The organism is Rhizobium sophoriradicis (assembly GCF_025200795.1).
GTDB classification, from domain to species: domain Bacteria; phylum Pseudomonadota; class Alphaproteobacteria; order Rhizobiales; family Rhizobiaceae; genus Rhizobium; species Rhizobium sophoriradicis.
The window spans coordinates 286,512-343,139 of sequence record NZ_CP104153.1 but is presented as its reverse complement, the minus strand read 5'-3'; the positions used below and the strand labels follow the sequence as shown (position 1 = coordinate 343,139).

The following is a 56,628-nucleotide window of genomic DNA, read 5'->3' as shown; positions in this document are numbered from 1 at the left end:
TGCGTGACATCACCTTCGATCTGCCGATCCTCGGCGGGCTGTTGGGACTGAACGACGTCACCATCCCGGCCCATCCGGTGACGATCACGACAGAAGACCTGAAGACCTGCTCAACCTGCTGACTCCTTTTATTACGCGTAGGAAAGCGAAATGACAGCTCACATGAACATTGCCGCATCCACCAAGATCCTGGTTCTCTCCGACGACGCGGCCGCAGCGAGCTTCATGCTCGATACGTTCGGGTCGCTTTCGCGTTACGATGTCCGCCATCTGGCACTGAAGGCGCTCGGAGAAAAGGGCAAGTTCGATCCGACGAAGTTCGATCTGATCGTTCTCGACGTCGACAAGGGCGAATTGCTGCAGCGTCCGGAGCTCTTCGCGTTTCGCACCAGCTACCGGGATATCCCCCTGGTCGTCGTATCCGAAGATCTGCCGGACGACATGCTGCGGCTGCTCTTCCGCCTGAACGGCAACGACTGGCTGAAGAAGCCGCTCGAGCGCCGCGCACTGATCGACATGATTTCGACCCATGCGCCAGGCACGGGGGCGAGCGACAGCCGGGTTCATGCTGTGGTCTCAGCCGTCGGCGGCGCCGGGGCCAGCATGATCGCCTCATCGCTCGCGCATGTGCTGGCCCAGCCGACCAAGAATTCCACGCCGCGGGTAGACTTGTTCGACACGGATTTTTGCGCCGGGACGCTTGGCTACTATCTCAACCTTGTCAACGACTACGACTTGAAACCAGTCATTGCCAATCCTTCACGGGTCGATCTGGAATTCATCGATCTGGTCAGAAAGCGTCATTCGGGAGGCTTTTCACTGCTGTCCTTCAAGCAGCCATCCGTCCTTCTGGCGCCGAAGGGCGGTGAACTCGTGCTGCGTATGCTCGACGTGGCCGCCTTCGAGAGCGACCACACGATCATCGACATTCCCTATTATGACACGCCGTGGAAATACGATGTACTCACTTCCGTCAACAGCATCTGCATCGTCACCGAGATGACGGTTCCCGCGCTCTCTCAAGCCAAGGACTTGTTTGCCAATCTGGTACGGCTGCGAGGCAGTTCGGATCAGATATTCATCGTCATCAACAAATATCGCGCCAAGCTCTTCGGCCTCGGCGTGCGCCGACAACAAACGGAGAAGATTTTCAAGGATATCCCGACGCATGTCATTGGCGATGACTGGGATACCTTGAGCGAGGCGGCTAACCGCGGCGTGCTGCCATTTCAAGTGAATTCGCGGGCGCGCTTCTGCGCCGCGGTCGGTAAACTCGGAGCACTGGTGCGATGAAGGCGGCCACCAGTGGGCGCCTAAGGTCCCGCGTCGCCCATGCCAGCCTTGTGGTTTTGGCAATTCTGGCCGCCGCCGGGGATGCCGCGTCAACCGGGCTTGTGCCACGAAGCCTTGGGCCGACGACAAGTGCCGTGGTGGCGATCGAAAAGAACTATGCGGCTGGGACAATCGTGATCGTCACCGCCAACCGCACGCTGGATCTCGTCATCTCCCAAGGACGCGCGATCCGCTACAGAATCGGCGTCGGACGAGACGGATTTCGCTGGAGCGGTACCGTCAAGGTTGGACGCAAGGCTGAGTGGCCTGACTGGCGCCCGCCTGCCGAGATGAAGGCGCGCTCAGCCGGACTTCCGGACCTGGTGCCTGCCGGGCCGCTCAATCCATTGGGCGCTCGCGGGATCTATCTCTACAAGGACAGGACCGACACGCTCTACCGCATTCATGGAACGAACGAGCAGTCGACGGTCGGCGGTTTCGCGTCATCCGGCTGTTTTCGCATGAGCAATGCCGACGTCATCGATCTCTATGAGAGGGTGAAAGTCGGTTCCACGGTTATTGTAAAATAGTACAGGAGTGGGAAGCATGGCGAACGGCATCATGGGGCGTTTCTACAAGCAGCAGGAGCCTGAAAGCCCGAAACATCAGGAGGCGGCCGAACTGTCTCTGGTCGGCGCTGTTCAGAACATGCCTGCCCAACCGGCCTCTGATAGCCCCACGGCGAGTGGCGAAGAGGCGTCGCTCGGGGCGGACATGGTTTCCGAGCGGGTCAATCTGCACCGCTATCTGCTCGATCGCATCAACCTCGGGATCCTCGACACGCTCGACAACGAGGAGATCGCCACCGAAATCCGGCCATTGGTCAAGGACTATATCCGGAATAACAACTTTCCGCTGAATGCCAAGGAAATCAATGACCTGATCCGCGATATCACCGACGAGATGCTCGGGCTCGGACCGATCGAGCCGCTGCTGGCCGACGATACCATCGCAGATATTCTCATCAACGGCTACAACAGCGTCTATGTCGAGCGGAGCGGCAAGCTCGAGAGCACCGCCGTGCGGTTCAAAGACGAGGACCATCTGCTCCGGGTGATCAACAAGATCGTTTCGGCGGTCGGCCGCCGCGTCGACGAGTCAACGCCGATGGTTGACGCTCGACTCAAGGATGGCTCACGTGTCAACGTCGCCATCAGGCCGATCTCGGTCGATGGGCCGCTTGTTTCCATTCGTAAATTCACGCGCAAGCCGCTGACAATGGAGCGCCTCGTGCAATATGGCGCCATGGCCGATGCGATGCGCATCCTTCTCAGCGCCGCGGTCAAGGGCAAGGTGTCCATGGTGATCTCAGGCGGCACCGGTTCTGGCAAGACCACCTTGCTCAATGCTCTCTCGTCGCAGATTTCTCCAAAGGAGCGCCTGATCACCATCGAGGATGCGGCCGAGCTTCAACTGCAGCAGCCACATGTCGGACGTTTGGAAACCCGACCGCCAACACTCGACGGACGCAACGAGATCCGGCAGCGCGAGCTTTTGAAAAACGCCCTGCGCATGCGCCCTGACCGCATCATCGTCGGTGAAGTTCGTGGCGACGAGGCGTTCGATATGCTGCAGGCGATGAATACCGGTCACGAGGGGTCGATGACGACGATTCACGCCAACACGCCCCGCGACGCTGTCGGTCGGCTTGAGCAGATGGTCGGCATGGCCGGGATGCCGATGTCGCAGTTGAGCATTCGCTCGCAGATCTCGTCCGCCATCACCGTTATCGTGCAGGTCCAACGCCTGAGCGACGGCAGCCGCAAAGTTGTCTCGATCTCCGAGATCACCGGCATGGAGGGCGAAGTCGTGCAGATGCAGGAGATCATGAAATTCAAAAAAATCGGCACCGATGAAGGCGGTCGGATCCATGGAGAATTCCGCGCCACCGGCATCCGGCCGCGGTTCGTCGAGGAATTTGCCGAACTCGGGATCGAGATTCCCGTAGCGATTTTTGATCCCGGTAAACCGCTGCAAACGGGACCAGTTCAATGACCACCCTCACCCTGCTTTACGCGGCCGTTTTCACCGCTGCCCTCGTTGCTGTCGAAGCGATCATGCGCGGCTACTTCAAGACATCCGAACGCCACCGCGCTGTGAACCATCGGCTGAGCTTGCTCGAGGTCAGCGAGGATCATCGCAAGACCTATAGCGATATGCTCAAGGAGCGCGGTGTCGCCGGTAGTTGGCGGCAAGTCGCCATGATGCAGCGGCTGCTGCAGTTCTACGCCCAGTCGGGAATCAAATTCGATGCCAGGCGATTTGCGCTCTTCACGATCGCGGGCGCACTCTTGACGTGGCTGGTCGTGCAGTTCCTCGTGCCGAGCACTCTGCTTAGAATACCCGTCTTTCTCCTGATCGGCCTCCTCGTCCCTGCACTCTTCGTCTGGCGCGCCCGGGCGCGCCGCATGAAGAAATTCGAACTGAAGCTTCCTGAAGCCCTCGATGTCGCCAACCGCAGCTTGGCCGCCGGCCACCCGCTGCCGGCGGCGATTGCTTTGGTGGGACGCGAGATGCCTGATCCGATCGGCACCGAGTTCGGCCTCCTCTCGGATGAACTCACCTACGGCGTGACGCTGGACGATGCCCTTGTCAACTTGGCTGACCGGGTCGGCGTCGAGGATCTGAACCTGCTTGCGATATCGCTGAGCGTACAGGCGGGAACCGGCGGAAATCTGGTGGAGATCTTGCAGAACCTTTCGAAGACGCTGCGGGACCGGACAATGCTCAGGGCAAAGGTCAGGGCGATTTCCTCGGAAGGACGCATCACGGCGATCTTCATGTCGGTCTATCCGTTTCTGCTCTACGCGATGATCAAGGCTTTGTCGCCGACCTACTTCGATCCCGTCTGGGACAGCGGCCACGGAACCGCCGTGGTGTGCGTTTTGCTGGCCATCATGGCGATCGGGAACGTCATTCTCTACAAGATGGTCAATTTCGAGTACTGAGGCGGTCATGTCGAGTGAGTATGGAATCTACCTCATCGTCTTCTTTGCAGTGCTGATATTTTCTGCTGCAGCCTCGGAATTGTTTTTTCGACGGCGCGAGGTTTCGGTTCGGGTGTCGAAAAGCTCGGCGGCGGCCGGCGAGGAATTCCACCTTGGCGATACGACGATTGCCGATCTCGGCGAGGCGGAAAACCGCCTGATCCGCCGTTATTTCGAAATTACGCGACGTGACACGAATGCAAACTCGACCCAGAACCGACTGATTCGAGCGGGGTATTTCGCTGCCGGCGCCGTGACCACCTTCCAGGTGATTAGGGCGGTGGTCTGTATCAGCGTGCTCGTCGCGGCGGTCTGGGCCTTAAACCGGATCGCGCCTGATATGTCGCAGATGGCGACCCTGATCGTTGCCATGTTTGCTGCGGGCATGACCTTCATTCTGGTCAACATCTATATCGACCGGCGTGGCGCCGCCAAGGAGAGGGAATACCGCCGCCTCTTTCCCGATTTCATGGATATGCTGATCGTCTGCCTCGATGCGGGGATGAGCATCGAGGCGGCGGCGAACCGTGTTGCCCGTGAATTCGTCGACAAGCAGCAGGACTTCGGCCTGCATCTGTCGATCATGATGCTGGAAGTGCGGGGTGGCCGGCGATTGCGCGAGGCGCTCGCCAACCTTGCCACCCGCCTGAGGATTGACGAGGCCCGGGCCCTTTCCGTTCTGTTCCGCCAATCGGAGGAGCTCGGGACAAGCGTAACCCAGACGCTGCGGGTCTACAGCAAGGAAATGCGCGACCTGCGTATTGTTCGCGCAGAGGAAAAGGCGAACGCTCTGCCGGTCAAGATGCTGCTGCCGCTCGGCGCGTTCCTTTTTCCGGTAAGCCTCATCATCGTTCTCGTTCCCATTGTCATCCGTGTCGTCAGTCTTCTCATCGGAATGAAACCCGGCGGTTAAGCCAAGCGAGGTCGTATGCAGTATTCGCTCGAACAGCATCGTAATGATGACATCATTTCCCTCGATCCGCGTATGCCGATGGCGCCGGCAAGCATCGAACAAGCGGGACTGGATCCGTCGTTCCTGCTTCGGCTGGCGTCAAAATGTGCGGCCGAGCAGGATACAACCACGGCATCTCATCTGGCCGAGCGGATGAAACTGCCGAAAGTGATCGTCAATATCCTGATCAAGGAACTGGTGAAACTCGCCTATCTCGAGGCTCGCGGCTTGGCTGGTGAGGATGTGCGATCCGATGTTCGATATGCGCTGTCGATGAAGGGGTTCGAATATGCCCACGCGGCGTCGCGTCAATGCCAATATGTCGGACCGGCTCCAGTGTCGCTGGACGCCTTCTGCCGACAAATCGACTTGCAGTCCATCCATTCCGAGCGCGTGACTTCGGAGCGGCTGACCGAAAGTCTTGACGGGCTGGTGCTCTCAGACGCGCTTGTCGAAAAGCTCGGCCCGGCCCTGAACTCCGGGCGCTCGATCCTGCTTTACGGGCCACCCGGCAACGGAAAGACGAGCATCGCCGAGCGGACGTCGCACCTGTTTCGCCAAACCATCTGGGTGCCCTATGCCATCGAGGTCGGCGGCCATGTCATCAGTTTCTATGATGAGGCAGTGCATCACCCCGTATCGGAGGCTGGCACAGAATCCCGTCCGAAAGGCGATCAACGATGGATCGAATGCCGCCGTCCGGTGATCAAGACAGGTGGGGAATTGACCCTCGACCAGCTCGATCTCACCTTCAACGCAGGGCCAAATGTCTATGAGGCGCCCATACACTTAAAGGCGTCCGGCGGCGTTTTCATCATCGACGACTTCGGGCGGCAACAAGTGGCGCCGCAGGCGCTCATCAATCGCTGGATCGTGCCGCTCGAGCGCGGATACGACTTCCTGACGCTGCACACCGGCAAGAAATTCAAGGTTCCCTTTGACGAGTTGGTCGTATTTTCGACGAATATCGCACCGAAGGACCTTTCCGACGAGGCGGGCTTGCGGCGCCTCAAATACAAGATCTTTGTCAACACTCCGTCGCGCGACGAATATATCAGAATTTTCAGATCGTATGCGAGCAGCACCGGTTTGGTTGTCCGTGATCCAGACCTGAACCTGTTTTATGATCGCAAGTACAAAGGCGATGTGCTAGCGTCTTGCTATCATCCGAAATATCTTCTGGATTTCGTCGATTCTTATTGCGAGTTCAACAGCATAGACAGAATCGCATCGCTCGATATGCTCGAGCGGGCGTGGGAAGGTGTATTTACGTCGGAATGATTGCGGACCTTGCGCAGAGCACGGCATCCTGATTCTATCTAGTTAAACGACTACGGGGGAGTAAACCCATGACCAGCATCCCGAGCATCGACGGCGAAGTCAGCGGCGCGAGACCAGGCAATACGCGAGCAATTGAGCCGAGAGCCTCAAGAAGCCCGGTTGTCGTCGGTCTGCTCCTTATGCTCTTGCCCGTGAATGCCGGCGTTCTCATCTATACTGCCAAAAACTCAGCGGATGTTCGCGAGAGCCGCGAGAGCATCGCAGCGCTTAAAAGGTCCATTGATGGTCTGAGAGGACAAATGGAAAAGCAGTCGGACAAGATCGCGAGCAACGCCAAGGCCGACGAGCTTGCACTTATCCGTCAGGACATGCAAAACCTACAAAGGGCGATACTTTCGACGAATGAACGGATGCGTAACGACATAAGCGGTGCACGCATGGGTTCAGCTTTGGTCCTGAGCGCGCCCGGCAAGGAACCCGGACAGTTTTTTGCACCCCGTGCCGCGCCGGCAGATACTCAAACTCCGGATAGCACTCTTGCGTCCATCGAAGCTGGGGGCATTCCGATCAATAGCCTGCCGCGTTACGAACGCACACTGTCGCCAGAAGGCCAGCTCATCCTTCGGAAGGCTCGATAACCAACGACTTCAGCGAAATCACCAACGCGATGGCGGGGCTCGGCCAAGCGACGCCTTTATGCGGGCGATCGGCGCAAAGCGCTCTATCTCCACGCAGTTGTTAATCGTTGAAGGGCCTATCCCCGCTGAGGGTGATTCACGCTGTTCTTCATCAATTCGAGATTGCGGGCGGTGACTTCGTTTCCGGGATCGAGCTCATAGGCTTTCAGGAAATAGCGTCTGGCATTGCGCAAGTCACCGCGTAACAGGTGAGAATATCCGACATTGTTGTAGTAGACCGGGGTATTGCCGATCATTCGCGAGAGCTGCTGGTAGGCGCGGTCGGAGGTATCAAAGCGGGCAACCATGTCGGCCGAGGCTGCCAGGCCTAGCCAGGCTGCCGGATCCTGCGGAAAAACGTCAACCGCTCGCTTATAAATGGCGTAGGATTTTCCGTAGTTCTTTTCCTGAAACTGCAGTTTGCCGTTGGTGATCAACTCGTCGTTCTTATAGAAGGCAACGGCTGAGTCATCCTCAAGAGTCTTTGCACTATCGCCGTAAGCAGCGAGACCATCAACGCCGGATGACTGGCAACCGGCTAGAATCGCGCCGGCCGCTATCAAAAACGCGATGCATTTAGTCCCAGCTCTGATCTGCAACATTGGCAATTTGATCCCCCATCAGACATTCTTACCTGAGATTCGGATGCGTTCACCGAAAATCATCGTAAAAAAAAGCTAACAACTCAAGAATTTGAGCAACTAGTCGCAAAAAAACGACAGATGCCGTCTTCGCCGGAACGCGCCAAGATGATAAACGCCAACCATTCAAGGTTGGTATCATGCGTTCGGTGATTCTCAGAGTAGAAAATTAATCGACTTCGCCTACCCTGTTCGTCGGGTCAAAGGATGGAACGCCTATGCGGATCGCTATTTTCACGCTGATGCGACTTGGGCCATCACTGGCCTACGCGATAGCATCGATCTTTATCCTCAGCATGCTGCTCTTGGAAAGCTACCCCTCGAGCGGCTCCGCCTGGTGGCTGCATATGACAATTCTTCCTGTCATGCGCGAGCCGATCTATCTGCTTTTGGCGGTACCCGGCATTGGAATTTGGAGCGCCATGGTCCTGTTGATGCTTGCATCGATTTTCGGTATTCGAGTGGCTTTGCAGCCGCAACGACACTACCGGTCAGGATTCATCCATGCCCATATAGCGCTGATCGCGACCGGTCTGACGATGGGGCCGGCAGCAGTTGCGCAAGCCGGTCTTTCCGACTTTGCGATTCCTCAGCTTCAGCGAGGCGACTGGTCGTTCCTGCCGCTATCCTACTCACCGCTCGGGACCTTCCTTTTTATATCCGTGTTTTCGGCCTGCATCTGCTGCCATTTAAGAATCATCAAGCGCACACTGTCCGCGTGATAGAAAGGGGCGAACCGCCCCTGCTCAATAACAATCCGTAGTGTCTCGGCGTTCTCGCTTGTTCGTTAACATGAGACGCCTCTTTCTTTCTCTTTGTGATTTCCGACATACATTAAATATCATGTACGTTCCGCAGATTGTCACGCGGGGATTAAGGTGTTGGCGATGGCAACCGCCAATCTTCACTTTATTGTTTTTGCTGCTCTCAGCTTGGGGCTTCGTCGCACCGTCGGCGTCTGACCGCGCTTCTGTCGTTCTCAAGGTGAACGGCGCCATCGGGCCCGCGATAGCTGACTACGTCATACGAGGCATTCAGCATGCTGGCGAACGTGGAACGGTCCTGATCATTCTGCAAATGGACACACCTGGTGGCCTTGACAGCTCCATGCGGGACATCATTCGGGCGATCCTTGCCTCGCCGGTGCCTGTCGCGAGCTTCGTCGCGCCAAGCGGAGCACGGGCTGCCAGCGCCGGCACCTATATTCTCTACGCAAGCCACATTGCGGTCATGGCGCCTGGGACCAATTTAGGGGCGGCGACACCAATCGCGATCAGCGTAAAGCCTTTCGGCGGTGATGAGGACCCCGAAAAGAAGCCGAACGAACCTGGTGGCAAGCAGGCAGAAGCTCCAGGCCATGCCCGCGAAGCAAAAGCCATTAACGACGCAGTCGCTTACATTCGCGGGCTTGCGGAATTGCGCAATCGCAACGCCGACTGGGCAGAACGTGCTGTCCGTGAAGCTGCGAGCCTTTCATCCACTGCGGCAGAGCGCGAACATGCCATCGATTTCACGGCAGTTGATGTCACCGATCTCCTTGCAAAGGCACAAGGGCACGTGGTGCGAGTCGGCCAATCGGAGGTCCGACTCGATACCGCCGGTTCGGCCGTGCGGGAATTCGAGCCTGACTGGCGCACGCGCCTGCTTTCCGTCATCACCGATCCGAACATCGCAATCATCCTGATGATGGTCGGCATCTATGGCCTGATCTTCGAATTTCTCGCACCTGGGACAATGCTTCCTGGCACGATCGGCGGCATCTGCCTTCTGCTTGGTCTCTATGCCCTGGCATTGCTGCCGGTGAGTTTTGCCGCCCTCGGGCTTATTTTCCTCGGCGTGGGATTGACTGTGGCTGAGGCGCATTCGCCAAGCTTCGGCGCTTTGGGCATCGGCGGCGGGGTAGCCGTGATCCTGGGTGCAACCATTTTGTTTGATCCCGATATACCCGGCCTGGAAGTGTCGCGCCCCCTACTGGTCGCAATTGCATTTGCAACGCTTGCCTTCAGCCTTGTCGTTGCTCGCCTGGCATTCACCTCGCGCTTGCGCCAGGTTGCCACCGGTGCAGAGGAGATGATTGGCATTTCCGGAAAAGTCGAGAGTTGGACGGGGCTCACGGGGTACGTCATTGCGCATGGTGAACGCTGGAAGGCGGTTTCCGCCGAACCCCTTGTTGCTGGTGACCCTGTTCGCGTGACCGGCCGCAATGGGCTGGCGCTCGAGGTCGCCAGCCGTCCAAAGGACGCTTAACGGCGCTCAGGAAGCAGGAGCAGGAGTCATGGATATGTTTGCAGATCTTGCCTTCTATTTGGTGGTCATTGTCATTTTGGTCGCCATCCTCGCATCCGCGGTTAAGATCCTGAGGGAATATGAGCGCGGCGTCGTGTTCACACTCGGCCGCTTTACCGGAGTCAAGGGACCCGGCTTGATTCTGCTCATCCCCTATGTCCAGCAGATGATCAGAGTCGACCTGCGCACGCGTGTACTCGACGTCCCTAGCCAAGACGTCATCTCACATGACAATGTCTCGGTTCGTGTCAGCGCGGTGATCTATTTCAGGGTTATTGACCCCGAAAGGTCGACAATACAGGTCGAGGATTTCATGATGGCAACAAGCCAGCTTGCCCAGACAACGTTGCGCTCCGTGCTCGGCAAGCACGACCTCGATGAAATGCTGGCCGAACGTGACAGGCTCAACTCGGATATTCAGGAAATCCTTGACACTCAGACGGATGCTTGGGGAATTAAAGTAGCCACTGTCGAGATCAAACATGTTGACATCAACGAGTCGATGATTCGTGCGATTGCCCGCCAAGCGGAAGCCGAACGGGAACGCCGCGCAAAGGTTATCAATGCCGAGGGCGAACAGCAAGCTGCAGCGAAGCTACTGGAAGCGGCCGAAATTCTGTCTAAGCAGCCGGAGGCAATGCAACTTCGTTACTTGAGCACTTTGAACGTCATCGCCAGCGAGAAGACTTCGACAATTTTATTTCCCTTCCCGATGGAGTTGGGCAATCTGATGGCCATTAAGCCCAAGTGACTGAACGGCACTGGCGTTGATTGATCCAGGCGTGGATTTCAACGTCGGAGCAAAAATCAGGCCACGCCCAAGAGAAATAGGCGGCTACAGTTTGCTCTGAGGAGACTCCGGACGGCGTAGCCCAGGGGTCTGGGCGCGGCGATTTTCGAGTGGGTTTCAGCCGGTCTTTCGCGCGCGGCTTTGCGGGAGACGATAGTTGTCGCCATTCATCTGGAGGATATTGACCTGGTGGATATGAACGAACAGCGCACCGGTCGGACGCTCGGACCCCAGTGTTTTCGCGCGTGCTGGGGCTGAAAGCCCGCGGCCTCAAGGGTATCGAATTCGTCGTCTCCGACGATCATGCCGGCCTCGTCGCGGCGATCGGCGAAGTCATTCCGGAAGCCGCCTGGCAGCGCTGCTACGTGCACTTCCTGCGCAATGCGCTCGACCACCTGCCGCGCAAGCACGGCGACGATTGCCTGCAGGAACTGCGATGGATCTACGACCGGCGTGACATCGTCATTCGAGAATATAACCTGCACCATACACGGTACGAATCCGCAGATTGCTGCGTCCTGTAAATGCTTTTCGCAGCCGACCAATGTGCACGTCGACCGTTCGAGTCTCCACTGCGTGCGGATCGAGCCAAGCGGCCTCGATGACTTGCATCCGCGTGCTGATCTCCCCATGTCGCTCTAGCAGGAACCTCAGGATTCGAATCTCCAAAGGCGTAAGGGCCACTCTCTTGCCTGAAACGACGACAGCGTGCGGCTCGAACACGAACTCAGCGAGAACAGCGGCGCTTGGCAGAGTCACGGCTTTCAGCCGCCGCTTTGCTGCGTGCAAAAAAACAAGAAGCTTTGACGGCGACAAAGGACGCATGATGCCTTCGTCGAGCCCCGCCTTGATTAACTGCAGGTGCTGTGCACGCATACCCTCGCTGATCAGCGCACCTACGGAAACTCCGGAGTTCTTCAACAGTGCACATAGCGGCGCAACATCACTCGGCCACCCTGCACAATCTAAGAGGACTGCGGCAATTTCTGCCGCCGTGCAGGCGCCAACGACATCGTCGTCACTTACAGCAAGACGGGCCTCGAAGCCTTCGCCGTGCAGAATATGCGCAAGCAAAAGATAAAGCTCGGCGTCCTGCGAGCAAACCAGAATCACAGGGGTCACGTCGATTGCCCCTTTGTCGTTCGAAAGAGCGCCGCCCTCAACTCGGCGCAAACTCGCCGCCGTTGACATCGATGATGGCTCCGTTGACGAACCCAGCATCTTCCGACGCCAGGAATGCGATCACGGCGGCGACATCATCCGGAGAGCCGAGCCGACCGGCTGGAATGCGAGCGAGCGCCTCGATGTTTGTCTTGTTTTCTGGGGATCCAGTCAGTGGTGTGAGGATACGCCCCGGCGCCACAACATTTGATGTTATGCCACAGGGGCCATATTGAGCGACCAGCACACGGGAGAAGCCTGAAAGTGCGGCTTTTGACGCCACATAGCTCGGGCCGGCGATCCGTGGTCTCGTCCGCCCAGCAAGAGATCCGACCAATATGATCCGTCCATAACCCTTTTCTTTCATGGCGAGCAGAACGGCTCGGCAACACAACATTGTCCCCGTCAGGTTGACCGTGAGCACGTCGTTCCATTCTTCAAGAGCAAGGTCGGAGACATATACGGGACCATCGGGGCCTTTCGGCGATATCCCCGCGTTGCAGACAAGGATCTCAGGTGGACCCCAGACATCGGCGACTTCGCCGAAAAACTGTTCGACGGCCACCGGCTCACGGAGATCGACCTGTCTCGCAATCGAGCGTTCTGGTCCAAAAGCCTCGGCAAGTGCTGCGCCGGCGGCCACGACGCTTTCCCGGCCATGGCTGAAAACGGCAACCCGATGGCCCGCTTTGAGCAGGCGAAACGCGGTGGCAAGACCGATCCCGGTCGTGCCGCCGCTGATGACTGCAACGTGTGGACTGCCGTCGGCGCTCATGCCGCTTGATCCATTGCAGCAAACAGCGATAGCGGTGGATGGGCGCCAGGGTCTGTCATGACCTCGATCAGCAGCGGCCCCTCTCCAGAGAGACCGCGCTCGAGGTATCTGGGAAGGTCGGCGGGATCGAAAATACGGACTGCCGGGCAGCCGCAGGCTTCGGCAATTTTCTGATGGTCGACATCCGCAAAGCTGCAGGCAGTCGTGAACCTGCCGAACTTGGCGCTTTCGGCGTCACGCTGAAAGCCAAGAATCCAGGCAATGCAGATGATGATCACCGCGATCACCGCCAGCAGGCGAGCGATGTTGCCGGTCAGCATGGTGACGATGTTCTGCAACACGGTTTCGACGCCGGCAGCTTGGGCGAAGGCCGGCTCGACCAGGCAAGCGACAATCGCGATCGCCATGAGAGCGGAGGCGGCCATCGGGCGCAATTGGGTTTTGGATATCATTCGTTAGGCTCCGATCGATCATTTTGAAAAACGAGAACCGAGGCGCGCCGGCCGGCGCTGAAAACGTCCCAAGACAAAGCTTCGGCGGTTGTGGAATTTTGCGTTTGAAGCGGGCGTGCGCCCTGCTCTTCCCGCTGTGCACCTGGGTCGGCCTGACCGGGTGCGACCGCGATGGTCAGCGAGGCAAGCCCGGGCAACTGCCGCTTTGCTTCCTCGCGCACCCGGGCGTCGTATCTGAACATCGCGCCGACGGAAGGATCGTCGCGACCGTAATAGGACTGCAGCATCACGTTTTCGGCCTGCACCGCACTCGCACCTTCGCGCAGCGCGAGGCGGTAGTAGCCGTCGAGAAGCTGTGCGATGGCCTTGAGATTAAGGCAGGGATCGAAGGCATCCGATATCGACAGCTTCAGTTTTCGAAGCTCCTCGAGACCAAGCCCACCGAGGCCGAGCTGAATGTCTTGGCGGTCGGCAACGAGGGACGTAGCGACCTCGATCGCTTCCGCCTTGGTCGTTGGCTGTGTTGCAATTGGGGCGCCGCTATTGATGCGAACAGCGTAAGGTCGGAACCAGCTCTCGAGGCTGACGACGCCGGCGAGCATCTCCACCTGAACCATGGGCGCGCAGCTTTGCGCGATATCGACGAAGGCCGCCATCGGTCAGTACCAGACTCGCTGCGTGCCGGCGCCATCGGTCGTCACATCGACATAGTGCGGCTGCGAGCGGACATTGGGACGGACGATCGGATAGGCCATGCAACCAGTGCGGCCGTCCTCACGCTGCCACCGCGGCGATTGAACCGAATTGTTTTCGGCACGATAGCCGCTCCGCCCGCTGTGGCAAAAAGCCTCGCTGACCCGCTGCAGCGATGTCGAGATGCAGGTCGCTTGTTCTCCACGCGGGCCATAGCTGCCTTCCAACCTGTATCCCGCGTCGCAATAGTAGGGCTCGTAGCCCGGTCGCGAGCTGCGAAAGCCGGCGCCGCTGCACGTCGGGAACGAATGACCCTCGGCAAGCTCCCGCCATAGTTTCTGGATCGGCGGCCGGCACGCGGCATACTGGGTCGCCCCTGCGGGATTCGAAAGGCAGAGGAGAACCTGGCATCCCCAATCATCGGCGCGCGCGTTGCTGCCTGAAATGAGATAGGGTGGTAATGTGCAACAAATCGCAAGCAGGCCATTCAGCAGAAGGTTTTTCATGGGACAGACCCTCGGACACCACAATGCACGAACGCACGCTGGACATTTTGCCCGGTAAGCGTGTGTACTTACTGCCTTATATAACACAGTTAAATAACATGGCAAGAGCAATGAAGACGCAATGGCATAGCCTCGCCTTTTCAGGCCTCATTCTGCATGAGATCCTGGACCACCCGCTTGAAGATGAGACCCCACAGGCCCGGCTGAAGGAGGTCGGCATGATGACCATCATTTACAGCATGAACCAGGCTCACCAGAAGCTAACTCTTTCCAGCATAATGGAAGTTACGGCTTTGACACGCACAGGCGTCAAGGAGACGGTCGATCTATTGGTGAAGCGAGGAATGCTGAACGAGACGATTGTGAAAAACTCGATGGGCCGTGGAACGGCACGCCAGTTCCAGATTTCCGAAGGACTGTTGAAGAAGCTGAGCTCCTTTGATGAAAGCCGAGCGTCGGATTAAAATAGCTATTTTCAGAGAGTAATCGTGCAGCCGGCGAACCGCAGAAGATGTGGTGAGAAGGGGCTATCGTCACATCGGCAAGCATCCTGATTCTTAGCCTACTGACGAACAAGCAGATCCGTCCTGACCGGATCCGAAATGATGCTATGCCGGAAGATTCCACGGATCGACGAGTGCCACTCCCATTCCCTCCGATCTTTTCACTTTCGGGGAGACCAGCGTCAGGCATCGTTCGGTTGACAAGCGCCTCTTGCAATGGCGGTAGGGTCGAGAGCCGAAGTGGGATCTCGACCGTCTCATCCGCACCCGGCCTTCCAGACGGACCTTGAAAAGATGCTGGAAACCAGCCGGCACATGCGCGCGAACACCGGGTCCCCAGTGGTGCAGCACAAGCTGAAGCGACTAATTCCAGCTCAGCTTTATCGGGTGCTTACATCTAGAGCTACCGAGCCTCGCACCCTACAGATCGACGATTTGCTGTCGACGACGCTGCTCGGCGAACTCGGCGCTTGCGAATTATTTCGAAACCTATGCCGTGTATCTGTTGGAAACGGTGATCGGAAATAGACCGTCTGATGATGAAGGAGGCGTCCGGCATGAACACAAGCTTGGGTGACCGCAGGGTGCCCCCATTAGGCCGAGCAGGCTTGCGCGACTATATCGCCATTGCACGGCTCGATCACAGCACGAAGCATGTCTTCATTATTCCCGGCATCATCCTCGCCTATCTTCTGCGGGGGGTCAGAAACGACGACCTGACCTCCTCTATCCTGCTCGGACTTGTGGCCGCGCTCTGCATCGCGTCCGCGAACTACTGCATTAACGAGTGGTTCGACCGCGAGTTTGACCGGCATCATCCGACGAAATCGCAGCGGTCAGCCGTGCAAAGCGCGATGAACAGTAGGCTGGTTCAACTGGAATGGACCGTGCTGCTCACTGTCGGCCTCGGCTGCGCCATCCTCTCGAGCAAACTTCTGTTCTTTGTCGCCTGCCTGTTTGCGATTCAGGGAATCCTCTACAATCTCGATCCGATCAGAAGCAAGGACAAAGCCTATCTCGACGTCATCTCAGAATCGATCAATAATCCCTTCCGCCTGGTGATCGGCTGGTCAATGATCGACCCAACGAGCCTGCCGCCAGGATCGATCATCCTGGCCTACTGGTTCGGCGGTGCGTTCCTTATGGCGGCCAAGCGCTTATCGGAATATGACGAGATTGTCGCCTCGCATGGCAAGGAGCTGCTGTCGCGCTACCGGGCGAGTTTCGCCCAGTATACGCAGGTCTCGCTGACCGCCTCCTGCATTGCCTATTCACTGTTTTCAATTGCCTTTCTGTCGGTCTTCCTGGTCAAGTATCGCATCGAGTATATGCTGGTTTTGCCCTTCGTCGTTGCCCTGTTCACAACTTATTTTGTGATGGCGACGAAACCGGGTTCTACGGCGCAGAAACCGGAAAAGCTGTTCCGAGAGCCTGGCCTGATCGCGATCGTCGCGGCCCTGGCGACGGCCTTCATCTTCACGACATTCATCGACATTCCGCTTCTGGTTACTCTGACCGAGCAGCACTACATCACCATCCAATGATCGCGAGGAATGTCGACTGGGGCAGTATCCACTTCGTCGTCTTCGACGTCGACGGAACGTTATACAACCAGCGCAGGCTGCGCCTTCGGATGGCCGGCGAATTGATTGCTGATGCGGTGGCGAGACGTGGCTCGACCAATCTGCGCGTGCTGCGCGCATACCGCTCACTGCGTGAAGCCATCGGCGAGGAGGAGATTGACGATTTTCAGGCGAGCCTGATGGCTCGTATCGTCGCGCAAACCGGCGAGCCTGCCGAAAGGATAGAGGCAATCGTCAGCGAGTGGATCGGCCGCCGTCCGCTCGCCCATATCGCGTCCTATCGGTATGATGGGCTGGCGGAATTATTTGCCGGCCTCAAACGGCAGAACAAGGCGATCGGGATCTATTCTGATTATCCTGCCGACGAGAAGCTGCAGAGGATGAACTTGTCAGCAGATTACATATTGGCCGCAAGCGATCCCGGCGTCGGCATCCAGAAACCTCATCCACGCGGCTTGCATATGCTGATGCAGCGCGCCGGCGTCGGGCCGGCGCAAACCGTTCTGATAGGAGACAGACCCGAGCGGGATGGCGTTGCGGCGCGCCGCGCCGGTGTCCTGCCGCTCATTCGCTCCGACGAGCCGCGGGAAGGCTGGGTGACCTTTTCGACTTATTCGGACTCGGTGTTTGCGGCGCTTCGGGGAGAGGAAACGTCTGGATGATCTTATCCAAGACTGTTCGTTATGTGTTCACAGGAGGTCTAGCTGCCTTCGTCGACCTCACCGTGTTGCGTGGCCTACTGGCGCTCGGTGTGCCCCTCGGCACTTCCGCGACATCGAGCTGGCTGATCGCGGCCGCAGCCAATTACAGCGTCACCAGCCGCTATGTCTTCAATCAGGCAATAAGCCGCAAGCGCGCTTCACTGTTCCTGATCGGCGCGCTTATCGGCCTATCGATCAATATCTCCGTGACGCTGATCCTCGTGCAACAGATCGGGCTCCCGCCCTTGTGGGCAAAGCTTTCCGGCATCGGCACGGCCTTCGTTTTCAATTTCCTCATAAACCTTGTCTGGGTGTTCAGGTAGAGCGCCAGTGAACGACCGCGCCATAGCGTTCCGTGGATTGAAGGACGGGCCCAGAACTAGAGAAAGCGGAGCGTTCGGTTGGAAGACTTGTTCGAAAACCGCTCGATATGAAGCATGCCTGAGATAAGCGTCCGCCAGCAGCTTCATAACGGCTGCAATTTTCAGCCGTTTTCGCCGGTGAACAGATTGGCGCAATGGTGCGTCCATTCGGTATCCACCTTGAGAAGGCTGACCACTTGCTTTATATGATGCGTGATGATTGATGCGCGATGAGGCGGATATGAGAACGACTTTGGCAATCGACGACGATGTCCTGATCGCCGCAAAGGCGATGGCAACCCAGCAGCACCGGAGCGTCGGCGAGGTCATTTCTGAGCTGGCGAGACGTTCTCTGCGCCGACCGCCCAGCATCGGCGAACGCAATGGCATTCCTCTCCTGTCAGCTCGGCCGGATACGCCGCCAGTGACGCTCGAAATCGTGAACGCCTTGCGTGACGAACTGCCGTGACTTTCCTGCTCGACGTCAATGTGCTGATTGCCTTAATCGATCCGGGACATGTAGCCCATGATGATGCACACGCATGGTTCGCAGTGGTGGGTCAGACCGCGTGGGCTACCTGCCCCATTACCGAAAATGGTGTCATCCGGATTGTCGGCAACCCCAAATATCCCAACTCTCCCGGTTCACCGGCACTCGTGATGGAGATCGTCCGCAAATTGCGGTCGCTCCCCGGTCACAGCTTTTGGTCGGACGATGTGAGCCTTGTGGGGTCAGGTAATATCGCGCCCACGAAAATTCTAACACCGGGACAGGTAACTGATACCTACCTGCTTGCGCTAGCCAAGGCGCGTGGTGGCCAGCTGGCGACATTCGATCGCAAGCTTTCAGCGGCAGCGGTTACAAGGGGCAATTCTGCCTTGCACCTGATCACCACGAGTAGATCGTGAGTTCCCGTCGATCCATTATGCGATCTTTTTGGCCAAGAACACGAACATCCTAGCAACAAGCCGCCCGCCGCGCTCGTGAAGAATGGCTCCGTTAGGGACAACAGGGCCTGGACGCCATGATGATGCACCGGATCGAGCTTTATCAGAGGACGATGGAAGCGGATCTCGATGATCCAAGCGGCGCTAAGCGCGTCATGCTGTCGGTCCTGGCCAGGGTGCCATATAATTTTGGAGCTCCCTGGACCTTTTTCTGCCTGGCGGAGACGATGTAATTTCCCTCGTAGATATTGAGCAAGTCCACTTGGCAATATCCCTGGTCTTCGCGCAGTTGGCCTGTGGCGCCCTTGAAGAGGTCCGTCATAATGCCGCGTCGCGGCCGGCGGTCCCGGTCACACGTTGACCACTATGCTCTAGGTGTTTTGAAGATTGCCGTCATGACGGAATGGCTTGCGCCAGTTCGGTCATGCAGACGGTCACGAAAGTGGGCATTTGAAAACATCGCACGGCCGAGCCAGCGGTTGCGCTACTTCTATGTCGTACCACGCAGAGGAGACTGTGCTTCATGACAACCATAATGGTACTGCCGACAAGATTCCGTCCCGCAGAAATTGGGTAATGCACGGGCCAAGATGATCGTCGAAGATGTCTTCAGCCAGATTGCTGAGGTAGCAATGGCCGGCGCGGAACAGCAAGAGAGAGTGAGAGAGAGAGAACCGATCACGCTTGATAATAGTTGATAAACGGCATATCTTGTCTCCGTCAAAACCGATGGAGAGCAGAATGATTAGTGCCGATCTGGGAAAGCAGCTCGAAACCTATATCCAGCAGCTTGTCGACACAGGTCGCTATGGCTCGAAAAGCGAAGTTCTCCGCGAAGGTGTTCGACTGGTTCAGGACAGGGAGACCCGGCTTGCCGCATTGGATGCTTCCATCATGCGCGGCATTGCCGATGCCGAGGCGGGCCGGACTAAGCCGGCGAGCGATGTCTTCGACCGGCTCGAGGCCAAGTACAGTGTGATGGTTGATCAGGCCGAAAAATCGGCATGATCCTTGAATTTTCCGACGAGGCGGAGAACGATCTTGAGCAGATCGCCGATTACATCGCGTGGGACAATCCACGCCGTGCCCTTTCATTCGTCCGGGAGCTCCGCAGCAAGTGCGAAGACCTCGTCGACAATCCCAACGGTTTCGCCCTCGTTCCCCGCTACGAGCACCATGGTATCCGCCGACGGGTTCATGGCAACTATCTGATCTTCTACCGCGTCGAGAACGCGAAGGTGATCATCATCCATGTCCTGCACGGCGCGACGGACTATGGCGCAATCCTGTTCGGCGAGTAATTTAATGGGTTGATCTGAGGCGACCTCGCGCACTAAAGCCGAGCTAAGCGGCTACCCTCGTCTCAGTGTCATCGCGCGGATCAGCCATTCCACAATCATGCAGTTGAAGGGATCTGAACCGGCGGTGCCTTAACTCAGATAAACTAAGCGCCTGATAAACCGAAATTCACGGCATAACGCCCATTTATGGAACTGCATTGAACTGCATCATTAGCGGCTTTACGGCGAACCATCGAACAGAGAAGATTTGATCGTCGTGCCGCTTGGAGAAGAGATCATTTCTCCGCTGTGTTCTCCAAAGATGGCTGAACGACTGAAAAACCCACGAGACCTGGCGCGTCTTCCCCTTGTATCTGCACGTTAGTAATTTCGTGCGATGGAAGCGATTGAGCCTCTGGCCGGGTGGCCACCCGGCCAGAGGCTTGACGAAGTCGCCCGTCCCCCCTCCGGTTACAACCGTGGATGAGCCTGGGATCTTCGTCATCGTCACGTACGACCGAATAGTCGCTTGGCTCCAATCGCACGCACAAGGCAGGTTACCGTGAACAGAATTATATGTGGAGTGGATGTTTCGAAAGACTGGCTGGATGCGTTCATCCGCCCGTCCGGGACGTTTGAACGGTTCAGCAATGACGCCACCGGCATTGGCGCGCTGGCCGATCTTTGCCGGGCCGAGAATGTCGAGCTCGTCGTCATGGAGGCTTCCGGCGGTTATGAGCGGACGGCCTTCCTGCTGTTGTGGGAATTGGGCATCGCCTGCGCGCTTGCCAATCCGCGCCATGTGCGCCGCTTTGCCGAATCCATGGGCTTTCTGGAAAAGACCGACCGCATCGATGCAGCGATGATCGCCCATTATGCCGAAACCAGGCGGCTGGCTGCCCTGCCGCCGCCGAAAGCCGCGCAGATGCGGCTGTCGGCGCTGATGGCGCGGCTGTCCCAGGTCACGAGTGATCTGACCATCCAGATGCAGCGCCGCAGTGCAGCCCGCGATCAGCAGTGCGAGGCAAGCCTCAACGAGGTGATCGCACTTTTGGTGCGCCAGAGCCGCACCCTCGAAGGCGAGATTGCCTCGATGATAGACGACGATCCGCTCTGGGCCTGTCTCAACCAGGCCTTTCGCTCGATCAAGGGCGTGGCCAACCGTACAGTTGCCCGGTTGATGGCCGAACTGCCTGAGATCGGCCAGATCTCCAATAAGGCGATCGCCAAGCTGGCCGGCCTGGCGCCGATTGCCAACGACAGCGGCAAACGCAGCGGACACCGGCCGGTGCGCGGCGGGCGCTCCGGACCACGCGCCATTCTGTTCCTGGTCGGCGCCATCGCAGCCCGACACGATCCGCACCTGGCCGCCTTCCAGCAAAGGTTGCAAAGCGCCGGCAAACCCAAAATGGTCATCCGCATCGCACTCGCCCGAAAACTCCTGGTTATTCTCAATGCAAAAGCACGAGACGCGCGAAGAGAATTCGAATATGCAACTTGACAATCCAGATAGTCGCTCATCCGCAGCGACCTGAAAAGGATTCAATGGATCGACTGGTTTGAACTTAATAACCTCGGCCCCCCGCCCCTCCCCGCCATGAGCTTCGATAGAAGCTTTCTGGCAGTCGACGCTGCAGCGAACGGACTGGGAGTGGCGTTGGAGTCCAACACTCTGGCAAGGCGCGAGCTGGACAGCGGGCGTCTGGTTCGCCCGTTCAGCAACAGCCGTGACAACCGCTACATCGGCCACTACCTCGCCTATCCAAAAGCCGGCAGCCAACGGAGGCTATCGAAGATTTTCGCAGACTGGCTGATGTCGCAGGTTTCTTGACAATATGTTTGTCCTCCCGACAAAGCGGGGCATTGGAACCGTCTTAACTCATCAACACCGCGTCGTATATGACAACGGACCTGTTTATTGCGTCATCCTGGATGACAGCTGAATGCGGGCTGAACCTACAGGCCTCGTCTACACCAAGCGGTCACGATGTCCGATTTGAACCGAGACTACCTGGGCTATAGCCATCGTCATATCCCCCAGTCACCGCCGCAAGCATCCCCGGGAGCTCTTCGGCCAGGAAGTCGAGGAAAGCCCTCACCGCTGGCACGAGGCCCCTACGGGACGGAAACACGGCATGAAGACCGTGCGCGTGCAATCGATAATGCGGCAAGACCTTCACCAGGCGGCCGTCGCGAATGGCGTCTCCGCAAATATTGACCGGCAGACGTGCGACACCAATTCCGGCTAACGCAGCCTGACACAGCACATAGACATCGTCAGTCATGAGCGTCGGCAGATATTCGATGTCGATGGAAACACCATCCGGCTTCAGCAAACTCCAGAAGTTCCTCTCGCCTCTCACGCCGGCAGGCCCGACGCCTGGCTTCCGCTGCAAAGAATCCGCGCTGCCGAAAGGACCGTGGGTGGCTATGAATTCCGGGCTTGCCACAAGCATCTGCTCACTCGTTCCCAAACTGCGAACGACAAGATTGGAATCGTCAAGACTCGATCTGATCCTGAGGGCGACGTCATAGCCTTCTGCGATCACATCCACGCGCCGATTCGTCAGATCGAGTTCAAACTGGACTGCGGGATGTGCCTTCAGGAATTTGCCCAACACCGGTGCGAGGTAGATGTGCGCGACACCAATCGGACAACTGACCTTCAGCCGACCTGAGGGATGTTCTCCTGCTGAGGCTGCGACTTCGAGTGCCGCCTGGGCGCTTTCCGCCATGGACTCGCAGTGCGGCAGGAGTGCTTGCCCGACTTCCGTCACGTGGAGAGCCCGCGTCGAGCGCTGCAGAAGACGCACGCCCAGTCGTCGCTCCAGGCCGGCGACACGGCGACTTACCTTAGATTTGGGCAGTCCGTGTGCCAATGCCGCAGCGGAGAAGCTTCCATGGTGCACGACAGCGGCAAACAGCATCAGGTCATTCAAGTCTTCCAACGCTGTCACCCCGTATTATCGCATTGTTGCTTCAATAGAACAATCAGTCCCGATTCATAGTCCTACTGCGACATTTGGCAACCCGCTATCTTGCAATCGAACTCATCGGCAAGACGCCGACCGCAAATCCGCCGGAGGCACGACATGTCCGTCCTGAATAGAAGAAGCTTGATCGCGATGTCAGCGACCGGCGCTCTTGCGGGAATCATGCGGCAGCGGGCATCCGCGCGCACAGGAACAAGCGAAATGGCTGAACAGAAAACGAAAAAAGTGGTGCTGGTGCATGGCGCATTTACAGACGGCAATTGCTGGAGCGAAGTCATCCTCCGGCTTGGCTCAAAGGGATACACCGTCACGGCCGCACAAATCCCCCTGACATCGCTCGCCGATGACATCGCCTACATCAAAAATGTCCTGAGCCGCCAGTCCGGCCCTGTCGTACTGGTGGGGCATAGCTGGGGCGGCATGGTGATCACCGAGGCCGGGCTTTCGCCGAGCGTCACGTCTCTCGTCTATGTGTCGGCGCTGGTGCCTGATGAGAATGAGTCGGCCATTGACCTTCAAAATCATGGTTCGCCTTCTTCCGGCATGGAAGGAGCGCGCCCCGACGACCGCAATTCACTCTGGTTCGACCCGGGTTACTATGGGCCCGCGCTCGCAGGCGATCTTCCGCCCGAGAGGATCCAGCTTCTTGCCGCCACACAGAAGCCTATCGCCGCAACCTCGTTCGGTGAAAAAGTAGTCGGCACCGCTTGGAAGAAAAAGCCGTCTTGGTATCTCCTGTCCGGGAACGACCGAGCGCTTGCGCCCGAACTCCAAAGCTGGATGGCTCACCGCAGCAAGGCTGCCATAACGGAGGTCTTCTCGAGCCACATGTCCCTGATATCCCATGCAGATGTCGTCACCGGACTGATCGAAGACGCCGCACAAGCCTGAGCTGCGGGCGCATCGACCGGGCGACCCGCCTCCTTATCCCCGATTGACCGCGTCCATGCTCGCCATGCCGGCGATCATCCGCGTCCGTTGTCCATCGACTGAACGCGCCGTGAGAGGCGAATGAAAGGAATTCTCATGAAGATACTGCAAATCAATTCCAGCGCGCGAATTGACGGCTCCACCTCCTCCGCTCTTGCCGACGCCATCGTCCGCCATCTGAGAAGGATTGATCCGGACGCTGTCGTCCAGATTAAGAACCTGGCCCGCGATCCGATCCAGCCGCTCGATGAACTGGCGGTCGCGGCACGGATGCTCCCTCCCGACGCGCGAACGCCAGATCAGACCGCCCGAGCGCTCGAAGACGAACGTCACGTCGTTGAACTCCTGGCGGCGGACATCATCGTCATCGGTGCGCCGATGTACAACTTCAACATTCCATCCCAGTTGAAGAACTGGATCGATGCCGTCGCCAAGCCGGGTGCGACATTCCGTTATACGGAGACCGGACCGATCGGCTTGGTGAAGGGCAAGAGGGCGATCATCGCCCTGACGCGGGGCGGCTTCTACAGGGAAACGCCCGCCGACACGCCGGCGCAGTATCTTAGATACATGCTGGGCTTTCTCGGCATCACGGACGTCCAGTTCATCTATGCTGAAGGCATGGCGCGCGGCCCGGAAATGATTGCCAAAGCATTCCGCGACGCCGACGAGCAGATCCTGAACCTCGTGGCATAGTTCTTCCACTCCTTTAAGGAAATCCATCAATGCTTTATGTCGTTACTCTCACCTACATCCGCCCCATGGATGATATAAAAGCTCATCTCGACACCCATCGCGAATGGCTCGCCGAACATTTGAAGGCGGGAACAATTATCGCCGCTGGCCCTATGGAACCGGCTGTTGGCGGAATCGTCCTTGCCCATTGCGCCACCCGGGAAGAACTCGACGCAATGCTGAAAAACGACTCCTTCCATAGGCAGAATCTGGTCGAATATGACATACGCTGCTTCAAACCCGCCCTTGGCGCGGAAGCCTTTGCGGAAGCTTTGACTCTGAAACCAAACCTGATCTGAGCGACCACGATGCTACTCTGATAACGCTGCTGACACCGGAGACTTTATCGAACGCAGTGCAGACAGAATACCTTCTGCATCCGCTTCGTCAGTGCTCCACCTGGAGAGGTGACCGAGGCGGTTCGCAATGACGCCTCGCAACAGGCGAACACATTTTGCTATTTTACATTTGGCTCGGCGGTAGGCGAAAGAAAGGCGCCGCACGCGGAAGGATCGGTCGGGGAACCCGCGCTCCTGAAGCTTGTGCAACCGCTGCGCCTACGCCATGTTGCTGCGGAAACCCTTGTCGTTTTGAATCGGAAAGGAAATAACTTGCATATTGCGCACGTTGCTATTTGGACTCCCGACCTCGACCGACAGGTTGCATTCTGGCAGACGTATTTCGATGCCGAGATTGGGGAGCCCTATCATAGCAAGCGCCGAGAAGGTTTCGTTTCGCGCTTCATCAAGCTTGCCGACACAGGTGCCGAAATCGAGCTCATGACCGGACCGTGGATTGATCCCAGTGAAGATCGGGAAGCAAGCGGATGGGATCATATTGCCATTTCTCTCGGGAGCCAGAAGGCGGTCGACGAAATGGCCGCCAGATGCAAGATCGACGGGATCCTAGTTTCGGGTCCACGAATGACGGGCGACGGCTATTACGAGGCCGTCATCGCGACGCCTGACGGCTCGCGCGTCGAGATAACCTCCTAATCCCAAAGTCCCGACAACAAGTGCCGGACTTCATCATCAATCCGTGAGAAATGGCGGTGGATACTGCCGTCCTTGATCAGATGCAACGACGGGGCCATGAAAGGGCATCGCCGCAGGCAATATTGTCGTATTCCGTGCATGCGTCAGGCTTGTTCGAAGTGGCAACAGCCAGACACGGCTGGGTTCTGCGGCAGCGCAGCTGAGATCGCGAGCTCTCTGCAACCCTTTCATCGTCTCCTTTCTCGTGTGAACAGACGCAACTTCCTGTCCATTCGACCGGCTTGAACGTCAAAGACCTCGTCCCACGGGCGTTCGCACTTTGATGATAAGTGACGCAATGTGACGCGCCTGCCTTAAAGGCGAGTTGACACACCCCGCCTGCTTCTGGATTATTTCACTGTACGAGAGTTACTTTCACTCAGTGAAACAGGAAAGAGACTATGACAAAACAAACGCTGTCCAAGGAAGAGATAAGCGGCGTCATCCCGCCACTCGTTTCCACATTTGCGGCGGACGGCAGCCTGGATTTCGAGCTGTTCCGAAATGAACTGCGCTTCATGGAATCCGTCGGTGTGAGGCTGGCTGTCGTTGGAGGCAGTACGGGCTCGGGAGACGAATTGAGCGCCGAGGAGTTGGGCCAGCTTGTCAATGAGGCTGTGCAGAACAGCCACATTCGCATTATCGCCGGCGTCATCACGACGACGACCAAGGACGCTATCCTAAGGGGCCAAAAAGCAAAAGAGGCTGGCGCAAGCGCGTTGATGGTCGGGCCGCCGATCTATACGACGCCGTCGCAGGAGGGCCTCGAGGCGTTCGTCCGAGACATCCATGACGCGACGCAAATGCCGATCATTTTCTATAACCACTTTTTCAGCCCTCCGTCGGTAATGCAGCGCATCGCCAAGCTAACCGGTGTCATTTGCGTAAAAGAGGTTGCCCTTGAACCGGTCGCGGAGCTTGTCCAGACCGTTGGAGATCGCGTCGCGATTGCTGCCGGCGCGGATAGCGTGAACATCGCAAGTTTTTTGTTGGGCGCAGACGCCTCAATCTCCGGCGTGAACACTGTCATTCCGAAAGAATACGGCGAAATTTACCGGGCGCACCTCGAAGGCGATTACAGGCGGGGACGTGAATTAACGGAAAGAATCGCGCCTCTTGCCCGAGAGATGATCAAGCCAGCCAACTTTCCCGCACGCGTCAAGTTCGCCATCAATCTGCTTGGCCGCAAGGTAGGCGAGCCCAGGAAGCCCAGCGGCGATCTGGCCATGGAAGATCAAGACAATATTCGTGCTGCACTGCGCCACGCCGGACTTATCGCCTAGGCCAGGACGTGCCGAAGGATGTCGGATCACCATGAGTGTTCCGACATCTCATCCTCTCGCCGTTACAACACAAAAAAGGGAGCAGCTGTTATGAAAGAGACGAGCATCAACATCTTCACATCCACCACCATGCCGCGCCGCAATTTCCTCAAAGCGGGTCTGGCAGTCGGGTCATGCATCGCACTAGCCCCGGCCATCGCGGATCGAGCTCATGCCGGTGAACCGTCCCGCGGCGGCACTCTGCGTGTTGGTCTGGGCGCAGCAGGCGCTAAGTCGTCGCTCAATCCCTTCATCTCGACGGGAGATATGGACTTTGCCGTCGCTCAATCGATCTACGACCGATTGACTGATTTCGACGGCAACGGACACATCTACAACAGCCTGGCCGAAGACTTCAGCCACAACAAGGAAGGGAATGTCTGGAAAATTCGAATTCGCAGCGGGATTGTATGGCACGATGGAACGCCGTTTTCAGCCAAAGATGTTGTGTACTCGCTGCAGTACATGCTCACGCCGGAAAACAAGGCCGACGGCTTCACCAACCTATCGGGCTTGATGAAGCCCTCCGATATTCGAGCACTCGACGACAGCACCGTCGAAGTCTCGCTCGCTAAACCTTACGCACTTCTGCCCCAGGTTCTTGGGAGCAAAGTGATGTTTCTTGTAAAAGATGGCACCAAGGACTTTACTCAGCCGGTGGGCACCGGACCATTCAGGTTCGTCGAATGGAGCCAGGGCCAACGGGTGACGCTGAAGCGGAACGATGCCTTCCGCAAACCGGGAATGCCGTATCTGGATGGTGTCGAATTCATTGCTATCAATGATCCGACGGCGCGGATGAACGCGCTAATTGCTGACCAGGTCGATGTTGTCGCACAACTCGATGGCAACCTTGCGCGTATCGTCGAGGCGAACCCTGCGATGGCTTTGCTGCGCTCAACGAGCGCAGCGACGACAGACCAGTTCATGATGGTCGCCCAGAAGCCGTTCACCGATGTCCGCGTACGTCAGGCGATGCGGCTTCTTGTCGACCGCGAACAGTTGGTGGCTAACGCCCTGGCCGGCTACGGCAGGATCGGCAACGATCTTCATTGCATAACTGATCCCGACTACGCCTCCGCGCTGCCGCAAAGGCAGCACGATCCGGATCAGGCCCGATCGCTCCTGAAACAGGCAGGATACGACAACGATCTTTCATTTGAGCTGTACACTTCGGACGCCGCGCCGGGGATGTTGGCATCCGCAACCCTCATTGCAAACCAAGCGAAGCAGGCAGGGGTGAAAATCGATCTAACCGTCGTCCCGCCGGACAGTTATTACTCCGGCCCGAAATTCAAGAAGACGGCCATGGCCAGTTCCGATTGGGGACAACACACAATCGAATCCGTTTTTGGACAGGCCTATGCCCGCGGCGCGTATTGGAACGAACCGGATTGGACGAACGACGCTTTCGACAAGTGGGTGTCCATGGCTCGCACGACGTTCGATCCGTCTCAGCGGAAGGACTACCTCTTTGAAGCGCAAAAGATCATCTGGGAAGACGGCGGCTATATAATCTGGGGCTTTAGAGACCTCTTGGATGCGACAAACGTCCGTGTGAAGGGGCTTTCTCCTTCCAGTCAACGCAATCTCGGCTACTACCGGTTCGAAGGGATTTCGCTCGAAGCCTAAGTTTCGCCCGGACCTAGCGATTGCCCCGCCTCCCCGAGGTGGGGCACCATCAAGAAGGGAGCCATGGATGGTTACGGCCCGTCTTTCAAAGTTGGTGATGGCAAGACTAGCGCTGTCTGTTTTCACGCTGATAGCCGTCTCGGCTGTCGTCTTCACGGCGACACTTTTTCTTCCGGGAGATCCTGCAAGGGCCGCACTCGGCCCCAAAGCTGATCCTGCCGCCGTGGAAGCCTTGCGCACCGAGTTTGGCTTGGACCGACCGGCAATCTCTCAATATCTCTCATGGGCTTCCGGCGTAGCGTCGGGGGATTTCGGCAGATCAATTCCATCGGGTCGTCCAGTTTGGGAGATGATCCGGCCGAAGGTGATCAATACCGTCATCCTCACTGTCTCTTCGCTTCTGGCGCTGATTCCGCTCTCGTTTTTGCTCGGGACCGCCGCTGCGGTATGGAAGGACAGATTGCCCGACCACATCATCACGGTCCCGACAATCGTACTTGTAGCCCTGCCGGAATTTGTCGTCGGCACGGTCCTGATCGTTGTCTTCGCCGTCGGTCTGAATTTCCTTCCGCCGGTATCACTGATCCAAGGCAACAGAACGCTGCTGTCGCAGTCGACCCTCTTCATTCTGCCTGTCGTTACACTCCTTTGCACCACTCTAGCCCAGGTCGTTCGCATGGTACGGGCTGTGGCCATCGAGGTCCTTTCGGCGGAGTATGTGTACATGGCTCGTCTTAGAGGCCTCAGCCCGGCTCGTGTGCTCATACGCCATGTCTTTCCGAACGTCCTAACGCCGTCGATCCAGACCATCGCACTGAACGCCGCCTGGCTCGCAGGTGGGGTCGTCGTTACCGAGGCCGTGTTCCAACTGCCTGGTATCGGCAGCGCATTTGCAGACGCGGTTATCAACCGCGATATGCCCACGGTCTTGGCCATAACTCTCTTGATTACCGGAACTTATGTGCTGATCAATCTGGTGTCCGAGGTTCTCATCATGCTTCTCAATCCTCGACTGCGAGCCCAAAACGCTTCGCTTTGATCCGTGAGGAGGAACAAATGCTTCGAACTATGCAGATCATGTTTTCCAAACGCGCATCATGGATCGCGTTGCTTCTCACGATCATAATCGTTGGAGTCGCGACGATCGGACCGTGGCTCACCCCCTACGCGTACGACGAAATCGTCGGCCCCCCTTTTTCGCAACTATCGCGTGACCACCTGCTGGGAACGGACTTTCTGGGACGAGACGCTTTCAGCCGCTTTCTCTCCGGAGGTCAAACGGTTTTGATGATAGCGGTTCTGGCAACGACCTTGGCTTTTCTGATCGCAGTACCCATCGGCATATTGTCAGGTCTTCGTCGGGGCTCGTTAGACCATACTCTCGTCGCGCTCTCCGACATTATTTATGCCTTGCCTCCTGCAATTTTCCTGCTTGTACTGCTGGCGGCAACCGGGCCAAGCCTTACCACTGTGATATTTGGCATTGTCTTCATCCATGTCCCCCGCGTTCTAAGAATTGTTCGACTGATTACGATAGACATATCTCGAAACGAGTACGTTGAAGCCGCACTCGTCAGAGGTGAGCGCTGGCTGGCGGTGTGTCTCAAGGATATTCTGCCAAATATTCTCCCTCCGGTGTTGGCGGATTACGGCGTTCGGCTCTGCGGATCGATCATCCTTTACGCCTCGCTCAGTTATCTTGGTCTGGGGCTGCCACCTCCTGCAGCGGATTGGGGAATGATGATCAGTGAGAACCGCTTGGGCATCACGATTTCCCCCTGGCTTGCCATAGCGCCCGCGGCAGCGATTGCGATCTTTTCGGTCGCCGTGAACGTCCTGACCGACAACTTCGCGCGTTCCATCGGCCATTCGAAGAGGCAGGAAAATGCTTAATCCCCCGTTGCTTGTTCAGAACTTGTCGATGCGCGACACCGAGGGCCGCATCATCGTAGACAACGCCTCGATTACCGTCGGCGAGGGCGAAGTGCTCGCCATTATCGGGGAATCGGGGTCTGGTAAGACATCCTTAGCCCTTGGCCTGCTTGGTTTTGCGCGCCCCGGTATGGTGTTTGGTGGTGGCAAGGTAATAATCGATAACAAGGATTTACTGGCACTCACAGAGCGGGAGCTGCGCGACTATCGCGGAAGCAGGGTTTCACTGGTCCCCCAAAACCCGACAACGAGCTTCAGCCCGCGCAGGCGGGTCGGCGATCAAATCGCCGAACTGCTGCATGTTCACGGTTATCCGGCATCAAAGATCGCCGAAATGAGGCGGGATATGCTCAAGGACGTAGGCTTGCCGACCGATGCCCGCTTCCTGCGCCGTTACCCGTTTGAACTTAGCGGCGGTCAACTGCAGAGGGTTGCAATCGGAATGGCCTTCATCACTCGTCCTCGCGTGATCGTCATGGACGAACCAACGACCGGGCTAGACGTCTCCACACAGCAAACCATCTTGAATTTGATACGCGAACTAGTCCAGACGTCGAGGGCAAGTTTTGTCTATGTCACGCATGACTTGGCGGTCGTGCATAATATTGCGGACACGGTCGCCGTTATGCTCGGCGGCAAGATTATTGAAAGTGGCACAAAGGAACAGATTTTCACCAGTCCAGCAACCGAGTACACTCGCATGCTCCTTAGCACGGTCCCGCAGTTACCCCAACGCTGCAAGGCTGAGGAAGAATCCGGGGCGCCGGACGGAGCGTTGCCGGCTTTGCTTCAGGTAGAGGACTTGAACGTTTCTTACGGCCCGATGCGGGTTGTTCATGGGATTTCGTTTTCAATTGGCTATGGGGAATGCCTGGCTCTCGTCGGCGGCAGCGGCAGCGGAAAAACGACTACCGGACGGTGCATTGCCGGTCTCCATGCGAGCGGTCAGGGTCGAATCACTTTCCAAGATGCGGCTCTCAATTTCGGCTATGCGAACCGCTCGCGGGCACAATTGTCAGCCCTTCAGATTGTTTTTCAAAACCCTGATCGTTCCCTTAACCCGCGCGAATCCATCCAGGATGCGGTCGGCCGCGCGGCGATGCTCACGGGTGCGAATAGAAGCTCAATCGGACCCAAAGTGACGCAATTGCTCGAAAGGGTCCGCCTGCCCAAACGGGTTTCCAACTTGTATCCAGCCGACCTTTCCGGCGGGGAGAGGCAACGTGTCGCAATCGCCCGGGCTCTTGCAATGGACCCCGATTTGTTGATCTGCGACGAGATCACGTCGGCACTCGACGTCTCCGTACAAGCCGCCGTTATTGATTTATTGATGGAGCTGAAGCGCGATGGGCTATCGATGCTATTCATAACGCACAACCTCCCACTCGTCTCCGAGATTGCCGAATCCATCATCATATTGAAGAATGGTGAGGTGGTGGAACGCGGATCCGCCGCTGGGGTTCTGCGTGCTCCCCGGCACGAATATACCAAGCTGCTCTTGGATGCGGCTCCGAGAGTTCAATCTACGCGCCTCGCGCCTCGCGTGGTTCAGTTTCCAAATTAGCAAGGATAGGCGGATGGAATCAGAAAGCGGAAAGTCCAGCAAGTTTGATGCAGTCGACCGAGCGGTGGCAATCCTCGCGGCGCTTGGCTCCGCCAGCGGTCCAAGTTCTTTGTCGCAAATCGCTCGTGAGGTAGGATTGGGGCAACCGACGACGTCTCGCTATCTATCCAGCTTAGTAGGCCACGGGTACGTCGAACGAGACGGAAGTGGCCGGTATGTCCTCGGCATTGGGGTTTATCTCCTGGGCCAAAAAGCTCTCCAACATCGAGATGTACGACACCTGGCACGGCCGCAGCTTGAAGCGCTTCACCGTTGCTATAATGAAACGGTCAGCCTTGCGCTTTGGGTTCATAAGGAGCTGGTGGTCGTTGATTGTATCGAGGCCACTCAGGCGCTTAAGCAGGGAGCAACAGTGGGGTTGCCAAACCCGTGGCACGCAAGTTCGCTCGGCAAATCGATCCTGGCCTGGTTGGACGAGGAGACACTCAACGTTTTATTGCCTCCGTCGGCGCTGGATACATTTACCAGCAAGACGTTGTCGACAAGAGCCTCGCTGGAGGCACAGTTCCAAACTATCCGCGCGCTAGGCTTCGCGGTCGATGACGAAGAATCTTCCCTCGGGGGGCGATGCATCGGTGCCCCTATATTTGACGCGACGGGGCGTCCAAAAGGGGCAATCAGCATGAGCGGCCCCGTCAGCCGCCTTGTCTCCGAAGAAATCCCATCGATCGGTCTTGTTGTCTCCGAAGCCGCAAAAGAAATTTCTCGCGCCTTGGGATACCAAGAATCGCCGCAACCCAGGATCCGAACGGCATGAAAATAGGTCTGGTCGGTACCGCTCACTGGGCATCGGAAATTCATGCTCCGGGGCTTTCCCGGGACCCAGGCGTAACATTCGTTGGCGTCTGGGGAAGAGATCCCGTCAAGACAGCGGAGCTGGCTGCAGAACACAAGGTTGCGGCCTATGATGATTTTGACCGGTTTTTGTCCGATGTAGACGCTGTAGCCTTCGCCGTCGCGCCTGGAGCCCAAGCCAAATTGGCGAAAACGGCCGCGGAACACGGAAAGCATGTGCTTCTTGAAAAGCCGATCGCACTCACGGTGGACGACGGCCTCGCCTTAAGTGAGGCTATACGCAAGAGTGGCGTACGCTCAGTTCTTTTCCTAACGCGCCTATTTCACCCCGAACTTCGATCGCAACTTGCGCAGGCTGCTAAAGCGCCCGGGTTGAGGCATGGACGAGTGCGGATCGTGGCGAATTCCATGAGAGTTCCATCGCCATACATCAATTCAACTTGGCGACAGAGTCCGCGCGCTGCGCTTTATGATCTCGGTCCACACGCACTTTCCGTCTTGCAGTATGTTCTTGGGAGCATTGCTAAGATTTCCGCCGACCTCGATCCCAAAGGTCATATTCTGTTCTCCGCCCGTCATGAAAGCGGTGCCACCTCGGATGCCGAGTTGGCCTTAAGCGCCCTCGATGAGGACCTCGCAAGCGAAACCACCTTCGCTTGGAGTGGAGGCAAGGTCGAGCTGCCGCACATTGACATGGTAAATGGCGGTGCTGCAGAGGCCTACCACGAGGCAATACGTCAGCTGATTGGCGAAAACGGCACGGAACCCTATTGCGACGTGTCGGACGGTTTGCGCCTTCTCAGGCTCGTTGCGGAATGCGATGGGCAACTCCGTATCTCGAAATAGCGTCGCATCAGCCTCCGACAACGACATGCTGAGCGGCACTGCAAGCGCCAGATGAGATCCAATTTCCCTCGGGCCTGGCTTGATTTATTGCGGCGGATCACTGCCGATCGAAGCAATGTGACGCGAACTCTGCGCACATTCGACACCACAAATTGCAGGTTGCGAAGTGCGCAAACATGGCTGCGGATGTAATCCTCGTGATTGCTGTGTCTATCGATACGTGCCCGCAAAACCTGCGCACCAGAGACTGACTGAATTCCTGCGAACATTCAATAATGCGAGCCAAAATGACGACTGTGAGTGCTTCCTTGGACAGTGACGGTGCGGCGAACCAGTCTTTGTTCGCGGCACCACCTAGCAAGCCTGAGTACACAGCGCTTCCCAACCTGCTTGACACCATTCAACGACAACATGCCGCATATTTTTGGGATGCCGATATGGCAACAGGCCTTCCCTATGACAGGCGAGGAACCAACGGCGAGGTGATATCGGATCTGGTTTCGCTCGGAGGCGTTGGCTTCGGGATAATGGCGATAATCGTGATGGCTCATCGCGAATGGTTGGCGCGGGAGCGTGCCGCCTTGCGTGTTTCGACAATCATCGAGGCTTTGCGGAAGATAACAAGATATCGCGGGGGTTTCCCGCACTTTGTGAAAGCCAGCGATCTCAACTCAGTCCCCCTGGTGCCTATGGACGACGGTGCGGACCTAGTCGAAACAGCTTTACTCGTGCAGGGACTTATATGCGCTCGCGAATATTTTGATGAGAAAACGCGAGTCGAAGACAACATCCGACAACAAGTTGATGAAATTGTCACGGCGATCGAATGGAGCGGCTTCGTACATCCGGGAGCCCGGCCATCGTTGTTTTGGCACTGGAGTCCAAAACACCAATGGTCCCTGAATGTGCCTATTACTGGGTGGAATGAGGGGCTCGTTGCCTATGTACTCGCGGCGGGTTCGCGAGACCACTTTATTGACCCGCAGGTCTTCCAACTCGGATGGAGAAACGAGGGAAAGTACCGAAACGGTAACAGCTATTATGGCCATAGCCTTCCCGCCGGCTCGCCATACGGCGGTCCTCTCTTTCTCTCTCAGTACTCGTTCTGCGGCTTAGATCCGCGGGGTCTTTTCGATGACCACATCGACTATTGGGACCAAGTCGTCGCTCATTGCAGAATTAACTATGAGCATTGCAGACGAAACCCGAAGGGACACATTGGTTATGGAGCACATGGTTGGGGCCTGACGGCATCAGATGGTCCCAAAGGCTACCTCGTGAGTTGCCCCCAAAATGATGTCGGCGTTATTGCCCCGACAGCCGCGCTATCGAGCTTCCCGTTCCTGCCCGACCAAGCAGAAGCTGCGGCACGGGCATTTTTCTCTTATGGAAACGGACGCTTGTGGGGAGCGTTCGGCTTTGCTGATGCCTTCGCTCCCGCTCAAAATTGGGTCTCCAATTGCAATCTGGCGATCAACCAGGGGCCGATCGTTGCAATGATCGAGAACTATCGCACAGGTTTGCTGTGGCGCTTGTTTATGAAAGCTCCGGAAGTTGTAACGGGATTATCCCGTTTGGGGATTGGGAGGCGGCAACACCACCGAACGGATTCCGCAGTTCTGCTGGCTAAAGACAGCTGCATATATGCGAGGAGAGAAGTTCGAAGCGCAGGTCCGCCGGAGAGAGAAGGTTATGAGTAATAAGCTTGTTTGGCCAGCCCCCACCTCGGATGTGCTCGATCGCGGCGAGGAATCCGCCTTTCAGAAAGGCTCCGCCTATGTCGATGGAAAAATTATACCAATCGAAGAGGCGAAGGTACCACTTTTAGACTGGGGCTTTCTGCGTTCGGACGCGTGTCAGGACACAGTGTCGGTGTGGGATGGCAGCTTTTTCCGTTTGACTGACCACCTGGATCGATTTGAGCGATCTGTCCAGCGCCTTCGGATGGATACAGCTCCTGTTACAAGAAGCGATATCCACCGGATAGTCCACAAACTCGTTGCCGTGTGCGGTTTCCGTGATGCTTACGTTCAAATAATCATGACCCGCGGGCGGCCCCCGATCGGTAGTCGGGATCTTCGTTTATGCTCGAACAGCTTCCAGGCATTCTGCGTGCCGTACATGTGGATCGCGAACCCCGAAAAGCAGGAAATTGGCATGGCAGTGCACGTCAGCCGGCGCGTCCGAATCCCACCTCAGTCCGTAGATCCGTTGGTGAAGCATTACCATTGGCTCGACTTTGAGATGGGCTTGTTCGAAGCTTACGAGAACGGTGCCGATACGGTGGTTCTCACTGATCTCGATGGCAATATCACAGAGGGGCCCGGCTTCAACGTTTTCGCGGTGATCGACGGAGTTCTGAGGACCCCTTCTTTCGGCATGCTGGATGGAATGACCAGGAGGACAGTTATGGAACTGTGCAACGAGCTGAATCTCGATGTCACGCAAGAGACCATTTCTTTGGAGCGGCTTCTAATCGCCTCGGAAATCTTCCTTACGACGACCGCAGGCGGGATTATCCCGGTCTCTTCGGTGAACGGAACCGGAATCGGTTTCGGATCAGTGGGTGAACAAACTCGCCGCATTCACCGGTCATACTGGGGTAAGCGAAGCAGCGGATGGTATGGCGAGCCTGTCGCCTACGCCCAAAAAGCTCTCTTGGAGCCCTAGTCACCTGAAGAAATGGGTGGGTTACAGTGGCAGCCTGGCAGATGAAGCCGGCAGGCCGGTTACTGGTTGCCGCCAATGTTGTCGACCGGTTGATTTCTCTAGTGCTCATCATCTGCGGTCACTGCACCTTTCTCTTGAACGGAACGCCAAAATTGGAAGCCCTCGAAAAACAATCCACACTCGGGCAGTTCGTTTCGTCTCCCCTCTATCTGGGCGCAGCAATCGCCATGTTCCTGTCTGGCATCGGGATGTCGGCCGCAGCCCCGCAAATTGCTTTGTTCCTCGTGAGAGAACTTAATGCGCCGATTGCCGCTGCAGGCCTCTTCTACTTGACCAACTTGGCAGCACCTATTGCCGGTTATGCGATCGGAAGCTTCTCCGATCGAACAGGTGATCGGCTTGGGCTTTTTCGCATATGCGCCCTTTTAGGTTCCATCGGCTGGGCCGGGTTCGCGCTCTCGATCAGCAGTTGGATGCCCTTTGTGATCAATGCTGCCGTGCTGGCATTTTCAGGAGCAGCCGCCTCGCAGCTTTTCGCTGCGATTCATGACGACATCCAAGCCAGGGAGACGGTGGCGAGTGACGACATTGTTTCCATCGTGCGTATGGCGCTCACTGCCGGCTGGGTTGTCGGTCCCGTGGTGGGGACGTGGATAACGGCGCAGTTCGGAATTCGCGCCATGCTATGGTTTACAGCCTTGTGCTTTCTCCTTCAAATTGCCCCTTTAGGCACACTCGCCACCCCCTCGCTGGAAAAAGGGTTTGGAACAACGGCAAGGCCACTTCGCCAGCGAAATCTAAAGGAGATGCTCCCTCTCCTGGGTTTCACTGGTCTCTTCGTCCTCGTCTACGCGGGAGAGTCGATCAAATATGGCTTCCTTCTGTTGTATATGGACGAGGGCCTTGGTCTGGATGCTGCTACACGCGGGGCTGTCATCGGAATTCAGCCTCTTGTAGAGCTGTTGATTATGCCATTTGCCGTCCTCCTCGCACGTAAGATAGGTATGCTTTGGCTAATGTGTGGCGCTGCGGTCCTTGGAGTTCTCGCCAACATCTGTTTTGCGGCTTGGAGCAGCGCTATGGGTATGTTCGCCGGGCAAATCCTCATGGGCGGCGTGTGGGGCGTATTTGCTGCATTGGGAATTATTGCCGCGCAACGATTGCTTCCAACGGCTGTGGCAACGGCGTCAGCCATCTTCATGAGTTCTACCGCGCTCAGCAGCGGGCTTGGCGGAGCCGCTGGCGGATTGGGTGTTGCCCAGTTTGGTCTTCCACATGTGTTTCTCTTGCCAGCGGCCTTTTCCGCTGTGGCCGTTATAGGGCTGGCATGCATGGCGAGGTCTATGAAGTTCTCATAGCTCTCGGCAAGCGTCACTTAAAGAAAAGGTGAGAATGTCCCTGTCGGATCGGCGAGAAGGTTGAGGACATGACAAGAAGCGTTATAGCACTCCAGCTGTATTCGGTTCGGTCGCTAGGCCCGCTGGAAAAGCAGTTGGCTGCGACCGCTTGGGCGGGTTTTAAGGCCGTCGAACTCTTGGAAGAGCATTTGGCTGATCCCCGGGCGCTAAAAGCCATGCTGGACGCACACCATCTGTTGGCACCGTCAGCCCATGTTAGCTATCCGGTATTGCGTAATGGCCTCGTGCGGTTGATTGACGTATGTGAACGTTGCCAGATCAAACAATTATTTGTGCCAGGCGTTGCGTTTGACGCGTCAAGGAGTAGCGCTCGTGGCTGGCGCTTTATGGGATCTGAATTGGCTCATTTAGCTGAGAGATTGCACGGTGCCGGGATCGGACTTGGCTATCACAATATGCGCCAAGACTTTTTGCCCCTCGCAGATGGGCGCATTGGCTTCGAGATCCTGATGGCCGCCGCCCGAGGAAGCCCATTGAAGTGGCAGGCGGATATTGCCTGGATGAACCGAGCGGGAATCAACCCGTCAGACTGGTTGAAAAGATATCGGGGCATCCTCGTATCGGCTCACATCAAGGACGAGGCGCCCATTGGAACTCACGAGGACGAAGACGGATGGTCTGATGTTGGTGGTGGAACGATGCTATGGCCGTCGCTATGGAAGACAGCAACCGAGTGTGGCGCCTGGTTGCTCGTTGTTGAACACGACAATCCGCGCCAACCACTGGAATTTGCCAAACGAAGCCTAAGCTACCTTAATCGATTCAACACTTGAGAGCTATACGCGCAGCTGGGCATGGAGGACGTTGTGAACTTAGAATACCGGATTGATCATTTTTCACTTCTCGTCAAAGACCTTGCGCGAAGCATCAAATTCTACACCGACGTGTTTGGCTTTGAAGTCATAGCGGAAACCAGCAATGAGAAGATTCGCTGGCTTAAAATCGGCGGCAGCGACACAATCCATTTGAGCGAAGGAGATACGACGACCACGTCGCTAAGAAAGGATACGCACTTTGCCTTGCGAGTGAGCGACCTCGACGTATTTCTAGCCGACATGCAAAACCGGGCGATCGCGTATTATGATTGGCCGGGGAATATCAACAAGGTTGGCGAACGATTCGACGGGTATCGACAAGTCTACATCCAGGATCCCGATGGATACTGGATTGAGGTCAATAACCACGGCCCTTGACTCCTGTTGCCTCCACGCCGCCGCGCTGCTTTCGGTATATTTATGTCGAGCTAGACCTCCGTCAGTGTCGACGACCGTTTGATAACTCTTTGTGCTTGCAGCCGCTATCGCAACAAGTCCAATGGCCAGATCTGCCCTTACTTCGTTCCGATATGATCGCCGGTGCCAGACCAGGGACATCTCAAGGTCGCCGTGGATCGGCTCATCTTCGAATGCGCCTATGCGAAACTCGGCGCCGCCAAGACCAAACTCGTCCTCCCAAAAGACTGGTGATGAGAGCTTGCAATGCGTTGATCTGAACGCAAGTCGAGCTCATCGCCGACAGGAAAACTAGGAAAGCGGACTGACGCACGACGAAGCACTTGGCACGGCTGAGTGACCATTGAGGCGTGGGCTTGCGAAATTGTGGTAGAGCCGCGTGCGATGTAAAAAGACGATTGAAAGCCCTGATCGCGATCGCTGCCGTATTCCATTGGGTTCTCGCGCATAGCCATCGCTACTCCTCCCCAGGCTTTCCTCGGTCTTTTAAGACCGATTTTGCTGCCGTTGAGGTCTTCTCAACGGCAGCAGTTTTTTCGCACTGTCACAAGGCGGAAAACCAGCCGGAACGCTGCTTTCACCGCTTCTCATGCGCCTTTTTGCATGTTTCGCTTGACATTGTGCGCCTCCACGCATATTAACGCACAAACACGCAAGGAGTACGTTTGTGGGGCCATTGTCCGTCGTTTTCGATATTGGAGGCGTTCTCATCGATTGGAACCCCCGATACCTCTACCGCAAGCTCCTCCCGGACGAAGAGAGCGTGGAAGCTTTTCTTCGCGATGTTTGCAGCAACGAGTGGAACCAGCAGTTCGACGCCGGCCACGTCTTTTCGGAGGGCATAGAGGCCCTGGCCGCGAAGTACCCAGCAAAAGCGGACCTCATTTCGGCGTTCTGGGAACGATGGCAAGAGATGCTGGGTGGCGAGGTTCCCGGTACCGCGGACATCTTGCGGCGCCTGAAGCGCGAGAACGTGCCGGTTCACGCTATCTCGAATTGGTCGGCCGAGACGTTTCCGATTGCAACGAAACTCTACCCTTTCCTTCACCTCTTCGATGTGCTTGTCGTCTCGGGCCGAGAAAAGATGATCAAGCCAGGAGAGGAGATTTTCCAACGTTTCCTGGAAAGGTCCGGCCTCGGTGCAAAAGACTGCATCTTTATTGATGACAATGCGGCAAACATCGCCGCCGCCAACAAGCTGGGTTTCCATACCGTCCACTTCTCAACGGCTGAGGATCTTGAGAGGCGACTCGTCGCGCTCGGTCTACTTTCGCAAACCGGGTTGTGCCCATGAAGAACAGACACGAGGTCGTGCCTACGTCTTCGCCGGAAGAACGCCAGGCCATCTTGCTCGAGAGGATCAATAAAGAGGGCCGCGTACTCGCAACAGCAATCGCCCGCGAACTCTGCGTCTCTGAAGATTCGATCCGTCGCGACCTGAAGGAACTCGTCGATGCCCGGCTGGTGCAGCGATTCCATGGCGGGGCAATGCGCCTTTCCGGACCCGTCCTCGATTTCAGGCGGCGAGAAGCTTTGGATGCACCTGACAAATCAGCGATCGGGCGCGCGGCGGCAGTCAGCATTCCTAACGACGTCACAATTTTCGTCGATTCCAGTACGACTGTTCTCCACTTCTTGCGTAACCTGCCGCCGTCGTTGCAAGTTAGGATCCTGACGACGTCGATCGACATCGCTGCCGCCGCACTAGACCATCCGATTGCCGAGGTCACCTTCCTCGGCGGCAAACTCAACCGCCTGACGCGGAGCGCCACCGGAGCGGTCGCAGTGGAGGCCGTGCGGGGTATTCGCGCAGATATCTGCGTTCTCGGGACCTGCGGAATCGACGAGAACCTGACGCTACGGGCCGACGACATCGACGATGCCTTTTTAAAGGCTGCGATGGTGAAGGCAGCTGAAAGGACGCTGCTCCTGGCCTCACATGACAAGCTTGGCCGCAGTGCAACTTATGAGATTTCATCAATCTCGACGATATCTGCGCTTTATACCACGGCAACGCGGGAGCCGCTGATCGCAAGGATCAGAGAAGCAGGCGTCGAAGTTGTCGAGGTGAGCGCGAAACCGGAAAATTCTACGAGAGGAAAATAGTGTGAGTTTTACTATCAATCAGGATGCTCATGCTGTCCTCTTGCCAGCATTCGCCAGCCTCGACTTCGACGAGGTGATGGTTCCGTTTCTTGAAAACGGGGGCTGGTCCATACTGATCGGAGAAACGCGGGCGGAATATGTCGCCAGATCGATGTCTGACGATCGTCTGCAATCCGAGACGCCTGAGATTTTCGCGGCACGGCTTGGGAAACTGACGAAGCTTCGGCCGGAGCTGATTGTAGCCGTAGATCAGGAGTTAGCCGGAATCGAGCGGCTCAAGGCTCTCGCCCCAGGGCTGCCGCGGCTTAACGAGGCCCTGGTGATGGACAGGGCGCAGCTAGAAAGTCGGTGTTTCGACACGGCGGTCGCCGCCCGAACGCTTGGTGTCACACTCTTCCTCGCTCCGATTGCCGATGTCGTCACCGGCACGAACCCGTGGCTCGAAAAGCGAACGATGAGTTCCGATCCCGTCGCGGTTGCGCGTCTGGTGGAGGCCTTTGTCACGGGGGTCCAACGCGCGGGAATTGCTTCGGCGACCAAGCATTTTCCCGGCTTTAACGATCTCGCGGGAGATCCGGCTGTCGAGGACGTTGCCCTTGAAACGCCGCTAGACGAAATCTTGGATAACGCGGCCCCGTTCAGAGCGGCTATTCACGCCGGCTCAAAGGCGGTCATGGTCGGACCGACGGTTGTTCGCTCGATCGATCCAGCCGAGCCCGCCTGCACGTCGCCTGCGATCATCTCTTTGCTACGAAAAGAGTTCGGTTTTACAGGTTTGATCGTCAGCGACGATCTCGACGCTCCGGCAACGATGCGCGATCGCTCGCTTGCGGAAACGGCGATCGCGTCATTGGCGGCGGGCGCCGATCTTCTGCTCGTTGCAGGCAGCGCCGATCTTGAAGATCTTTCTTCAGCGATAGTCGATGCCGTCGCACGCGGCACACTCCCAGTGACACGACTGGCGGAAGCTGCTGATCGGGTTCGTCGGATGGCAGCCACATGACGGCGATTCGCGGAAAAACCTTTTTCAGCGCTGGCGACCGCGTTTCGTCCGCTGTCTTGCCCCCGCCATCGCGGGCCTGCCGTTTGTTGCCATGAAGCTCGAGCTTTCCCTGTCGCGTCGAGAGATGATCGCCATGCGATTGGCTGCTGGGCAAAATGTCGTCGCCGCATCGCTGGCGATTGAATTCAATGTGTCTGAAGACGCCATCCGGCGCGATCTTCGCCTGCTTGCGGCGGAGGGTCGTTGCAGACGGGTCTATGGCGGCGCGCTGCCGATACCGGGCTCCTCCCTACCCTTCTCGATGCGGCTGACTCAGGACCTGAACGAGAAGCACAGACTTGCGCGCGCCGCAGCGCGGACTATTGAGGCCGGTGAGCTCGTCTTCCTCGATAGTGCCAGCACCAACGTCGCACTGGTCGACTACCTTCCGACCGATCGCCAGGTCGCTGTGGCGACAAATTCGATCGACGTGGCATTTGCCGTGAAGACGAGAGCAGCGCATCCTCTGATTCTGGTGGGCGGACTAGTCGACCATGCGATCGGCTGCAGCGTCGATGCCGCGGCGGTCTCGTTTCTCGAAAACACGATCATCGATCGAAGTTTTGTTGGAGGCTGCTCCATCTCAGCCGACTATGGAATTCGAGTCCATCACTTCGGCGAAGCTCAGTTCAAAAAGACCTTGATCAAGAACAGCCGAACCAGCATCATGATGGCGACGTCGGGCAAGTTCCACGATCACGCGCCGTACAGGATTGGCGACGCTGGGGACCTCGATTATGTGGTCATCGACGAGACGCTCGACTCCAGCGAATGTGATGCGCTCGAGCGGGCGGGCTATCGGATCATCCGCGTCGACTAATACTTCAAGGCCGCCGAAGCCTGATAGGCTGCGTCAACGACTTCACCTCGAGAGCCTGTTCGATAAGGCTCGAAGAGAGGCTGCTGTCCTCCTCCAGCAATTCTCGCATTGTCCTGCCGGTGGAGAGTATCTGCTTTGCGAGCTCTGCCGCCTTCTCGTAACCGATGAGCGACGTTAATGCGGTTGCAAGCGCCGTACCTGCTTCAAGGTTCTGCCGGCAAGCCTCCTCATTGGCGACAATGTCGGCGACGCATCTGTCGGCCAATGTGCGGAAAGCGCTCGTCATCAACGATATCGACTGAAGTAGATTGAAGACGATGACAGGTTCGAAGGCATTCAACTGCAGCTGCCCGCCTTCTGCAGCCATGGTGACGACAAGATCAGAGCCGATGACCTGAAAAGCGACTTGGTTGACCATTTCGGGAATGACGGGATTGACCTTGCCAGGCATGATCGACGAGCCGGGCTGCATGGGCGGCAGCGTAATTTCTCCGAAACCGCCGCGAGGCCCGCTCGACAGGAGACGTAGGTCATTGCAAATTTTCGATATCTTGACAGCGGTGCGCTTCAGGGTGCCGGAAAACAGGACGAAGGCGCCTGTATCCCAGCACGCTTCGACAAAGTCGCTTGCCGGCCGCAAAGGCACACCGGAGACCGTCGCGAGCTCACTAATCGCCGTTGACGCGTAACGGGGGTCGGCGGTGATCCCCGTGCCGATTGCCGTACCGCCGAGGTTGACCTCGTGAAACAGGCCAACCGCCTCAGCCAACCGTGACATATCTTCCCGTAAGGTCACTGCAAAGGCGGTGAACTCTTGGCCGAGCGTCATAGGGACGGCATCTTGAAGTTGGGTCCTGCCGAGCTTCAAGATGCCGCCGAACTCCCCTGCCTTGCGGTCAAACGAGGCCGAAAGGTATTCCAGCGCATCCAGCAATTTCCGTGTCGAGAGGACGAGGGCCAACCGGATCGCGGTTGGATAAACGTCATTGGTCGACTGAGACAAATTGACATGGTTGTTTGGATGAATGACGTCAAATCGCCCGCGCGGCAGACCAAGGTGCTCGAGCGCGCGATTTGCGATCACCTCATTCATATTCATGTTAGTGGATGTGCCGGCGCCGCCCTGAAAGACGTCAAGGACGAACTGATCGGCAAACAGTCCTTCGGCAACCTCGTCGCACGCGCGGAAGATCGCGTCCCTTTTGTCTTCCGATAGGTCCCCAAGGATGAAGTTAGCACTGGCGGCTGCCTTCTTAACATAGGCGAGAGATCGGATAAGGTCGGGGTAGTGGCCGATCGGAATGCCGGAGATCTGAAAATTTGCGATCGCGCGCGCCGTTTGAGCCCCATAATAGGCCGAAGCCGGAACCGGGACAGGGCCGAGTGAATCCGCCTCGAAGCGAATGCTCGATGCTTCAGGCACCAGTGCTGCGTCTTCCATCTTCGATCCTCAATGGTTGTCGATGGAGAATAATTCGGGAACCTGCTCGATCAAATTTCGCTGCGGTGATAAGCGATGAGCAGTATGACGCAAGCTACGCGAAGGATCTTTCGCCTTCCGCCTTGGCGATCAACAAACATTCGGCCTGCAGAGGTTCGTACTCACCGTGGGTTTTGTCTGCGTGGCCACTGTGCCAACGCATGCCCTTCGCGTATTGACGCAATGGGATAATCATTTTGCGCCGCTAATTGCACCATCGCGCAATTTATTTGGCGCGCCCGAAATGGCTTGATGTAATCATCTCCATCATTCGGGATCCATGACCGTGCAGAACCAGACCAGAGACCTTGCATTTGCAGACGATTTCATCTCGGCAAAGCTCGTGGAAAACGTCGTCGATCTCGACATCGAAGATGCTGTCGTTGTCAACATCAGTCCTTCGCGTATGATTACCGGCACCGATCATCCTGCAATCGTCCCGGCCTGGAAATCAACCTGGTTGAAGGGCGGCAGGATCAAGTCGGCAGAGCGAGCTGCATTGATCAAGGTCCGCAAGGCGACCAATTTGGGCGGGGCTCAGTTTCGCGGATGGGACTGGCTCGGCAACAGAATCCGCAGCTTTCCGCGCGACACGCCGCTGTTCATTTCGGCGCAGGACGAAATCGGAACGGTGACGGTCGATCCCAAGGTTTTCACAAACGAGCACGCAGCCCCAGCGGCGGAACAGCCCTTCACGCTCAAGCTCAATCTGTGGTGGGCACCAGGTGACACCGACTGCTTCATCCACAACGAGCACCCCTTCCTCGAGGTCCATACGCAGATCCATGGGCTTGGTCGCATGCAGAAATTCCACGAGCGCGATCAAGAAACGCTTTACGAAGATGTAGTGATGCCGATCGGCTATTCGCACGACCCGTTCTGCCGCGTTACCGGTGAAAACAAATGGACCTACCCATGGCACCGCTACTACTGCGATACTGACTCCGTGTGGCTTGCCGTCGAGCTTCATCCCTGATCAACGATTGGGACAGGGCGCCGGGATTGGCCGATCAGGACATCTGGATCATGTCTGAGCCATCGCCGAGATATTGAAGTGCCTCTCGAGGGATCGCCGGATCGTTCTTGTCCATGACGGTGATCCCTTTCAGCTGCTCCCTCTTCAATAAGCCCGGTCCCCTGTAATGTAAGGCGACCTTAGTCGAGTAAGGCTGACGAAACACCGTAGCCGCAATTCCACTCGAAATCCCGAACATGAACTTCTTGGAGTTGCGCTTGACCTGAGCATAGACGCCGAAGGTCAGCTCGTTCGACTGAATGCCTTCGAAATCGGCTGTGAATATCCGATCCGCGACTGGAAAGCAGAAACCATAATACTTGAAGACATATTCCATCTTCTTAGGATCATCGAAACTGGGGAAACGTTCGACGTAGTAATGCTGCAGGAACTGGTTTGCCCTGTAGATGCAAAATGCGGACTTTAGCACGAAGCCTTTGTAGATAGAGGAGAACTGGTATCGGTCGTAGACGCCCACGAGATCGCTGTCCGGAACGGAATTTTCGACAAGCATTGCGGAAACGAAACGCGCGAATTCCGGCAGTTGCCTGGCCGCCGACATAGCATGAAAGAAGTTGCCATCAACGAGCGTTCGGAACTCCTCGGGGTCGGAGAACAGGATCGGCACGCTCAAACCGAAATAATTCGCGATAATGCGCATATTAGCCGCTGCAGGCAGATGGGCACCGGAAAGATATTTGTTGAATTGCTGACGATTGACCTTGATCTTGCGGCACACGGCCGCCACCGAGCCTTGGCGATCGCACAGCGTTCGCAAGTTGGCGGCAAACGACGCCGGATCGTCCATCATATAGTTCATGACCCTATCCTCAAGCTCAAACCTGAAGCACCCTGACGCTAATTCTACGCCACTTTGAGAACATCTTCAAGCCGTTGCGAAGTTGCTCCGATGAGGTATCCAACGCCATAGTGGCCGATGAAACACTAGGGAATCCACCACTTGGCAGGCAACGACAGAGTCGGTTGGGCGATCATGGGCACGGAAACCATCGCGACCGAGCATATGGTTTCCGCGATACGCTCGATTGGCCATCAACCGCTATGGGTGGTCAGCCGCAATGCCCATTACGCAGGCACATTTGCCGGCGATCTTAGCATCCCCAATGCGACCGACGACCTCGAACGAGTGTGGGCCGATCGCGATGTGCGTTTCGTCTATGTCAGCGCCACGCGGGAGCGACGCTCGTTTCACATCGCCGCAGCCGCAGAAGCGGGCAAGCACATTCTTTGCGATGGCCCAATCAGCAATGAACGTGAAGAAGCAGCGCGGCTCGTGTCGCTCTGTCATGACCTCAAGGTCACGCTTGCCGTTCATCACATCGCGCGCGCTTCTAGCGTTCATCAGACGATGAAGCGGCTGATCCGCGAAGGCGATATCGGCCAGATTCATTCGATTGTCGTGGCGCGTGGCGGCGCATTTCATCCTTCACCCAATCGCCGTGGTCCGCTTGCCAATCTCGAAGGCGACATCTTCTTCGACGCGGCAATCGAGGACGTTGATCTTGTTCGGTTCTTGACCGACGCCGAGCCCAATCGGGCCACCGGGATTTCAAAGCCGATGGGAGGTGCGCCGCAACACCTTGCCTTCGCCCTCGCTATGGATGACGGCTGCATCTTCCAAGCACATGAAAGCTTCCTGACCGCCGATATCGAAGACACGGTAATGATTGCGGGATCGAAGGGATCGCTGACCGCCAGCGGGACGCTTTATGGTCGCGGATCCGGCACTTTGACGCGCAGGATCGGCGGCAAGAACGAGCTTATTCCGATCCGCGACAAGGACGTGCACGTGGCCGCCATTCAGGATTTCGTCACCGGGCTTCATGGAAGGCCGACCTGGCTTTCGACTGGCGCGGACAGCGTCGCAAACCTAGCCGCCATTAACTCGATCATTGCGTCGATCCAGACCGGCGACGTAATCGACATTCAACAGTTGGGCACGGCATGAGCAGAGTTGTCGGCGGCTCCGCAACGAGCACGAACATCCGGTATAACATTAAGGAGAGCAACGGTGAGAAAGCGAGATCAGATCATTCTTCATTCTCTGGTCGCCCGACATTCGACGTTAGCCATCGATCTCGAAATTGCACGGCAGGTGGGCTTCGATGGCTTGGAGGCATCTGGCGACAAAATCGCGAGCTACCTTGACGCTGGCTTATCAAAAAGCGCGCTCAAATCCCTTGTTGGCGATACATTCATCCCGGGCATCGGCTTCCTCATCGATATTGAACGCCAGAGGGATGCCAAGACCAAACTATTTGCGGAAGCAAACCGTCTGTTCGAACTCGCCATCGCCGTGGGCGCCGAGGGCGTCGAAGTCATCACAGGACCTCTGAGTCTCGAGGTCGCGCGTGGGCAACGAACGGCGACAGATCTCTACAGGGGCTTGGTCGACCTTCCAGAAGATGAGCAGATCGACCTTACCGCTTCCAATCTGCGGGAACTGTCGGAGATCGCGGCCGACCACAATCTCATCCTCTATCTCGAAGCTCTGTCCTGGACACCGCTCAATACAATGGACAAGCAACTCAGGGTAATCGAGAAAGCGGGCCGCGACAATCTGCGGCTGCTCGTAGATTTCTGGCATTGCTATACGTCAGGTGACACGCCAGAGAGAGTCGCCAAGCTCGACAAGGAGCTGCTCTACGGCATTCATGTCTGCGACTCCCTGAAGTTCGATGGAGGCATTCCCGATGAGCCTGTACTCCGGGACGTGCCTACTGGAGAAGGGGTGCTAAATCTTCAGGAGTGGACGGATGCGGTCAGGGCAACCGGCTACGAGGGATGGTGGAGTTGCGAACTCTTTTGCCGTCGCAATCACCAAGAAAACAGTTTTGCGGTCGCTCGTAGACTCAAAGACCTGATGAGTGACTTACTCGCCCCCTAGAAAACTTACCTTCGACGGCGGACTTCACTGTTTCAAACGGGGGACCGCCAAGCATCACCTTCTGCGATATACAGGTGTCTCAATGTTCTTTACCAGGCCAGCACCAACAGGCGTGCTTCGGCGCATCGGCTCATCAAAGCGGGCAAGATGTTGTGCTTTCTTCCTCGCGGCCGGAATAGGCATCGGAGCGTGGGCTTCCAGCCTTCCGCTCGTTTCGACGAGGCTTGCGATCAGCAAGGGAGAACTTGGCTCCCTCCTTCTTGGGTTCGCACTGGGCGCGATTGTTCTGATGGTGACGATCGGACGGTTCATCGACCGACTGCAGAGCGACAAGCTCTCGCTTGCGGGCTGCGTGATATTCGGGGCGTGCATCCTTTTGGTTCCGTTGGCTCCCGGCGTCCTGACCGCCGCACTTCTGATCCTTGCGGCGGGCGCCGGCTTCGGAACGCTCGACGTGTCGATGAACACCGAAGCCTCGCACCTCGAACGGACATCGAAACGACACCTGATGTCCTCCTTCCACGGGGTCTTCAGTGTCGGGGCGCTCTTGGGCGCACTTCTTGTCGGCCAGTTGGTTTCGATCGGTGGCGGGTTGAACTTATGCCTCGGCATTGCAGGTTCAATCGTCGTCCTCGTCGCCTTCGGCTCACGTCTGATCGCAAGAAAACGGTCATTTGACCATCGCATCAGCAGCACCCAGTCGAACGCGATGAAAAAAATAAAACTCAGCCCTGAACAGCTGGTTCTTGTCATCATGTTCGGAGCCATCGCCTTTCTCTCCATGTTGGCCGAAGGGGGGGTGATGGACTGGACTGCAATCTTTCTCGTCACCGAACACGGGGCCTCTGAAAGCGTCGGAGCCTATGCGTTCGCAACCTTCTCCGCGACAATGGCACTCGGACGGTTTGCGGGCGACTGGGCGACGAGGCGCATTGGGCATGTCAATGTCATTCGCATCGGCGGTGTGGTCTGCGCTGTCTCGGTCTCGGTCATAGTCGTGTCGAGCAGCATTAGCGTTACGATGTTTGCCCTTGGTTTATGCGGGATCGGAGTAGCAAACCTGGTTCCGGCCGTTTTCGCGGCCGCCGGTCATCTTGGAGGGGATTCGGCCGGAAGGGCGATGTCGATCGCCACGACGATGGGCTATAGCGGCTTGCTTCTAGGGCCGGCGCTGCTCGGCTTCGTCGCCCAGCATTCAAGCCTGACAACAAGCTTTGGCGTCATCACGGGCGGCTTTGTTCTTGTCGCGGTCGTCGGTTTCGCAGTCGCCAAGCGCATGGCGCTTCATGGGCTCAAGCTCCGACACGAAACCTGAGCGGCGGCACGCCAGGTGGCTTGGACATTTGGTGGAACGGACTTCTTCGCGATAAACGAAAGCGGGCGATGTCGTTGCCACATCGCCCGATCGATCACGTCGTCTCCGTCGCTCTTAGTGCGTGAGGCGCAGAAAGTCGGCCGCCCGTTCCCCGATCATGATGCAGACGGCATTTGGATTGCCAGAAATCAAAGTTGGCATAACTGATGCGTCGGCGACGCGAAGCCCTTCGATCCCCCTGACGCGAAGTTGCGGGTCGACCACAGCCATCTCGTCGACACCCATCCGGCAAGTCCCCGACGGATGAAGTGCCGCGTGCGCGGTTCTCTGGCAGAATGCACGGATGTCATCGCGCGTGCTGACGCTCGGGGCCGGCACATATCGTGACTGGAGATATTTCGAGAGCGCCGGTTTCGACATGATATCCATCGCGACCATTGTACCCTCGGTGATTGCCTCCAGGTCGTACGGATCAGAGAAGTAATTGGGAGCAACGCGGGCATCGGCGTTGAAATCGCCGCTTTGCAAGGTAACTTCGCCTCGCGACCTCGGCCGGATCTGACCGAGGTTGATTGTGCAACCATTGCCGCCCGGTACGGCATCGACACCTTCCTCGATGCCCGCGCCGACGACCATGAAAAACTGGATGTCGGGAACATGTTCGCTCCTATTGCCCCACCAAAACGCACCGCCCTCGATGAGGTTTGATGACGCGGGCCCACCTTTGAAAAGCGCATAGTTCAAACCGGCGGCCGCCTTCCAATGCATCTTCTTGTATTTGTCGTAACTGTAGGGACCACTCAGCTGATAGATCAGTGATATTTCGACGTGGTCCTGCAGGTTCTTACCGACACCCGGAAGATCTGCATGCACGGTGATCCCGTGCCGCTTCAACTCGGTGGCTGGTCCGATGCCTGAGAGCATCAGGAGTTTCGGCGTGGCGATCGCGCCCGCCGACACGATTACTTCGCGCTCCGCACGCAGCACATGCGTCTCACCATTGCGGATGTATTCGACACCGACAGCCCTGCCGTTTTCGATGATCAGCCGAGTGACAGTGGTGCGAGTGACGACCTGCAAGTTCGGTCGTCCCTTCGCTGGCTTGATAAAGGCGACGGCAGCACTGCTGCGCTTACCGTCCCTTGCGGTAATCTGATAGAGCCCGCACCCCGCCTGACTGCCAGAGTTGAAATCCGGGTTATAGGGGAGACCTGCCTGCTGGCATGCCTGTAGCCAACCGCGCGTCAAGGGATGGATGTGCTCGATGTCGGAGACGCCGAGCGGACCTCCGACGCCGTGCGCATCATTGCAAAAACGGTTATTGTCCTCGGAACGCTTGAAATATGGAAGCACGTCCTCATAGGCCCATCCCGCAGCGCCCAATTGCACCCACTGCTGGTAGTCCGAGGGAACACCGCGAATATAGATCATCGCGTTGACCGAACTACCGCCGCCGAGCACGCGCGCCTGTACCATCGTCTGCTGCTCGTTACGCGCAAGCTCCGGACCGGCCTCCCAGGCGAAACGCTTCAAGAGGCTTCCCTGAGCAGTCTTGTAGTAGGCGCCTGGAATGTGGATGTATGGGCTAGAATCGGTAGGCCCCTCCTCTAGGAGCGCCACGCGGAGATTTTCGTCCTCGGACAATCGCGAGGCGATCACACAGCCGGTCGACCCGCCGCCGACGACAATATAGTCGTAGCGATGGTGCTTGCCAGAATGCGGCTTGATACCGTAGCGCGCAGAGCCAAACGGGGGAAGCAACATCACACACCTCGTATCGAAGCACCCGCCTTGATCGCGAGGGCAGCGATGGTCAGGGCCGGGTTAACTGCCGCCGATGTTGGAAGAACTGAGGCGTCGGTAATATAAAGATTTTCGACGTCATGCGCACGGCAATTTAGATCGACCACCGAGGTTTTCGGATCATGCCCGAGCCGAGCGGTGCCGCACTGGTGAGAGGTTGTTCTTCGACCGAATGTGTGCGTGAGCACCACCGGAAAGCCTGCTTTTCGCATGACATTCTTTGTTTTCTTGATGAGAGCTTGGTGGGCGCGCATGTTCGACCGGATCCAGTTGACGACGATGCGATCCTCGCGGACCATCACCCGGCTTTCCGGATTGGGAAGATCTTCGCTGGTGAGGAACCATCCATAGGCGTGTCGCGCGATCAGGCGGACCAGCCATGAGGGTGCGGGTACTGGGAAGTTCGCTTTCAAAATATTGCCGGTGATGTGCCCCAGCAATTGCACGTTTCCGAGCGGCGCCCGGTAGTCGTTATCGGCGTTATAAAAATCGTTGAAGGCAATGGTTTTCTGGTAGACCGAGGCATTGCGGCGATAGTCGAGTACCAGCATCGCGGATGTGTTGTGGTTCATGAAATTCCGGCCGAGCTGGTCTGAGCTGTTGGCCAGGCCCGTCGGGTGAGCTTTGCTTGCCGACCGGAGCAGAAGTGCTGCAGTCTGGACCGCGCCGGTAGCAACAGCGAATATGCCGGCAGAGATCCGCTGCTCGAACCCGTCCTTGACGAAGACCGCAGCGGTAACGCGCGTGCCCGCTTCGTCCGTTTCCAGACGCGACACGTTGGCCCCGGTCATGAGGGTAACGTTTGGATGACGCAATGCCGCCGTCAACGGACCGACCTCGGCATCGATCTTGCCGACGCCTGTGTTCGGGAACGCATCCCAGCCTGTCTTTGCGCGGTGAAGCCAAGCCTCGATGTCAATCGCCAGCGGCAAGCTCGCCGGATGGACACCTGCCCGCTTTAGCCGGTCGCGGACCGACGCAATCGGCGCCTCGTCGGGAACGGCAGGATGGGCGTAGGGTTTGCTATGGAAAGGCTCCGTCGGATCCTGACCGAGCGCGCCACGTACCTGGAACACCTTTTCAGCCTGCTCATACCACGGCTCCAGTTCTTCATATGTGCATGGCCACCCCGGCGAATTTCCGTCGAGGTGCGGACGCGCTTCGAAATCTTCCTTTCGATACCGATACATCACAGCGCCAAAGAATTTCGAATTTCCGCCAACGTAGTAGTAGTTGTTGGCAAGGAAGCTTTCCCCGTCGGTTCCAAGCCACTCTTCCGCTGGCCGATAGAAGCCTCTTTGGAAAATCGCGACATCGTCACGAGCTTCCACGCTGTCTTTAAGGTACCCGCCGCGCTCCAGGATGATGACCTTGAGGCCGCTGTCGGCAAGGCTGTAGGCAAGCGAACTTCCGCCGATGCCCGAGCCTATAATGACCACATCCGCCGTGTGCTGCATGGCATACCTCAATCAATTCTGGCTTCGGTCTGGGCGTCGAACAGGACGATCTTTGACGCATCGACGGCGAGCGATGCTTCAGAGCGCGATCGAGTGACGTTCGGTGGCAATCTCGCGGTTACTTCGACGTTTGCAAGCTGGAAGACAACGAGGGCATCAGGTCCGGTCGGCTCGACCACATCGACGTCCACTGCGATGTGGTTGCCAGCTCCAGCGGAGGCGGGTGTGAAGTTCTCCGGGCGGATCCCCACAAGCACATTCTTGCCGGCATATCGTTTGGCTGACTCGGCAGACAGTGCAATACCCGTCACGGACGCCGATGGCTTGTTCGGCACGTCGATGACGGCGGTCGCGGATGAGCCGGCGACCTCGAGCCTGCCGGGGATGATGTTCATCGATGGTGAGCCGACGAACTTCGCGACATAGACGTTTGCCGGCCGGTCATAGACCTTCTGAGGCTCGTCGAGATGCTGGACGACCCCATCCTTCATGACCGCAACACGGGTTGCGAGCGTCATGGCCTCGATCTGGTCGTGCGTGACGTAGACGATTGTCGTACCGAGGCGCTGATGCAGGCGCTTGATTTCGGTTCGCATGTCGACGCGAAGCTTGGCATCGAGGTTGGACAGCGGTTCGTCGAAAAGAAAAAGCTTTGGCTGGCGGACAATTGCGCGTCCCATGGCGACGCGCTGACGCTGGCCGCCCGACAGTTGTGACGGCTTGCGATCAAGAAGATGGCTGATCTGGAGAAGATCGGCCGCAGCCTTGACCGCCTTGTCCCGCTCAGCCGGAAGCACTTTGCGGATCTTCATTCCGAACTCGATGTTTTCTCGCACTGTCATTGTGGGATAAAGCGCGTATGACTGGAAGACCATTGCGATGTCGCGGTCTTTCGGCGAGAGGTGGTTGACGACCTTTTCTCCGATGCGGATATAACCGCCGGTGATCGTCTCCAAGCCTGCGATCATGTTCAGGAGGGTCGACTTGCCGCAGCCGGAAGGTCCGAGTAGCACAAGGAAGTCGCCCGTGCCGATGGAGATTGATACCTCCTTGAGGACTTCCAGTTCGCCATAAGCCTTGCGGACGCGATCGATTTCGAGAGTAGACATGGGTTCAGCCTTTCACGGCACCGGCAGTCAATCCGCGAACGAAGTAGCGGCCTGCCAGGATGTAGACGACGAGCGTGGGAATGGCGGCGATCATGGCAGCGGCCATGTCGACGTTGTATTGCTTGCGCCCCATCGTGACGTTGACGATATTGTTGAGTGCCACAGTGATCGGTGACGATTGTCCCGCTGTAAAGGACACACCGAAGAGGAAGTCATTCCAGATCTGGGTGAACTGCCAGATGCATGAGACAACGATGATGGGCAGTGCCGCCGGCAGCATAATCGAAAAGAAGATACGGAAAAATCCGGCACCGTCGATCTGTGCTGCGCGCGTGAGTTCGTTTGGGATCGTGATGAAGTAGTTCCTGAAGAACAGCGTCGTGAAGCTGATCCCGTAGACGGTGTGAACGAGGACCAGTCCCGGAATGGTTCCTGAGAGCTTCAGGGCGCCAAGAAGCTGGGCCATCGGCAGGATCACCGCCTGGAACGGCAGAAAGCAACCGAAAAGCAGCATGCCGAACACGAAGTTCGAGGCTGGGAAGCGCCATTTTGTCAGGATGTAGCCATTGATCGCACCAATCCCCGTCGACAGAATGACGGCCGGAATGACCATCAGCAGCGAATTCACAAAATATGGCTTCAGGCCGCTGCACTCGGTACCGATGCATGCTTCGTCCCAGGCCTTCTGCCAGGCGTCGAAGGTGAGCTGCTGCGGAAGACCGATAAACGAACCGGAATAGATCTCGTCAAGCGACTTGAGCGACGTGACGATCATCACCCAGAGCGGCATCAGATAGAACACTGCAAGAGCGATGAGCGACCCGTAGATGAAGATATGCCCGAATAAGGCGGAACGCCGCGCCCTGTTAACCTCAGTGGTCATTGCGGCTCTCCTTCAGTTCGGAATAAAGATACGGCACGATGATTGCCGCGACCGTCATCAGCATCATCATGGCGCTCGCCGCACCGATGCCCATCTGATTTCGTTTGAACGTAGCGGAAAACATGAAGGTCGACGGCATCTCGGTTGCGCTACCCGGGCCACCATTAGTCAGCGCCAGGACCAGGTCGAAGCTCTTGATTGAGATATAGCTCAGGAGAACGATGACGCTGAGGAAGGCTGGCCGAAGCATAGGCACGATGATGCTCCAGTAGATCCGGACGAGGCCTGCACCTTCGATTTGCGCGGCCTTGATGACGGAATTATCAATGCCCCGCAGGCCAGCCAGGAAAATTGCCATGGCAAAGCCGGTCGATTGCCAGACCGCCGCAATCACGACGCAGTAGATGGCGTATTCCGGCCTCGTGATCCAGTCGAAGACAAAGCCGGTCCAACCGAACTCGTTGACGACTTTCTGCACGCCGAGTCCAGGGTTGAGGATCCACTTCCACGCGGTGCCGGTAACGATGAACGAAAGCGCCATCGGATAGAGGTAGACGGCGCGCAGGAAGCCCTCGGCCCGAACCTGCTGGTCGAGAAGGATCGCGAGGAATAGGCCGAGCGCGATCGTTATTGCCAGGAACAGCACCGTGAAAATGAAGAGATTGGCGACTGCCGTCTCCCAGCGGGGCGTCGCCCAAAGGCGGACATATTGCTCCAGGCCGACGAAGTCGTATCGCGGCACCATTTTGGACGACGACAAGGATATCCAGCCCGTCCATGCAATGAAGAGATAGACGCCGATGAAAACCACCACCAAACTTGGAGAGAGGACCAGCCGGGGCAACCAGAGCGTAAATCTATCTTTTGGAGAAATCCTACTGTTCATCACAGCATTCCAGCGTTGAGGCGCATGTGCGTCGAAGTGCGGTAATCCAGCCCGCCAAGGCGGGCTGGAGCCGGACGGACGCTCACTTTGCGTTGTTGATTCCGTCGACGAGTGCCTTGACCGCGTCCTCGGAAGACATGTCGGTCGTGAAGAACTTCGCGACCACGTCGCTGAAGACACCGGTGAACTGCGGCTGGTTGGCGAAGCCTTCCGTCAACCCGCCGAGCATCGTGTCGTTCTTCTGGGCTGCATCGCGGTCGGCGAAGCTGCGCTGTGCGCAGGCGTCGAAGTCCGAAACCGAAATGTCGATCCGGGCGGGGATCGACCCCTTAACCTTGTTAAAGTCCTTCTGGACCTGCGGATCCATGACGGACTCTGCCCAGGCGTCCTGCGCGAGGACAAGCGGTTCGCTATCGGTCTTGAAGAGGCCGAAGGCGTCGATGACGAACTTGAAATAAGGTGTCTGCGCCGGCGTCGGGAAGCAGAGAAAGTCGGATCCGGGCTTTAGACCTTTGTTGAGGAACTCGCCCTTTGCCCAATCGCCCATCAGCTGCATACCCGCCTTGCCGTCGGCGACCATTGCGGAGGCAACCGCCCAGTCGCGGCCGGTGAAGCCGTCATCGACGAGGCCGCGAACCTTGCGCAGCATGTCGAACGTCTTAACCATCTTCTCGCTCGACAATTCGTCCTCGTCGAGATCGACAATCGCCTTCTTGTAGAAATCCGGCCCG

59 protein-coding genes and 4 pseudogenes (2 of these 63 running past the window's edge) are annotated in these 56,628 nt (G+C 57.2%); 47 read left to right on the top strand and 16 right to left on the bottom strand.

What is annotated here, in order from left to right:
- The 8 genes from N2597_RS23615 to N2597_RS23580 form a co-directional block, all read left to right on the top strand.
- Positions 1–122, top strand: the 3' portion of a protein-coding gene (locus N2597_RS23615; RefSeq protein ID WP_096764744.1) for a TadE/TadG family type IV pilus assembly protein. Its footprint begins 502 nt before the window's first position; 122 of the gene's 624 nt are visible here — the last part of the coding sequence; the start codon falls outside the window, past its left edge; it ends in the stop codon at positions 120–122.
- 28 nt (positions 123–150) lie between these two features.
- On the top strand, positions 151–1,293 hold the full coding sequence (locus tag N2597_RS23610; RefSeq protein ID WP_040112802.1) for a response regulator/pilus assembly protein: 1,143 nt from the start codon (positions 151–153) through the stop codon (positions 1,291–1,293).
- Complete coding sequence (locus N2597_RS23605; RefSeq protein WP_183595750.1) at positions 1,290–1,862, top strand: L,D-transpeptidase; 573 nt, start codon at positions 1,290–1,292, stop codon at positions 1,860–1,862. Before N2597_RS23610 ends, N2597_RS23605 begins: the two co-directional genes overlap by 4 nt.
- 16 nt (positions 1,863–1,878) lie before the next feature.
- Entirely contained in the window at positions 1,879–3,327 is a 1,449-nt protein-coding gene (locus tag N2597_RS23600) for a TadA family conjugal transfer-associated ATPase (RefSeq protein WP_040112800.1), read from the top strand.
- Entirely contained in the window at positions 3,324–4,280 is a 957-nt protein-coding gene (locus tag N2597_RS23595; protein ID WP_096764741.1) for a type II secretion system F family protein, read from the top strand. The genes N2597_RS23600 and N2597_RS23595 overlap by 4 nt, the downstream gene beginning before the upstream one ends.
- A 7-nt stretch (positions 4,281–4,287) precedes the next feature.
- The gene (locus tag N2597_RS23590) at positions 4,288–5,232 is read left to right on the top strand and encodes a type II secretion system F family protein (protein WP_096764740.1); all 945 of its coding nucleotides are present in this window, start codon (positions 4,288–4,290) and stop codon (positions 5,230–5,232) included.
- A 15-nt stretch (positions 5,233–5,247) separates the two neighbouring features.
- Positions 5,248–6,552 carry a DUF8689 domain-containing protein gene (locus N2597_RS23585; RefSeq protein ID WP_096764739.1) on the top strand — a complete coding sequence of 435 codons (1,305 nt, stop codon included), beginning with the start codon at positions 5,248–5,250 and terminating at the stop codon, positions 6,550–6,552.
- Between the two features lie 68 nt (positions 6,553–6,620).
- A complete protein-coding gene (locus N2597_RS23580; RefSeq protein WP_183595748.1) occupies positions 6,621–7,190 on the top strand; it encodes a hypothetical protein in 570 nt (189 codons plus the stop codon).
- Positions 7,191–7,306: 116 nt separating this feature from the next.
- Here N2597_RS23580 and N2597_RS23575 read toward each other — a convergent pair whose 3' ends face one another.
- On the bottom strand, positions 7,307–7,831 hold the full coding sequence (locus N2597_RS23575) for a tetratricopeptide repeat protein (protein WP_096764737.1): 525 nt from the start codon (positions 7,829–7,831) through the stop codon (positions 7,307–7,309).
- 257 nt (positions 7,832–8,088) lie between these two features.
- On the opposite strand from N2597_RS23575, the gene N2597_RS23570 reads away from it, so the two are divergent.
- The 3 genes from N2597_RS23570 to N2597_RS23560 all read left to right on the top strand — a co-directional run bounded on the left by N2597_RS23570 (position 8,089) and on the right by N2597_RS23560 (position 10,907).
- On the top strand, positions 8,089–8,592 hold the full coding sequence (locus tag N2597_RS23570; RefSeq protein ID WP_183595746.1) for a hypothetical protein: 504 nt from the start codon (positions 8,089–8,091) through the stop codon (positions 8,590–8,592).
- A 121-nt stretch (positions 8,593–8,713) separates the two neighbouring features.
- Positions 8,714–10,117 carry an NfeD family protein gene (locus N2597_RS23565; protein ID WP_183596235.1) on the top strand — a complete coding sequence of 468 codons (1,404 nt, stop codon included), beginning with the start codon at positions 8,714–8,716 and terminating at the stop codon, positions 10,115–10,117.
- 28 nt (positions 10,118–10,145) lie between these two features.
- On the top strand, positions 10,146–10,907 hold the full coding sequence (locus N2597_RS23560; protein WP_183595744.1) for a slipin family protein: 762 nt from the start codon (positions 10,146–10,148) through the stop codon (positions 10,905–10,907).
- Positions 10,908–11,063: 156 nt separating this feature from the next.
- On the opposite strand, the pseudogene N2597_RS33860 reads toward N2597_RS23560, so the two are convergent.
- Positions 11,064–11,186: pseudogene (locus N2597_RS33860) on the bottom strand (AAA family ATPase); the annotation flags it as partial.
- Between the two features lie 14 nt (positions 11,187–11,200).
- Here N2597_RS33860 and N2597_RS23550 point away from each other — a divergent pair.
- Positions 11,201–11,407: pseudogene (locus tag N2597_RS23550) on the top strand (transposase); the annotation flags it as partial.
- Between the two features lies 1 nt (position 11,408).
- Here the strand turns inward: N2597_RS23550 and N2597_RS23545 are convergent.
- The 5 genes from N2597_RS23545 to N2597_RS23525 are packed head-to-tail and all read right to left on the bottom strand — an operon-like array spanning position 11,409 to position 14,533.
- Complete coding sequence (locus tag N2597_RS23545) at positions 11,409–12,068, bottom strand: winged helix-turn-helix transcriptional regulator (RefSeq protein WP_040143302.1); 660 nt, start codon at positions 12,066–12,068, stop codon at positions 11,409–11,411.
- Between the two features lie 37 nt (positions 12,069–12,105).
- The gene (fabG, locus tag N2597_RS23540; RefSeq protein WP_040112791.1) at positions 12,106–12,882 is read right to left on the bottom strand and encodes a 3-oxoacyl-ACP reductase FabG; all 777 of its coding nucleotides are present in this window, start codon (positions 12,880–12,882) and stop codon (positions 12,106–12,108) included.
- Complete coding sequence (locus N2597_RS23535; RefSeq protein WP_077994599.1) at positions 12,879–13,334, bottom strand: TrbC/VirB2 family protein; 456 nt, start codon at positions 13,332–13,334, stop codon at positions 12,879–12,881. Before N2597_RS23535 ends, fabG begins: the two co-directional genes overlap by 4 nt.
- Positions 13,331–13,990 (bottom strand): lysozyme family protein, encoded by a 660-nt coding sequence (locus N2597_RS23530; protein ID WP_183595742.1) that lies wholly within the window; start codon positions 13,988–13,990, stop codon positions 13,331–13,333. The genes N2597_RS23535 and N2597_RS23530 overlap by 4 nt, the downstream gene beginning before the upstream one ends.
- A gap of 3 nt (positions 13,991–13,993) precedes the next feature.
- Positions 13,994–14,533, bottom strand: coding sequence for a hypothetical protein (locus N2597_RS23525; RefSeq protein ID WP_183595735.1), 540 nt, complete (start codon positions 14,531–14,533; stop codon positions 13,994–13,996).
- 98 nt (positions 14,534–14,631) lie between these two features.
- On the opposite strand from N2597_RS23525, the gene N2597_RS23520 reads away from it, so the two are divergent.
- From N2597_RS23520 to N2597_RS23475, 11 genes and pseudogenes are all read left to right on the top strand, one after another.
- Positions 14,632–14,997, top strand: a complete 366-nt coding sequence (locus N2597_RS23520; RefSeq protein WP_040113157.1) for a hypothetical protein — start codon at positions 14,632–14,634, stop codon at positions 14,995–14,997.
- Positions 14,998–15,593: 596 nt separating this feature from the next.
- Positions 15,594–16,580, top strand: a complete 987-nt coding sequence (locus N2597_RS23515; protein ID WP_040113156.1) for a UbiA prenyltransferase family protein — start codon at positions 15,594–15,596, stop codon at positions 16,578–16,580.
- Positions 16,577–17,281: an HAD family hydrolase gene (locus N2597_RS23510; protein WP_183595733.1), complete on the top strand. Its 705-nt coding sequence runs from the start codon at positions 16,577–16,579 to the stop codon at positions 17,279–17,281. Before N2597_RS23515 ends, N2597_RS23510 begins: the two co-directional genes overlap by 4 nt.
- Complete coding sequence (locus N2597_RS23505) at positions 17,278–17,643, top strand: GtrA family protein (RefSeq protein WP_183595731.1); 366 nt, start codon at positions 17,278–17,280, stop codon at positions 17,641–17,643. Before N2597_RS23510 ends, N2597_RS23505 begins: the two co-directional genes overlap by 4 nt.
- Positions 17,644–17,923: 280 nt before the next feature.
- Positions 17,924–18,151, top strand: coding sequence for a CopG family transcriptional regulator (locus N2597_RS23500; RefSeq protein WP_089152845.1), 228 nt, complete (start codon positions 17,924–17,926; stop codon positions 18,149–18,151).
- Positions 18,148–18,591, top strand: coding sequence for a TA system VapC family ribonuclease toxin (locus N2597_RS23495; protein ID WP_040112759.1), 444 nt, complete (start codon positions 18,148–18,150; stop codon positions 18,589–18,591). Before N2597_RS23500 ends, N2597_RS23495 begins: the two co-directional genes overlap by 4 nt.
- Before the next feature lie 780 nt (positions 18,592–19,371).
- Positions 19,372–19,638 carry a type II toxin-antitoxin system ParD family antitoxin gene (locus tag N2597_RS23490; RefSeq protein WP_077994576.1) on the top strand — a complete coding sequence of 89 codons (267 nt, stop codon included), beginning with the start codon at positions 19,372–19,374 and terminating at the stop codon, positions 19,636–19,638.
- Complete coding sequence (locus N2597_RS23485; RefSeq protein WP_183595729.1) at positions 19,635–19,931, top strand: type II toxin-antitoxin system RelE/ParE family toxin; 297 nt, start codon at positions 19,635–19,637, stop codon at positions 19,929–19,931. Before N2597_RS23490 ends, N2597_RS23485 begins: the two co-directional genes overlap by 4 nt.
- Positions 19,932–20,148: 217 nt before the next feature.
- A pseudogene (locus N2597_RS33750) lies at positions 20,149–20,283 on the top strand (LysR substrate-binding domain-containing protein); the annotation flags it as partial.
- A 189-nt stretch (positions 20,284–20,472) separates the two neighbouring features.
- Positions 20,473–21,411: an IS110 family RNA-guided transposase gene (locus N2597_RS23480; RefSeq protein ID WP_341356259.1), complete on the top strand. Its 939-nt coding sequence runs from the start codon at positions 20,473–20,475 to the stop codon at positions 21,409–21,411.
- A 15-nt stretch (positions 21,412–21,426) separates the two neighbouring features.
- Positions 21,427–21,741 (top strand): annotated as a pseudogene (locus tag N2597_RS23475) (LysR substrate-binding domain-containing protein); the annotation flags it as partial.
- A 151-nt stretch (positions 21,742–21,892) separates the two neighbouring features.
- On the opposite strand, the gene N2597_RS23470 reads toward N2597_RS23475, so the two are convergent.
- Positions 21,893–22,858, bottom strand: a complete 966-nt coding sequence (locus N2597_RS23470) for a LysR substrate-binding domain-containing protein (protein ID WP_183599373.1) — start codon at positions 22,856–22,858, stop codon at positions 21,893–21,895.
- 144 nt (positions 22,859–23,002) lie between these two features.
- On the opposite strand from N2597_RS23470, the gene N2597_RS23465 reads away from it, so the two are divergent.
- The 20 genes from N2597_RS23465 (at position 23,003) to N2597_RS23370 (ending at position 43,041) form a co-directional block, all read left to right on the top strand.
- Positions 23,003–23,794 carry an alpha/beta hydrolase gene (locus N2597_RS23465; protein WP_183599375.1) on the top strand — a complete coding sequence of 264 codons (792 nt, stop codon included), beginning with the start codon at positions 23,003–23,005 and terminating at the stop codon, positions 23,792–23,794.
- 135 nt (positions 23,795–23,929) lie between these two features.
- Positions 23,930–24,529, top strand: a complete 600-nt coding sequence (locus tag N2597_RS23460; RefSeq protein WP_183599377.1) for an FMN-dependent NADH-azoreductase — start codon at positions 23,930–23,932, stop codon at positions 24,527–24,529.
- A gap of 29 nt (positions 24,530–24,558) precedes the next feature.
- Positions 24,559–24,867: a YciI family protein gene (locus N2597_RS23455; protein WP_183599379.1), complete on the top strand. Its 309-nt coding sequence runs from the start codon at positions 24,559–24,561 to the stop codon at positions 24,865–24,867.
- Positions 24,868–25,179: 312 nt separating this feature from the next.
- Entirely contained in the window at positions 25,180–25,563 is a 384-nt protein-coding gene (locus N2597_RS23450) for a VOC family protein (protein WP_088678261.1), read from the top strand.
- A 440-nt stretch (positions 25,564–26,003) separates the two neighbouring features.
- Positions 26,004–26,885, top strand: coding sequence for a dihydrodipicolinate synthase family protein (locus N2597_RS23445; protein WP_097592360.1), 882 nt, complete (start codon positions 26,004–26,006; stop codon positions 26,883–26,885).
- A gap of 90 nt (positions 26,886–26,975) precedes the next feature.
- Positions 26,976–28,556: an ABC transporter substrate-binding protein gene (locus N2597_RS23440; protein WP_225881471.1), complete on the top strand. Its 1,581-nt coding sequence runs from the start codon at positions 26,976–26,978 to the stop codon at positions 28,554–28,556.
- 67 nt (positions 28,557–28,623) lie between these two features.
- Positions 28,624–29,595, top strand: a complete 972-nt coding sequence (locus N2597_RS23435) for an ABC transporter permease (protein ID WP_097592359.1) — start codon at positions 28,624–28,626, stop codon at positions 29,593–29,595.
- A gap of 17 nt (positions 29,596–29,612) precedes the next feature.
- Positions 29,613–30,449, top strand: coding sequence for an ABC transporter permease (locus N2597_RS23430; protein WP_012490222.1), 837 nt, complete (start codon positions 29,613–29,615; stop codon positions 30,447–30,449).
- Positions 30,442–32,052: an ABC transporter ATP-binding protein gene (locus N2597_RS23425; RefSeq protein ID WP_004670071.1), complete on the top strand. Its 1,611-nt coding sequence runs from the start codon at positions 30,442–30,444 to the stop codon at positions 32,050–32,052. Before N2597_RS23430 ends, N2597_RS23425 begins: the two co-directional genes overlap by 8 nt.
- A gap of 13 nt (positions 32,053–32,065) precedes the next feature.
- A complete protein-coding gene (locus N2597_RS23420; protein ID WP_183599453.1) occupies positions 32,066–32,869 on the top strand; it encodes an IclR family transcriptional regulator in 804 nt (267 codons plus the stop codon).
- A complete protein-coding gene (locus tag N2597_RS23415; protein ID WP_183599381.1) occupies positions 32,866–33,753 on the top strand; it encodes a Gfo/Idh/MocA family protein in 888 nt (295 codons plus the stop codon). Before N2597_RS23420 ends, N2597_RS23415 begins: the two co-directional genes overlap by 4 nt.
- 287 nt (positions 33,754–34,040) lie before the next feature.
- The gene (locus N2597_RS23410) at positions 34,041–35,453 is read left to right on the top strand and encodes a glucoamylase family protein (protein WP_406549684.1); all 1,413 of its coding nucleotides are present in this window, start codon (positions 34,041–34,043) and stop codon (positions 35,451–35,453) included.
- Complete coding sequence (locus N2597_RS23405; protein ID WP_225881469.1) at positions 35,446–36,423, top strand: aminotransferase class IV; 978 nt, start codon at positions 35,446–35,448, stop codon at positions 36,421–36,423. Before N2597_RS23410 ends, N2597_RS23405 begins: the two co-directional genes overlap by 8 nt.
- Before the next feature lie 26 nt (positions 36,424–36,449).
- Positions 36,450–37,781: an MFS transporter gene (locus N2597_RS23400; protein ID WP_341356258.1), complete on the top strand. Its 1,332-nt coding sequence runs from the start codon at positions 36,450–36,452 to the stop codon at positions 37,779–37,781.
- A gap of 134 nt (positions 37,782–37,915) precedes the next feature.
- Complete coding sequence (locus tag N2597_RS23395; protein ID WP_225881468.1) at positions 37,916–38,614, top strand: sugar phosphate isomerase/epimerase family protein; 699 nt, start codon at positions 37,916–37,918, stop codon at positions 38,612–38,614.
- 33 nt (positions 38,615–38,647) lie between these two features.
- On the top strand, positions 38,648–39,034 hold the full coding sequence (locus tag N2597_RS23390) for a VOC family protein (RefSeq protein ID WP_341356257.1): 387 nt from the start codon (positions 38,648–38,650) through the stop codon (positions 39,032–39,034).
- 706 nt (positions 39,035–39,740) lie between these two features.
- Positions 39,741–40,367, top strand: coding sequence for an HAD-IA family hydrolase (locus tag N2597_RS23385; protein ID WP_183599387.1), 627 nt, complete (start codon positions 39,741–39,743; stop codon positions 40,365–40,367).
- The gene (locus tag N2597_RS23380) at positions 40,364–41,179 is read left to right on the top strand and encodes a DeoR/GlpR family DNA-binding transcription regulator (RefSeq protein ID WP_183599389.1); all 816 of its coding nucleotides are present in this window, start codon (positions 40,364–40,366) and stop codon (positions 41,177–41,179) included. The genes N2597_RS23385 and N2597_RS23380 overlap by 4 nt, the downstream gene beginning before the upstream one ends.
- Before the next feature lies 1 nt (position 41,180).
- Entirely contained in the window at positions 41,181–42,182 is a 1,002-nt protein-coding gene (locus N2597_RS23375; protein ID WP_183599391.1) for a glycoside hydrolase family 3 N-terminal domain-containing protein, read from the top strand.
- A 124-nt stretch (positions 42,183–42,306) separates the two neighbouring features.
- Positions 42,307–43,041 carry a DeoR/GlpR family DNA-binding transcription regulator gene (locus tag N2597_RS23370; protein ID WP_341356256.1) on the top strand — a complete coding sequence of 245 codons (735 nt, stop codon included), beginning with the start codon at positions 42,307–42,309 and terminating at the stop codon, positions 43,039–43,041.
- Positions 43,042–43,045: 4 nt separating this feature from the next.
- Here N2597_RS23370 and N2597_RS23365 read toward each other — a convergent pair whose 3' ends face one another.
- Positions 43,046–44,482: an aspartate ammonia-lyase gene (locus N2597_RS23365; RefSeq protein ID WP_183599395.1), complete on the bottom strand. Its 1,437-nt coding sequence runs from the start codon at positions 44,480–44,482 to the stop codon at positions 43,046–43,048.
- A 319-nt stretch (positions 44,483–44,801) separates the two neighbouring features.
- On the opposite strand from N2597_RS23365, the gene N2597_RS23360 reads away from it, so the two are divergent.
- On the top strand, positions 44,802–45,497 hold the full coding sequence (locus N2597_RS23360; protein ID WP_183599397.1) for a hypothetical protein: 696 nt from the start codon (positions 44,802–44,804) through the stop codon (positions 45,495–45,497).
- A gap of 34 nt (positions 45,498–45,531) precedes the next feature.
- On the opposite strand, the gene N2597_RS23355 is transcribed toward N2597_RS23360, so the two are convergent.
- Positions 45,532–46,356 carry a helix-turn-helix domain-containing protein gene (locus N2597_RS23355; RefSeq protein WP_167862467.1) on the bottom strand — a complete coding sequence of 275 codons (825 nt, stop codon included), beginning with the start codon at positions 46,354–46,356 and terminating at the stop codon, positions 45,532–45,534.
- Positions 46,357–46,497: 141 nt separating this feature from the next.
- Here N2597_RS23355 and N2597_RS23350 point away from each other — a divergent pair, with 141 nt between their 5' ends.
- The 3 genes from N2597_RS23350 (at position 46,498) to N2597_RS23340 (ending at position 49,759) form a co-directional block, all read left to right on the top strand.
- Complete coding sequence (locus tag N2597_RS23350; protein ID WP_225881467.1) at positions 46,498–47,505, top strand: Gfo/Idh/MocA family protein; 1,008 nt, start codon at positions 46,498–46,500, stop codon at positions 47,503–47,505.
- 63 nt (positions 47,506–47,568) lie between these two features.
- Positions 47,569–48,444: a sugar phosphate isomerase/epimerase family protein gene (locus N2597_RS23345; RefSeq protein ID WP_183599399.1), complete on the top strand. Its 876-nt coding sequence runs from the start codon at positions 47,569–47,571 to the stop codon at positions 48,442–48,444.
- 82 nt (positions 48,445–48,526) lie between these two features.
- Complete coding sequence (locus N2597_RS23340; RefSeq protein WP_183599401.1) at positions 48,527–49,759, top strand: MFS transporter; 1,233 nt, start codon at positions 48,527–48,529, stop codon at positions 49,757–49,759.
- A 114-nt stretch (positions 49,760–49,873) separates the two neighbouring features.
- On the opposite strand, the gene N2597_RS23335 is transcribed toward N2597_RS23340, so the two are convergent.
- The 6 genes from N2597_RS23335 to N2597_RS23310 all read right to left on the bottom strand — a co-directional run.
- Positions 49,874–51,523 carry a GMC family oxidoreductase gene (locus tag N2597_RS23335; RefSeq protein WP_210282019.1) on the bottom strand — a complete coding sequence of 550 codons (1,650 nt, stop codon included), beginning with the start codon at positions 51,521–51,523 and terminating at the stop codon, positions 49,874–49,876.
- Positions 51,523–53,019: an FAD-dependent oxidoreductase gene (locus N2597_RS23330; protein ID WP_183599403.1), complete on the bottom strand. Its 1,497-nt coding sequence runs from the start codon at positions 53,017–53,019 to the stop codon at positions 51,523–51,525. The genes N2597_RS23335 and N2597_RS23330 overlap by 1 nt, the downstream gene beginning before the upstream one ends.
- Before the next feature lie 8 nt (positions 53,020–53,027).
- Positions 53,028–54,128 (bottom strand): ABC transporter ATP-binding protein, encoded by a 1,101-nt coding sequence (locus tag N2597_RS23325; protein WP_183599405.1) that lies wholly within the window; start codon positions 54,126–54,128, stop codon positions 53,028–53,030.
- Between the two features lie 4 nt (positions 54,129–54,132).
- On the bottom strand, positions 54,133–55,011 hold the full coding sequence (locus N2597_RS23320; RefSeq protein ID WP_183599407.1) for a carbohydrate ABC transporter permease: 879 nt from the start codon (positions 55,009–55,011) through the stop codon (positions 54,133–54,135).
- Positions 55,001–55,897: a carbohydrate ABC transporter permease gene (locus tag N2597_RS23315; RefSeq protein ID WP_183599409.1), complete on the bottom strand. Its 897-nt coding sequence runs from the start codon at positions 55,895–55,897 to the stop codon at positions 55,001–55,003. Before N2597_RS23315 ends, N2597_RS23320 begins: the two co-directional genes overlap by 11 nt.
- Before the next feature lie 82 nt (positions 55,898–55,979).
- A protein-coding gene (locus N2597_RS23310; RefSeq protein ID WP_183599411.1) for an ABC transporter substrate-binding protein crosses the window boundary here: on the bottom strand, positions 55,980–56,628 show its 3' portion. Its footprint extends 602 nt past the window's final position; the window shows 649 of its 1,251 coding nt (coding positions 603–1,251); its start codon lies beyond the right edge, outside the window; its stop codon occupies positions 55,980–55,982.

Coding starts and splice junctions, on each gene's coding strand:
- N2597_RS23610 (WP_040112802.1), top strand. CDS start 151: ATGACAGCTCACATGAACATTGCCGCATCCACCAAGATCCTGGTTCTC.
- N2597_RS23605 (WP_183595750.1), top strand. CDS start 1,290: ATGAAGGCGGCCACCAGTGGGCGCCTAAGGTCCCGCGTCGCCCATGCC.
- N2597_RS23600 (WP_040112800.1), top strand. CDS start 1,879: ATGGCGAACGGCATCATGGGGCGTTTCTACAAGCAGCAGGAGCCTGAA.
- N2597_RS23595 (WP_096764741.1), top strand. CDS start 3,324: ATGACCACCCTCACCCTGCTTTACGCGGCCGTTTTCACCGCTGCCCTC.
- N2597_RS23590 (WP_096764740.1), top strand. CDS start 4,288: ATGTCGAGTGAGTATGGAATCTACCTCATCGTCTTCTTTGCAGTGCTG.
- N2597_RS23585 (WP_096764739.1), top strand. CDS start 5,248: ATGCAGTATTCGCTCGAACAGCATCGTAATGATGACATCATTTCCCTC.
- N2597_RS23580 (WP_183595748.1), top strand. CDS start 6,621: ATGACCAGCATCCCGAGCATCGACGGCGAAGTCAGCGGCGCGAGACCA.
- N2597_RS23575 (WP_096764737.1), bottom strand. CDS start 7,831: ATGTTGCAGATCAGAGCTGGGACTAAATGCATCGCGTTTTTGATAGCG.
- N2597_RS23570 (WP_183595746.1), top strand. CDS start 8,089: ATGCGGATCGCTATTTTCACGCTGATGCGACTTGGGCCATCACTGGCC.
- N2597_RS23565 (WP_183596235.1), top strand. CDS start 8,714: ATGTACGTTCCGCAGATTGTCACGCGGGGATTAAGGTGTTGGCGATGG.
- N2597_RS23560 (WP_183595744.1), top strand. CDS start 10,146: ATGGATATGTTTGCAGATCTTGCCTTCTATTTGGTGGTCATTGTCATT.
- fabG (WP_040112791.1), bottom strand. CDS start 12,882: ATGAGCGCCGACGGCAGTCCACACGTTGCAGTCATCAGCGGCGGCACG.
- N2597_RS23535 (WP_077994599.1), bottom strand. CDS start 13,334: ATGATATCCAAAACCCAATTGCGCCCGATGGCCGCCTCCGCTCTCATG.
- N2597_RS23530 (WP_183595742.1), bottom strand. CDS start 13,990: ATGGCGGCCTTCGTCGATATCGCGCAAAGCTGCGCGCCCATGGTTCAG.
- N2597_RS23525 (WP_183595735.1), bottom strand. CDS start 14,533: ATGAAAAACCTTCTGCTGAATGGCCTGCTTGCGATTTGTTGCACATTA.
- N2597_RS23520 (WP_040113157.1), top strand. CDS start 14,632: ATGGCAAGAGCAATGAAGACGCAATGGCATAGCCTCGCCTTTTCAGGC.
- N2597_RS23515 (WP_040113156.1), top strand. CDS start 15,594: ATGAACACAAGCTTGGGTGACCGCAGGGTGCCCCCATTAGGCCGAGCA.
- N2597_RS23510 (WP_183595733.1), top strand. CDS start 16,577: ATGATCGCGAGGAATGTCGACTGGGGCAGTATCCACTTCGTCGTCTTC.
- N2597_RS23505 (WP_183595731.1), top strand. CDS start 17,278: ATGATCTTATCCAAGACTGTTCGTTATGTGTTCACAGGAGGTCTAGCT.
- N2597_RS23500 (WP_089152845.1), top strand. CDS start 17,924: ATGAGAACGACTTTGGCAATCGACGACGATGTCCTGATCGCCGCAAAG.
- N2597_RS23490 (WP_077994576.1), top strand. CDS start 19,372: ATGATTAGTGCCGATCTGGGAAAGCAGCTCGAAACCTATATCCAGCAG.
- N2597_RS23485 (WP_183595729.1), top strand. CDS start 19,635: ATGATCCTTGAATTTTCCGACGAGGCGGAGAACGATCTTGAGCAGATC.
- N2597_RS23465 (WP_183599375.1), top strand. CDS start 23,003: ATGTCCGTCCTGAATAGAAGAAGCTTGATCGCGATGTCAGCGACCGGC.
- N2597_RS23460 (WP_183599377.1), top strand. CDS start 23,930: ATGAAGATACTGCAAATCAATTCCAGCGCGCGAATTGACGGCTCCACC.
- N2597_RS23455 (WP_183599379.1), top strand. CDS start 24,559: ATGCTTTATGTCGTTACTCTCACCTACATCCGCCCCATGGATGATATA.
- N2597_RS23445 (WP_097592360.1), top strand. CDS start 26,004: ATGACAAAACAAACGCTGTCCAAGGAAGAGATAAGCGGCGTCATCCCG.
- N2597_RS23440 (WP_225881471.1), top strand. CDS start 26,976: ATGAAAGAGACGAGCATCAACATCTTCACATCCACCACCATGCCGCGC.
- N2597_RS23435 (WP_097592359.1), top strand. CDS start 28,624: ATGGTTACGGCCCGTCTTTCAAAGTTGGTGATGGCAAGACTAGCGCTG.
- N2597_RS23430 (WP_012490222.1), top strand. CDS start 29,613: ATGCTTCGAACTATGCAGATCATGTTTTCCAAACGCGCATCATGGATC.
- N2597_RS23425 (WP_004670071.1), top strand. CDS start 30,442: ATGCTTAATCCCCCGTTGCTTGTTCAGAACTTGTCGATGCGCGACACC.
- N2597_RS23420 (WP_183599453.1), top strand. CDS start 32,066: ATGGAATCAGAAAGCGGAAAGTCCAGCAAGTTTGATGCAGTCGACCGA.
- N2597_RS23415 (WP_183599381.1), top strand. CDS start 32,866: ATGAAAATAGGTCTGGTCGGTACCGCTCACTGGGCATCGGAAATTCAT.
- N2597_RS23410 (WP_406549684.1), top strand. CDS start 34,041: ATGACGACTGTGAGTGCTTCCTTGGACAGTGACGGTGCGGCGAACCAG.
- N2597_RS23405 (WP_225881469.1), top strand. CDS start 35,446: ATGAGTAATAAGCTTGTTTGGCCAGCCCCCACCTCGGATGTGCTCGAT.
- N2597_RS23380 (WP_183599389.1), top strand. CDS start 40,364: ATGAAGAACAGACACGAGGTCGTGCCTACGTCTTCGCCGGAAGAACGC.
- N2597_RS23370 (WP_341356256.1), top strand. CDS start 42,307: ATGATCGCCATGCGATTGGCTGCTGGGCAAAATGTCGTCGCCGCATCG.
- N2597_RS23365 (WP_183599395.1), bottom strand. CDS start 44,482: ATGGAAGACGCAGCACTGGTGCCTGAAGCATCGAGCATTCGCTTCGAG.
- N2597_RS23360 (WP_183599397.1), top strand. CDS start 44,802: ATGACCGTGCAGAACCAGACCAGAGACCTTGCATTTGCAGACGATTTC.
- N2597_RS23355 (WP_167862467.1), bottom strand. CDS start 46,356: ATGAACTATATGATGGACGATCCGGCGTCGTTTGCCGCCAACTTGCGA.
- N2597_RS23340 (WP_183599401.1), top strand. CDS start 48,527: ATGTTCTTTACCAGGCCAGCACCAACAGGCGTGCTTCGGCGCATCGGC.
- N2597_RS23335 (WP_210282019.1), bottom strand. CDS start 51,523: ATGTTGCTTCCCCCGTTTGGCTCTGCGCGCTACGGTATCAAGCCGCAT.
- N2597_RS23330 (WP_183599403.1), bottom strand. CDS start 53,019: ATGCAGCACACGGCGGATGTGGTCATTATAGGCTCGGGCATCGGCGGA.
- N2597_RS23325 (WP_183599405.1), bottom strand. CDS start 54,128: ATGTCTACTCTCGAAATCGATCGCGTCCGCAAGGCTTATGGCGAACTG.
- N2597_RS23320 (WP_183599407.1), bottom strand. CDS start 55,011: ATGACCACTGAGGTTAACAGGGCGCGGCGTTCCGCCTTATTCGGGCAT.
- N2597_RS23315 (WP_183599409.1), bottom strand. CDS start 55,897: ATGAACAGTAGGATTTCTCCAAAAGATAGATTTACGCTCTGGTTGCCC.